This window comes from Brachybacterium huguangmaarense (assembly GCF_025725725.1).
Lineage (GTDB): Bacteria > Actinomycetota > Actinomycetes > Actinomycetales > Dermabacteraceae > Brachybacterium > Brachybacterium huguangmaarense.
In genome coordinates, this window is sequence record NZ_CP107020.1 from 338924 (window position 1) to 396324 (window position 57401).

49 protein-coding genes and 1 tRNA gene (2 of these 50 running past the window's edge) are annotated in these 57401 nt (G+C 72.5%); 27 read left to right on the top strand and 23 right to left on the bottom strand.

From position 1 onward, the window contains the following. The 3 genes in view from BRM3_RS01620 to BRM3_RS01630 are tightly spaced (at most 30 nt apart) and all read right to left on the bottom strand, a layout consistent with a single transcriptional unit that may run on beyond the window. Positions 1 to 173, bottom strand: partial view of an amino acid ABC transporter permease gene (locus tag BRM3_RS01620; RefSeq protein WP_263594371.1) — the 5' portion only. It extends 496 nt beyond the left edge of the window; 173 of the gene's 669 nt are visible here — the first part of the coding sequence; it begins with the start codon at positions 171 to 173; its stop codon lies beyond the left edge, outside the window. A gap of 6 nt (positions 174 to 179) precedes the next feature. Beyond that, on the bottom strand, positions 180 to 1037 hold the full coding sequence (locus BRM3_RS01625; protein WP_263594372.1) for a transporter substrate-binding domain-containing protein: 858 nt from the start codon (positions 1035 to 1037) through the stop codon (positions 180 to 182). A 30-nt stretch (positions 1038 to 1067) separates the two neighbouring features. Beyond that, positions 1068 to 2201, bottom strand: a complete 1134-nt coding sequence (locus tag BRM3_RS01630) for a trans-sulfuration enzyme family protein (RefSeq protein WP_263594373.1) — start codon at positions 2199 to 2201, stop codon at positions 1068 to 1070. A gap of 397 nt (positions 2202 to 2598) precedes the next feature. On the opposite strand from BRM3_RS01630, the gene BRM3_RS01635 reads away from it, so the two are divergent. Beyond that, a complete protein-coding gene (locus BRM3_RS01635) occupies positions 2599 to 3099 on the top strand; it encodes a hypothetical protein (RefSeq protein ID WP_263594374.1) in 501 nt (166 codons plus the stop codon). 80 nt (positions 3100 to 3179) lie between these two features. Here the strand turns inward: BRM3_RS01635 and BRM3_RS01640 are convergent, their stop codons facing one another. The 3 genes from BRM3_RS01640 to BRM3_RS01650 all read right to left on the bottom strand — a co-directional run bounded on the left by BRM3_RS01640 (position 3180) and on the right by BRM3_RS01650 (position 6380). Further along, entirely contained in the window at positions 3180 to 3932 is a 753-nt protein-coding gene (locus tag BRM3_RS01640; RefSeq protein WP_263594375.1) for a DinB family protein, read from the bottom strand. A 136-nt stretch (positions 3933 to 4068) separates the two neighbouring features. Further along, positions 4069 to 4680, bottom strand: a complete 612-nt coding sequence (locus BRM3_RS01645; RefSeq protein ID WP_263594376.1) for a M23 family metallopeptidase — start codon at positions 4678 to 4680, stop codon at positions 4069 to 4071. A gap of 209 nt (positions 4681 to 4889) precedes the next feature. Continuing rightward, positions 4890 to 6380 (bottom strand): MFS transporter, encoded by a 1491-nt coding sequence (locus BRM3_RS01650; RefSeq protein WP_263594377.1) that lies wholly within the window; start codon positions 6378 to 6380, stop codon positions 4890 to 4892. A 171-nt stretch (positions 6381 to 6551) separates the two neighbouring features. On the opposite strand from BRM3_RS01650, the gene BRM3_RS01655 reads away from it, so the two are divergent. Continuing rightward, on the top strand, positions 6552 to 7652 hold the full coding sequence (locus BRM3_RS01655) for an ROK family transcriptional regulator (protein ID WP_396127015.1): 1101 nt from the start codon (positions 6552 to 6554) through the stop codon (positions 7650 to 7652). Between the two features lie 37 nt (positions 7653 to 7689). Here the strand turns inward: BRM3_RS01655 and BRM3_RS01660 are convergent, their stop codons facing one another. From BRM3_RS01660 to BRM3_RS01670, 3 genes are all read right to left on the bottom strand, one after another. Beyond that, positions 7690 to 8403: a YggS family pyridoxal phosphate-dependent enzyme gene (locus BRM3_RS01660; protein ID WP_263594379.1), complete on the bottom strand. Its 714-nt coding sequence runs from the start codon at positions 8401 to 8403 to the stop codon at positions 7690 to 7692. Positions 8404 to 8477: 74 nt separating this feature from the next. Next, complete coding sequence (locus BRM3_RS01665; protein WP_263594380.1) at positions 8478 to 9098, bottom strand: MFS transporter; 621 nt, start codon at positions 9096 to 9098, stop codon at positions 8478 to 8480. Positions 9099 to 9152: 54 nt separating this feature from the next. Continuing rightward, positions 9153 to 9389, bottom strand: coding sequence for an MFS transporter (locus BRM3_RS01670; protein ID WP_263594381.1), 237 nt, complete (start codon positions 9387 to 9389; stop codon positions 9153 to 9155). 33 nt (positions 9390 to 9422) lie between these two features. On the opposite strand from BRM3_RS01670, the gene BRM3_RS01675 reads away from it, so the two are divergent. After that, on the top strand, positions 9423 to 10319 hold the full coding sequence (locus tag BRM3_RS01675; RefSeq protein ID WP_263595365.1) for an SDR family oxidoreductase: 897 nt from the start codon (positions 9423 to 9425) through the stop codon (positions 10317 to 10319). 81 nt (positions 10320 to 10400) lie between these two features. Here BRM3_RS01675 and BRM3_RS01680 read toward each other — a convergent pair. Further along, a tRNA-Leu gene (locus BRM3_RS01680) sits at positions 10401 to 10474 on the bottom strand. 76 nt (positions 10475 to 10550) lie between these two features. On the opposite strand from BRM3_RS01680, the gene BRM3_RS01685 reads away from it, so the two are divergent. Beyond that, the gene (locus BRM3_RS01685; protein ID WP_263594382.1) at positions 10551 to 12719 is read left to right on the top strand and encodes a helicase-associated domain-containing protein; all 2169 of its coding nucleotides are present in this window, start codon (positions 10551 to 10553) and stop codon (positions 12717 to 12719) included. Between the two features lie 185 nt (positions 12720 to 12904). After that, a complete protein-coding gene (locus BRM3_RS01690) occupies positions 12905 to 13360 on the top strand; it encodes a hypothetical protein (RefSeq protein WP_263594383.1) in 456 nt (151 codons plus the stop codon). Between the two features lie 112 nt (positions 13361 to 13472). Here BRM3_RS01690 and gndA read toward each other — a convergent pair whose 3' ends face one another. Beyond that, entirely contained in the window at positions 13473 to 15014 is a 1542-nt protein-coding gene (gndA, locus tag BRM3_RS01695) for an NADP-dependent phosphogluconate dehydrogenase (protein WP_263594384.1), read from the bottom strand. 259 nt (positions 15015 to 15273) lie between these two features. On the opposite strand from gndA, the gene BRM3_RS01700 reads away from it, so the two are divergent. From BRM3_RS01700 to BRM3_RS01725, 6 genes are all read left to right on the top strand, one after another. Next, complete coding sequence (locus BRM3_RS01700; protein WP_263594385.1) at positions 15274 to 16386, top strand: hypothetical protein; 1113 nt, start codon at positions 15274 to 15276, stop codon at positions 16384 to 16386. Between the two features lie 426 nt (positions 16387 to 16812). Then, complete coding sequence (locus BRM3_RS01705) at positions 16813 to 17847, top strand: hypothetical protein (RefSeq protein WP_263594386.1); 1035 nt, start codon at positions 16813 to 16815, stop codon at positions 17845 to 17847. Positions 17848 to 17969: 122 nt separating this feature from the next. Further along, positions 17970 to 19613: a DNA repair helicase XPB gene (locus tag BRM3_RS01710; RefSeq protein ID WP_263594387.1), complete on the top strand. Its 1644-nt coding sequence runs from the start codon at positions 17970 to 17972 to the stop codon at positions 19611 to 19613. Between the two features lie 85 nt (positions 19614 to 19698). After that, the gene (locus tag BRM3_RS01715; protein WP_263594388.1) at positions 19699 to 20187 is read left to right on the top strand and encodes a LapA family protein; all 489 of its coding nucleotides are present in this window, start codon (positions 19699 to 19701) and stop codon (positions 20185 to 20187) included. A 105-nt stretch (positions 20188 to 20292) separates the two neighbouring features. Further along, positions 20293 to 21012: a response regulator transcription factor gene (locus tag BRM3_RS01720; RefSeq protein WP_263594389.1), complete on the top strand. Its 720-nt coding sequence runs from the start codon at positions 20293 to 20295 to the stop codon at positions 21010 to 21012. A 13-nt stretch (positions 21013 to 21025) separates the two neighbouring features. Next, positions 21026 to 22645: a sensor histidine kinase gene (locus BRM3_RS01725; RefSeq protein WP_263594390.1), complete on the top strand. Its 1620-nt coding sequence runs from the start codon at positions 21026 to 21028 to the stop codon at positions 22643 to 22645. 117 nt (positions 22646 to 22762) lie between these two features. On the opposite strand, the gene BRM3_RS01730 is transcribed toward BRM3_RS01725, so the two are convergent. The 3 genes from BRM3_RS01730 to BRM3_RS01740 form a co-directional block, all read right to left on the bottom strand. Beyond that, positions 22763 to 23913, bottom strand: a protein-coding gene (locus tag BRM3_RS01730; protein ID WP_263595366.1) for an IS3-like element ISPfr10 family transposase whose coding sequence is annotated in 2 segments (ribosomal slippage) — positions 22763 to 23637 and positions 23637 to 23913 — 1152 coding nt in all. Because the reading frame shifts where the segments join, the coding sequence is not laid out codon by codon here. A 1190-nt stretch (positions 23914 to 25103) separates the two neighbouring features. After that, positions 25104 to 25661 carry a DUF4031 domain-containing protein gene (locus BRM3_RS01735; RefSeq protein WP_263594391.1) on the bottom strand — a complete coding sequence of 186 codons (558 nt, stop codon included), beginning with the start codon at positions 25659 to 25661 and terminating at the stop codon, positions 25104 to 25106. Beyond that, positions 25658 to 26773, bottom strand: a complete 1116-nt coding sequence (locus BRM3_RS01740; RefSeq protein ID WP_263594392.1) for an RNase H family protein — start codon at positions 26771 to 26773, stop codon at positions 25658 to 25660. Before BRM3_RS01740 ends, BRM3_RS01735 begins: the two co-directional genes overlap by 4 nt. A gap of 256 nt (positions 26774 to 27029) precedes the next feature. Here BRM3_RS01740 and BRM3_RS01745 point away from each other — a divergent pair, with 256 nt between their 5' ends. Further along, positions 27030 to 29057, top strand: a complete 2028-nt coding sequence (locus BRM3_RS01745; protein ID WP_263594393.1) for an OPT family oligopeptide transporter — start codon at positions 27030 to 27032, stop codon at positions 29055 to 29057. Positions 29058 to 29088: 31 nt separating this feature from the next. Here BRM3_RS01745 and BRM3_RS01750 read toward each other — a convergent pair whose 3' ends face one another. The 5 genes from BRM3_RS01750 to BRM3_RS01770 form a co-directional block, all read right to left on the bottom strand. Continuing rightward, entirely contained in the window at positions 29089 to 29820 is a 732-nt protein-coding gene (locus BRM3_RS01750) for a hypothetical protein (protein ID WP_263594394.1), read from the bottom strand. Next, a complete protein-coding gene (locus tag BRM3_RS01755) occupies positions 29817 to 30722 on the bottom strand; it encodes an ATP-binding cassette domain-containing protein (protein WP_263594395.1) in 906 nt (301 codons plus the stop codon). The genes BRM3_RS01750 and BRM3_RS01755 overlap by 4 nt, the downstream gene beginning before the upstream one ends. Continuing rightward, on the bottom strand, positions 30719 to 31096 hold the full coding sequence (locus BRM3_RS01760; RefSeq protein ID WP_263594396.1) for a GntR family transcriptional regulator: 378 nt from the start codon (positions 31094 to 31096) through the stop codon (positions 30719 to 30721). The genes BRM3_RS01755 and BRM3_RS01760 overlap by 4 nt, the downstream gene beginning before the upstream one ends. A 773-nt stretch (positions 31097 to 31869) precedes the next feature. Then, complete coding sequence (locus tag BRM3_RS01765; protein WP_263594397.1) at positions 31870 to 33894, bottom strand: glycoside hydrolase family 2 protein; 2025 nt, start codon at positions 33892 to 33894, stop codon at positions 31870 to 31872. Positions 33895 to 34230: 336 nt separating this feature from the next. Further along, on the bottom strand, positions 34231 to 35259 hold the full coding sequence (locus BRM3_RS01770; RefSeq protein WP_263594398.1) for a LacI family DNA-binding transcriptional regulator: 1029 nt from the start codon (positions 35257 to 35259) through the stop codon (positions 34231 to 34233). A 233-nt stretch (positions 35260 to 35492) separates the two neighbouring features. Here BRM3_RS01770 and BRM3_RS01775 point away from each other — a divergent pair, with 233 nt between their 5' ends. From BRM3_RS01775 to BRM3_RS01835, 13 genes are all read left to right on the top strand, one after another. Further along, entirely contained in the window at positions 35493 to 36860 is a 1368-nt protein-coding gene (locus BRM3_RS01775; RefSeq protein WP_263594399.1) for an extracellular solute-binding protein, read from the top strand. Between the two features lie 12 nt (positions 36861 to 36872). Continuing rightward, positions 36873 to 37754: a carbohydrate ABC transporter permease gene (locus tag BRM3_RS01780; protein WP_263594400.1), complete on the top strand. Its 882-nt coding sequence runs from the start codon at positions 36873 to 36875 to the stop codon at positions 37752 to 37754. Position 37755: 1 nt separating this feature from the next. Then, positions 37756 to 38712 (top strand): carbohydrate ABC transporter permease, encoded by a 957-nt coding sequence (locus BRM3_RS01785; RefSeq protein ID WP_263594401.1) that lies wholly within the window; start codon positions 37756 to 37758, stop codon positions 38710 to 38712. A 386-nt stretch (positions 38713 to 39098) separates the two neighbouring features. Next, positions 39099 to 40667 (top strand): DEAD/DEAH box helicase, encoded by a 1569-nt coding sequence (locus BRM3_RS01790; RefSeq protein ID WP_263594402.1) that lies wholly within the window; start codon positions 39099 to 39101, stop codon positions 40665 to 40667. A 179-nt stretch (positions 40668 to 40846) separates the two neighbouring features. Continuing rightward, complete coding sequence (locus BRM3_RS01795; RefSeq protein WP_263594403.1) at positions 40847 to 41248, top strand: rhodanese-like domain-containing protein; 402 nt, start codon at positions 40847 to 40849, stop codon at positions 41246 to 41248. Between the two features lie 388 nt (positions 41249 to 41636). Next, a complete protein-coding gene (locus BRM3_RS01800) occupies positions 41637 to 42167 on the top strand; it encodes an ArsR/SmtB family transcription factor (protein WP_318152428.1) in 531 nt (176 codons plus the stop codon). 3 nt (positions 42168 to 42170) lie between these two features. Further along, positions 42171 to 43220: a cation diffusion facilitator family transporter gene (locus tag BRM3_RS01805; RefSeq protein ID WP_263594404.1), complete on the top strand. Its 1050-nt coding sequence runs from the start codon at positions 42171 to 42173 to the stop codon at positions 43218 to 43220. A gap of 119 nt (positions 43221 to 43339) precedes the next feature. Then, positions 43340 to 44896 carry a molybdopterin-dependent oxidoreductase gene (locus BRM3_RS01810; protein ID WP_263594405.1) on the top strand — a complete coding sequence of 519 codons (1557 nt, stop codon included), beginning with the start codon at positions 43340 to 43342 and terminating at the stop codon, positions 44894 to 44896. 116 nt (positions 44897 to 45012) lie between these two features. Continuing rightward, positions 45013 to 46044: an LLM class flavin-dependent oxidoreductase gene (locus BRM3_RS01815; RefSeq protein ID WP_263594406.1), complete on the top strand. Its 1032-nt coding sequence runs from the start codon at positions 45013 to 45015 to the stop codon at positions 46042 to 46044. A gap of 60 nt (positions 46045 to 46104) precedes the next feature. After that, a complete protein-coding gene (locus BRM3_RS01820; RefSeq protein WP_263594407.1) occupies positions 46105 to 46944 on the top strand; it encodes an SAM hydrolase/SAM-dependent halogenase family protein in 840 nt (279 codons plus the stop codon). Positions 46945 to 46999: 55 nt separating this feature from the next. Then, complete coding sequence (locus tag BRM3_RS01825; protein ID WP_263594408.1) at positions 47000 to 47554, top strand: ECF-type riboflavin transporter substrate-binding protein; 555 nt, start codon at positions 47000 to 47002, stop codon at positions 47552 to 47554. Further along, complete coding sequence (locus BRM3_RS01830) at positions 47551 to 49380, top strand: ABC transporter ATP-binding protein (protein WP_263594409.1); 1830 nt, start codon at positions 47551 to 47553, stop codon at positions 49378 to 49380. Before BRM3_RS01825 ends, BRM3_RS01830 begins: the two co-directional genes overlap by 4 nt. Beyond that, positions 49377 to 50207 carry an energy-coupling factor transporter transmembrane component T family protein gene (locus BRM3_RS01835; RefSeq protein ID WP_263594410.1) on the top strand — a complete coding sequence of 277 codons (831 nt, stop codon included), beginning with the start codon at positions 49377 to 49379 and terminating at the stop codon, positions 50205 to 50207. The genes BRM3_RS01830 and BRM3_RS01835 overlap by 4 nt, the downstream gene beginning before the upstream one ends. 499 nt (positions 50208 to 50706) lie before the next feature. On the opposite strand, the gene groL is transcribed toward BRM3_RS01835, so the two are convergent. From groL to BRM3_RS01850, 3 genes are all read right to left on the bottom strand, one after another. Further along, positions 50707 to 52341, bottom strand: a complete 1635-nt coding sequence (gene groL / locus BRM3_RS01840; protein WP_263594411.1) for a chaperonin GroEL — start codon at positions 52339 to 52341, stop codon at positions 50707 to 50709. Positions 52342 to 52860: 519 nt separating this feature from the next. Beyond that, positions 52861 to 53445, bottom strand: a complete 585-nt coding sequence (locus BRM3_RS01845; protein ID WP_396127022.1) for a LytR C-terminal domain-containing protein — start codon at positions 53443 to 53445, stop codon at positions 52861 to 52863. A 70-nt stretch (positions 53446 to 53515) separates the two neighbouring features. Then, positions 53516 to 53782 carry a DUF3263 domain-containing protein gene (locus tag BRM3_RS01850; RefSeq protein ID WP_263594413.1) on the bottom strand — a complete coding sequence of 89 codons (267 nt, stop codon included), beginning with the start codon at positions 53780 to 53782 and terminating at the stop codon, positions 53516 to 53518. Positions 53783 to 53863: 81 nt separating this feature from the next. On the opposite strand from BRM3_RS01850, the gene BRM3_RS01855 reads away from it, so the two are divergent. Continuing rightward, positions 53864 to 54541 (top strand): uracil-DNA glycosylase, encoded by a 678-nt coding sequence (locus BRM3_RS01855; RefSeq protein ID WP_263594414.1) that lies wholly within the window; start codon positions 53864 to 53866, stop codon positions 54539 to 54541. Between the two features lie 350 nt (positions 54542 to 54891). On the opposite strand, the gene BRM3_RS01860 is transcribed toward BRM3_RS01855, so the two are convergent. Beyond that, a complete protein-coding gene (locus BRM3_RS01860; protein WP_263594415.1) occupies positions 54892 to 55911 on the bottom strand; it encodes a siderophore-interacting protein in 1020 nt (339 codons plus the stop codon). A 261-nt stretch (positions 55912 to 56172) separates the two neighbouring features. On the opposite strand from BRM3_RS01860, the gene treS reads away from it, so the two are divergent. Further along, positions 56173 to 57401, top strand: the 5' portion of a protein-coding gene (gene treS, locus BRM3_RS01865) for a maltose alpha-D-glucosyltransferase (RefSeq protein ID WP_263594416.1). Its footprint extends 571 nt past the window's final position; only the first 1229 of its 1800 coding nucleotides appear in the window; its start codon is at positions 56173 to 56175; its stop codon lies beyond the right edge, outside the window.

Genomic DNA, 57401 nt, shown 5'->3' on the forward strand with positions numbered 1-57401 from the left:
AGCCAGGCGATCCCGGCGAGCGGTCGCGGCCCGTACAGGCGCACGAGCGCGACCACCACCGCGAGCACGAGCGCGATCGCGAAGGAGAGCAGCGACAGCGGGACGGTGACCGAGATGGTCGCCTCCAGCAGGCGCGGCAGCGAGCCCACCCAGAGCTCGAGGGCGCGGACCATGCCCGATCAGCCCTGCGGGGTCAGGTCGGTGCCCACCCACTGTTGGTAGATCGCCGAGAGGGAGCCGTCAGACTTCATGCCGTCGAGGATCTCGTCGATCTTGGCCTGCAGGTCCTCCTGGCCCTTGGGCATGATCACGCCGACGACGGAGTCGGTGGGCAGCTCCTCGTCGAGCAGGCGGATGTTCGCGTCGGGCTGCTCCTGGAGGTAGGTCGTGAAGGAGACGAGGTCGTTGCCGATCGCGTCGGCGCGTTCCTGGACCACCAGCTCGACGCCCTCGGCGAAGCCCTGCACGGGCAGGATCTGGGCGCCGAGGTCGGTCATCGCCTGCGCCCAGTTGCTCGTCGCGGTCTGGGCGGCGGTGCGGCCCTTGACGTCGGCGAGGGTCTGGATGTCGGAGTCCTTGGCCACGGCGACCCGCCCCGACACCTTCGCGTACGGCTCGGAGAACAGGTACTTCTTCTCGCGCTCCTCGGTGATGCCGACGTTGTTGATGACGATGTCGTACTTGCCGACGTCGAGCCCCGCGATGAGGGAGTCCCACTCGGTCTCGATGAACTGGGGCGTCGCGCCGAGCCCCGAGGCGATGGCGTCGGCGATGTCCTTCTCGAAGCCGACGAGCGTGCCGGAGTCGTCGTGGTACGCGTACGGCTTGTAGGTGCCCTCGATCCCGATCCGGACCGTGCCGGAGGAGGTGATGGACGCCAGCAGGTCGTCCGTGGCGGCCGTCCCGCCGTCGCTCGCGACGCTGCCGTCCTCCGAGCGGTTCTGGCTCGGGCCGCATGCGGCGAGCAGGGCGGCGAGGGCGGCGGTGGAGCCGAGCGCGAGGGCGCCGCGGCGGGTGGGTCGGATCGACGAGGTCATGGGGACTCCTGGTGGGATGGGCGGAACGGCTCAGCGGGCGGCCGCGAGGGCCTGGTCGAGATCGGCGACGAGGTCGGCGACGGCCTCGATGCCCACGGACAGGCGCAGCAGCTCGTCGCCGATGCCGGCGGCGGCGCGGTCCTCGGGGGTCATCGCCTCGTGCGTCATCGTCGCGGGGCGGCAGATGAGCGACTCGACGCCGCCCAGGCTCACCGCGTAGGCAGGGAAGCGCAGGGCGCGCAGGAACGCGACGCGGTCCAGTCCCTCGGCGAGCTCGAAGGAGATCACAGCTCCCGGTCCGCTCGCCTGGCTCGCGTGCAGCACGGCCTCGGCCTCGCTGAAGGAGCCGGGGGTGAGCACGCGGGCCACGTCCTCGTGGGCGGCGAGGTGGGCGGCGATCTCGACGGCGCTGGCCTGCTGGCGCTCGAGGCGCAGCGGAAGGGTCTTGATGTCCTGGATCAGCCGGTAGGAGTCGAACGGGGAGAGCACGCCGCCGAGCGCCTTCTGGGCGAGCGCGAACGTCTCGGCGAGCTCGTCGTCGTCGGTCGTGACGGTGCCGGCCAGGAGGTCGGAGTGGCCGGCGAGGTACTTCGTGGCCGACTGGACGACCACGTCGGCGCCGAGCGCGAGCGGACGCTGGAGGACCGGGGTCATGAAGGTGTTGTCCACGACCACGAGGGCGCCGTGGGAGTGCGCGAGGTCGACGATGCGCCGCAGGTCGGTGATCCGCAGGGTCGGGTTGGCCGGGGTCTCGACGAACACCATGCGCGTGTGCTCGGTGAAGTCCGCGTCGGTCAGGTCCCCCAGGTCGGTCACGAAGCGCCCCGTGACGCCGCGGCCCGGGAAGACCTTGTCGACGAAGCGGTAGGTGCCGCCGTAGACGCTCGCGGACAGGATCACCTCGTCGCCGCCGGCGAGCAGCGAGAACGCCGCGCCGGTGGCCGCCATGCCCGAGGCGAACGCGAAGCCGTGCCGCGCGCCCTCGAGCGCCGCGATCACGGTCTCGAGCTGGGCGCGCGTGGGGTTGGAGCCGCGCTGGTAGGCGTAGGCGCCGTCCTCGGTCGCGGGGTCGAGCTCGAACGTCGAGGCGAGGTGGATCGGGGGAACCACGGCACCGTGCTCGTGATCGCGCAGAGCTTGCACGGCGATGGTGTCGATGTGCACGGGGAGTCCTCCTGAGGGGGTGCGGGCGGGATGCGCGGGGCGCTCGCACGAGCCTAAGGCTCAGCTTGGGCTCCTCATAAACACCGATGACGAAGTGTGACGGGGCCGGGGTGAGTCGGGGCGGCGCGGGCGCCCGCCAGCCACGCCGCCGCGCGCCGATGTCCGACGGCGGACCGCAGCGGTGACCGCACGGTCCGCAGCGGGGCTCCGGGGCGCGCGTCGCGCGGACGAGCGCGGGGTGCGGGTGCGGGTGCGGGTACGGCGGTGTCCGGCGGGAGTCCGGGCCGGTGGCGCCGATCACGACCGGGCCGGGGTGTGCACGGGTCTTCGCGAATGCCTCACGAGGCCTCCGCGGGCGCGCGGCGTGGCGCGCGCCCGCGTGCGTCAGGCTTGAGCCATGCCGTCGTCCGCCGTTCTCGAGCCCGTTCGTCCGCTCCACCACCTTCCCCGCCGCGATGCGACCGCGACCGGTGTGCTGCGCGCGCTGGGCACCGGGCCGATGCCCGTCGTCGCCGAGGCCTCCGTCGTCGCGAGCACACGCCTCGCGGCGGACGAGACCGCGCCGGCCTCGGCGGCGCCCGCTCCCGCCGAGAGCGTGCGCTCGCTGCGGCTGCGCGACCTGACCACGGGCGGTGCGGCCGCGGCGGGCTCGTGGACGCTCGCCGCGCATCTGGGCCTGCTCGGCACGGCGACCGGCACGTTCGTGGTCTCGGTCGTCTCCGCGATCCTCGTGGCGCTCGCGGCCGACTCCCTCACGGGTCTGCGCCGCATGCTGCTGAACACCGTGCGCCGGGCGCGCCAGGCCGGGGTGCACCGCACGCGCGGCCCGCGCTCGGCGGGCGGAGGAGGCGCGTCGCGCGACGCCCGCGAGGGCGCCGTCCCGCTCCTCCCCCGCTGACCGTCTCGGCCCGGTCTCCCCGCGGCCCTGGCCCGCACGGCGGCAGCTCCTGGCGGTCCCCGGAGGCTCAGGTCCTGGCGTCAGCGGTGGTCGAGCGCGACGAGGTCGCGCTCGGTGTAGCGGCGGTGCTCGATCTCCTCGCGGAGCACGACCCGGAGACAGCGACCCACCGTGTACTCCTGGTCGGGATACTCCGGGCTGGGCCGGCGCCCGCAGATCCGCCGGAACCCGTCGTCGTCGAGCTCCGCGATGACGCGTCCGACGACCGCCGCCCGCGCCTCGCGCGCCCGGAGCACCTCGTCCAGCGTGGGTCTGGCATCGAGCGTCAGGCCGAGCTCCGCCGCCTTCTCGGGCGGGTACCCCGAGTCGGGGTAGCCGAGCGGGTGATACGGCCGATCCTCCTCCAGCACGGCGCTGCCCACCCACGCGTCGCTGCAGAACAGCAGGTGGCGCTGGGTCTCGACGAAGGGCCACTCGTCGCCGACCCGCTGCTGCAGGAGCGCCTCGAGCAGCTGCCGGGCACGGCGCAGCGTGCCGGCCCACAGCTCGGCGACGTGGGGCCAGAGCCGCCGGCAGGCGTCGGGGGTCTCGGCCTCCCGCACGAGGACCCGCTCGAGATGCCGGCGGTCCAGCTCGCCCTCGACGTACGCGGTCACGTCCACGTCGTTGACCACGACGTGCCGCAGATCGCCGGAGACGGAGACGTCGTGCACGAGCGAGTCGACGATCTGCAGCCCCGTGACGTCGCAGTCACGGATCACCACGCCGTCGAGCCGGCATTGGACGAAGTGCGCCCCGCGGAAGGCCACGGAGCGGCGGAGCTCCTCGGGCATGGTGCCTCCTGGTCCGGTCGACGGCCGCCGCGAGGCACGGCTCGGCCCGCGGTCCCGGTGCAGTCCGCCGCCAGCAGTCCGGCGTCGGGCGGCGCCCGTCCGGTACCCGGACGCTAGCACCGACGCCGCGCGCGGCTCAGGCGCGGACGATCTCGCCGTCGCGCGGCAGCGTCCCTCCGAACGTCACGCGCACGGCGCGGGCGCGCTCGACCTCCCGGTCGTCGATCGCCTGGACGTGGACGTGGGGCTCGGTGCTGTTGCCCGAGTTGCCGCAGTCGCCGAGCAGGTCGCCGGTGGTCACCTGCTGGCCCGCGTGCACGCGGATGCTTCCCCGGCGCAGGTGACAGAGGGCGACGACGATGCCGCCGTGCTCGATCAGGACATGGTTCCCGGCGAGCGCGACCCATCCCGCGGCGGCCCGACGGTGCTGGGTCAGCGCGTAGCCGACCGACGGCAGCCCTCGATAGGCCGGATGATCCGGCTCGCCGCCGTGCGCCGCGACGACGACGCCGCCGAGAGGCGCCAGGTTCGGGCGCCCGAAGCCGGGGAACCTGTCGGCGGGCTCGGGCCGCACGAGCGAGCCGAGGGTGATCGGCGCCGTGCGTCCGTCCTCGGACGTCGGCACGAAGTCGATGGCGTAGCTCGAGGCGAGCATGCGCGTGCCGTGGCTCGGCACCCGGCTGGCCGGGCTGTACCGCGCGATCCAGCACCCGGTGAACGGGTACGCGATGTCGAGGGAGGCGGTCATCGTGCAGTCTCCTCGTCGCTCGGCGACGTCTCGCCGCGGGGCCCGCTCGGCCCCGCACGAGGCTCGACCTCGGTCCAGGCCACGATACGCATCGCGCGCACCGGGGCCTCGCCGCACACCCGCACAGGACGACGACACCTGCCGGCCGTGAGGCCGACAGGTGTCGTCGTGGAGGGCTCACCGTCCCGGCCGCGCCGGGGCCGGTCGTCTCAGCAGACGGCCGGGAGGGCGCCCGTCGTGACGGGGATGGCCCCGGTGATCGCGGGGATCGCCCCCGTGGTCGCGTGGAGGCGCTCGCCGCGTCGGGCGTCGGCCTCACGGCCGCGCACCGCGCCGACGCCCGCGCCGCCCAGGCCGCGCAGCGAGTCGAGGGAGACGACCCTGCTCATGGCGTGGGCACGGCGCTTCACGAGCGCACGCTGGGCGCCGAGGGTCGTGAGCACCATGGCGAAGCCGCACGCGGCGAGGAAGATCGCGACCACGGCCGGGGCGCGGAAGCCCAGGCCCGCGGAGATCACGGCGCCGCCGAGGGCCGCGCCCAGGGAGTTGGCGACGTTGAACGCCGCGTGGTTCAGCGAGGCGCCGAGCACCTGGGACCGGCCGGCGGCGCGGATCAGCCAGGTCTGCACGGCCGGCGTCACCATCGAGTTGGCGAGGTTGACGAAGAAGACCGTGACCAGCAGCCCCGGGGCCGACGAGGCGAACAGGAACAGCGCGACGAGCGCGAGGATGTACGCCGGGAAGCCGATCAGCAGGGTGCGGGTGCCCGAGCGGTCGGAGGCCCAGCCGCCCAGCAGGTTGCCGAGCGTCATGCCGAGGCCCGCGCACGCGAGCACGACGGGCACGAACGCGGCGGTGGTGCCCGCAACGTGCTGGGAGATGTCGGCGATGTAGCTGTAGATCGCGAAGCTGCCGGAGAAGCCGACCGCCGCGATGCCGGCCACGGCCCACACCTGCTTGGAGCGGAAGGCGCTCAGCTCCTCGAGGATGCTGCGCTCGGCGGGCCGCTCCTGCGGCGGGACGCTGAGGCTCAGCAGGGCGATCGTCGCGATGAAGACGGCGGCGATGATGAGGTAGCTCATGCGCCACCCGAGTCCCTGGCCGAAGGCGGTCAGGAGGGGGACGCCGATGAGGTTGGCGACCGTGAGGCCCGACAGGGCGAGTGCGACGCCCTTGCCCTGGCTGCCCTCTCCCATGAGGGAGGCGGCGATGAGGGAGGCGACGCCGAAGTAGGCGCCGTGCGGGATGCCGGCGATGAAGCGGGCGAGCACGGTCAGCTCGAAGGTGGGCATGAGCGCCGACAGGACGGTGCCCGCGAGCAGAGCGGCGGCCAGCAGCACGATGAGCTTCGTGCGGCTCATGCGCACGGCGAGCAGCGCGACCGTGGGGGCGCCCACGACGACACCGGCCGCATACGCGCTGATGGCCAGGCCCGCCTGGGCGATGCCGGCCTCGGGGGAGGCGGACATGAGGCCCGGCAGGAGCGAGTGGGCGATGCCGGGCAGCAGCCCCATCGAGACGAACTCGCTCGACCCGATGCCGAAGCCGCCGAGGGCCAGGGCGAACAGGGCCAGCCGGCGGCGTGCCGGGCTGATCGGGGCCGGGTGTGCGGAGCCGAGCTCCGGGCGCTCTGCCCGGCGCGGGAGCCGGGGGCGCAGACGCTGGGTCAGAGAACGGGGGTCGAGTCGTGCTGATGTCACGCGACCACGATAAGCCAACGCTGTTGCTATATGTCAACGCCCCCTCCCCCGCCATCGCCCGTGCGGTGCGACACAGAGCGCGCCGGGGCACCGGACACGCCGTCGGGCGCGGACCCCGCCCGGCCCCCGGGAAAGCCGCGCGGACCCCGCCCGTGGCCCGCGTGGGCCACAATGTCTCGGGTGAGCAGCGGAGCCCATCTCGATCTCGTGCGCGGCGTCAACGACGCCGGCGTGCTCGCCCTCCTGCGCGGAGGCAACCCGATGGCCCGCCACGACATCGCCGAGGCCCTCGACGTCACCCCGCAGGCCGTCACCAAAATCCTCGCGCGCCTCGGCGAGCGCGGCCTCGTCGAGGAGGCCGGCACGGTGAGCGCGGGCCCCGGCAAGCCGGCCGTGCTGCACCGCCTCGTCCCGCGGTCGCGGCGTGCGATCGGGGTGCACGTCACGCGCACCCGCGTGCGGGCCGTCATCGTCGACCTGACCGGGACGATCCTCGCGGCGTGCGAGCGCGATCTCGAGGCGGGCACCTCGCCCGACCGCCTCGTCGACATCGTCGCCGAGCTCGCGACGCAGCTGCGCAGCACGGGCGAGGGAGCCCTCGTCGGCATCGGCGTCGGCATGCCCGGCTCCGTCGACCACGACGCCGGCGTGTTCCGCGGATCGGAGGCCTCGGACCCGTGGAGCGGCCTGGCCCTGCGCGCCCGGCTCGTCGAGCGCCTGGGCCTGCCCGCCCTCGTGGAGAACGACTCGACCGCGGCGATCGTCGCGGAGTCCTGGAGCTCTCCGCACGCCGTGCCCGACGCCGCGCTCGTGCTCGTCGAGGACGGCATCGGCGCCGGCCTGCGCCTGGGCGACGTGCTGCACCGCGGGGCACACTCGGATGCCGGGGAGGTGGGCCACACCGTGGTCGTGCTCGACGGCGAACCGTGCACGTGCGGACGCCGCGGCTGCGCGCAGGCCGAGCACGCGGCCGCCCTCGCCCGCGGCGACGTGGCGCGCGCGGCGCGCATCCTGGCTTCGGTCGTGGTCGACCTCGTGGTGCTGCTCGACGTCGACCGCATCATCCTCGCCGGCCGCAGCATCCACCGCCACCATGCCGCCTACCTCGATGCGGTGCGGGGCGCGATGGCGACGGAGCTGCCGCGCCATGACTGGCTGCACGTCGAGGTGCTCGTCTCGACGCACGGCGACGACGCGATCGCGCTGGGGGCCGCGGCCGAGGTGCTCGAGGACGAGTTCGGGGTGCCCGCGGCCCTCGCCGGACCGGCCTGAGCCCCTCGTCGACGCAGGGCCCGGGGCGCAGCCGACCTCAGGCCGCTCGCGGACCGAAGACCGCCGAGCCGAGCCGCACGATGGTCGAGCCCTCCTCGACGGCGATCTCGAGATCACCGCTCATGCCCATCGACAGCTCCGTGACGCCGGGCATCGCGATCTCGTCCCGGAGCACGCGCAGGGCGCCGAGCGAGGCCCGCACGGACGCCTCGTCGTCGGTGTGCGCCCCGATCGTCATGAGCCCGACGGGCCGCAGCCGACCGGTCGCGGCGACGCGCTCGAGGGCGGCCTGCACGGTGGCCGCGTCGGGCGCGTAGCCGCCCTTGGACTGCTCGCCGGAGGTGTTGACCTGGAGGAGCACGTCGCGCTCGACGTCGGCGAGCTCGGCACGGCGTGCGAGCGCGTCGATCACGGCGTCGCGGTCGACGCTGTGGATCACGCTCGCGAAGGCCACGACGTCCTTGGCCTTGTTGGTCTGGAGGCGCCCGATGAAGTGACGGGGCACGCCGAGGGCGACGAGGGCGGGGTCGTCGTGCTTGGCGATCTCCTGGGCGCGGTTCTCCCCCACCACCACGTCGCGCCCGCGCGCACGGAAGCCGCGGACCGCGTCCGCGATCTCCGCGGCGGTGCGGGTCTTGGTGGCGAGCAGGATCTGCACCTCGGCCCCGTCGCGGCCGGCGCGCCGGGCGGCGCCGTCCAGCCGGGCGAGGACGTCATCGATCCGGGCGGAGAGGTCGACACGCGCGTTCATGCCGCCATCCTCGCAGGTGACGGCCCTGTCGCGCGGCGTCGAGCGGCAGGGCCGTCACGATCCGGCGGACGCTCTCAGCGGCCGGCGTCCATGTCCTCGAGCTCCTTGCCCTTGGTCTCCTGCACGAACTTCGCGACGAACACCAGGGAGAGGACCGCGAACACGGCGTACATGCCGTAGGCCACGCCCAGGCCGACCGAGTCCTTGAGGCTTGGGAAGCTGACGCTGATGAGCCAGTTGGCGACCCACTGGCCGGCAGCGGCGAGCGACAGGGCCGCGGCACGGATGCGGTTGGGGAACATCTCGCCCAGCAGCACCCAGACGACCGGGCCCCAGGACAGGCCGAAAGCGATCACGAACACGTTGGCGGCGATCAGGGCGATGGGGCCCGCGGCACCCTCGAGCACGGGCGCGCCGTGCACCACCGGGGCGGTGCCGAAGACGACCGCCATGGTGCCGAGCCCCACGACCATGCCGATCGAGCCGATCAGCAGCAGCGGCTTGCGCCCCACCCGGTCGACCGTGGCGATCGCAATGAAGGTGGTCACGATGTTCACGACCGAGGTGATCACCGTGATGACGAAGGAGTCGTTCTCGCTGAAGCCGACGGCCTCCCACAGCACGTTGGAGTAGTAGAAGATCACGTTGATGCCGACGAACTGCTGGAACACCGACAGCAGCAGGCCGACGCACACGATCGGCACGATGCGCCCGCCGGGGCCGCGCAGGTCGGACCACGACGGCGGCTTCTAAGACTTGAGCGACTCCTGGATGCGCACGATCGTGATCTCGGTCGAGCGCTCGCCGAAGAGCGTGGTCAGCACGCTGCGCGCCTCGGAGAGCTTGTGGCTCGCGACCAGGTAGCGGGGGGACTCGGGGATCGTGAAGGCCATGATCCCGTAGAGGATCGCGGGGATCGCCATCATCAGGAACATCCAGCGCCAGGCGGGGATGCCGAACCAGAAGTCGGCGGTCGAGCGAGCCACGCGGCCGCCCCGGCTCGCGACGGGGGCCGCGTGATGCGCGTCGTCGTCACCGGAGGAACCGGCTTCGTCGGCTCAGCGGTCGTCCGCGACCTCCTCGCGGCAGGGCATCAGGTGCTGGCGCTCGCGCGATCCGATGCCTCGGCCGCGCGACTGAGCGCCGCGGGCGCCGAGCCCGTCGCCGGTGCGCTTGAGGACGTCCGGAGCCTGCGGCATGCCGTCGCCGGCGCCGATGCGGTCGTCCACACGGCGTTCGACAACTCCAGCGCCCTCCGCTTCCTGCGCAGCAGCAGGATCGAACGGCGCGCGCTGCAGGCCATCTTCGAGACGTTCTCCGGGAGCGACCGGCCGATCGTCGCCGCCGGCGGCTTCGCGCCGGTGATCGCGCACGGACCGACGCTCACCGAACTCGACGCGGCGTCGACCACCGCGGGCCCGATGGGGCGCAACGTCGAACGGACCATCATGCGTCTCGCCGACGGCGGACTGAACGCGTCGATCGTGCGGATGCCGCTCGTGCACGGCGACGGCGACCACTTCACGATCCCGCGACTCATCGACGTGGCGCGCCGCACCGGTCGATCCGCCTACGTCGGCGACGGACGCAACCCTCTGCCCGCGGTGCACAGCACCGATGCGGCCACAGTGTTCCGGCGCGCGGTCGAGCGGGGCGTCCCCCGGTCCCGCTACCACGCGGTCGCCGAGGACGGCGTGCCGTTCGCCCTCATCGCAGAGGTCATCGGCCGACGGCTCGGGGTGCCGGTCGTCGGCATGTCGCCGCGGGCCGCGCGCAGGCACTTCCGTCTCTACGCCGCCTACGTCACGCACGACGGCCCTGCCTCCAGCGCGATCACCCGCGAGCAGCTGGGCTGGCGGCCGACCGGGCCGGCCCTGCTGGAGGATCTCGACCGCCCCGCCTATTTCCACCCCTGAGCCTCCGCCCTTGAGTGGCCCGTCGCCGGGCCGCGCGGCCCGGCGCCCTCGCTCACGGGCTCCGTCGTGCCCGATGCGCGGTGCCCCCACCGGGACTCGAACCCGGACTGTGCCGATTTTAAGTCGGCCGCCTCTGCCGATTGGGCTATGGGGGCGTCCCCGTCTTCGGTCCGGCGGCAGTGCCTGTCCGGGGCCGGGTCGGGAGCGGGGCAAGCCTATGCTGGAGCGACCATGTCCAAGCCCATCCGGTCCCTCGCGGACGAGCTGCGCCGGTTCGACGACAACCGCCTGACCCAGTTGCTCGCCGCCCGGCCGGACCTGACCGCGCCCGTCCCCCGCGGCATCGGCGCGCTCGCCGCCCGTGCGGCCGCCCCTTCCTCCGTGCATCATGCGCTGTCGAGCCTGCGCCGTCCCGAGCTGACCCTGCTCGAGGCGCTCGTGGTGCTGCCCGACCCGACCACGCCCGAGGACGTCGCGGCCGCCGTCGGCTCCGACGCCCGCGCGACCTCCCCGTTCCTCGAGCGCCTGCGCACCCTCGGCCTCCTGTGGGGCGACCACGAGATCCGCACCGTGCGGGCCGCGCGCGAGGTGCTGCGCACGCCCGCGGGCCTCGCCCCCGAGGACGACGACGATCCGTCCCACGAGCACGCACGCCGTCTCGTGGACGGGGCGGCGGAGCCGTTGCGACCTCTGCTCGAGCGTCTGGCCTGGGGGCCGGCCCGCGTCGACGCCGACCACGGCTCGCCCATGGCCCGCGCTCTGCTCGAGGCGGGGCTCATCCGCCGCCACGGCGATGCCCTCGTCATCCCCCGTCCGGTGCAGCTCGTGCTGCGCGGGGGCCGGGTGCGCGCCTCGCTACCCGTCTCCCGGCCCGCGCTGTGCGGCGCGCCCGTGCACGAGAGGATCCCCGGCTCGCGCGACGCCCAGGCCGTCGAGGCCGCCTTCGAGGCGGTCCGCGTCCTGGGGACCGTGCGGCGCTGGGACGACGACCCGCCGTCGGTGCTGCGCCGCGGCGGGATCCCCCAGCGCGACCTGCGCCGTCTCGCCCAGCAGGCCGACGCCCCCCTGGTCTCCTACGCGACCGTGATCCAGACCGCGTGGTGCGCCGGCCTGCTGGGCCATGACGGGGAGTCGTGGCAGCCCACGGCCGACTGGGACGCCTACCGGTCGCGGGGTCTCGAGGAGCGCTGGGCCGAGCTCGCGCGCACCTGGGCGCTCAGCCATCACGTCGCCGCGATCGTGGGGACCACGGACACCGTCGGGACCTCCCGTGCGCTCCTGTCGTCCTCGACCACGCGCGACGGGGCCCGCACCCGGCGCCTGAGCATGCTGGCCGAGCTGCGGCGCTCCGCCGACGTGCACGCGACGCAGCAGTCCCTCGTGGACTCCCTCGCGTGGGCGTTCCCGCTCACCTCGCCCGTCCTGCTCGAGGAGGAGGCGCACGCGCTGCTCGCGGAGGGCCAGGCGCTCGGCATCGTGCTCGACGGGGCTCTCACGACGCTCGGCGTCGGCCTCGTGGAGGCGCTCGACGAGGGCGTCGCTGAGGCGGACGCGCACCTGGCGCGCCGCCTCCGCGAGCACGCCCCGCCCCCCGTGGACGAGGTGCTGCTCGACTCCGACCTGACGGCGACCATCCCGGGCCGGCCCTCCGAGCGCCTGATCGCCCTGCTGTCGTGGGCCGACGTGGTCTCGCGCGGGGCCGCGCTCACCCTGCGCTTCACGGCGGCCACCGTGCGCCGCGCGATGGCCGCGGGACTCGATGCCGACGACCTGCTCGCCCTGCTCGCCGAGACGTCCCGCTCCCCCGTGCCGCAGGCCCTGACCTACCTGCTGCGCGACGAGGCGCGGCGCCACGGGCAGGTCCACATCGGCCGCGCCGCGAGCTTCCTGACCGCCGACGAGGCCGTGCTGACCCTGTTCCAGTCCTCGCCCGAGGCCGAGCCCCTGTTCCTGCAGCGCCTGGCCCCGACCGTCGCGGTGTCGACCGCGGATCCCGGGTTCGTGCTGCAGGTGGTGCGGCGCTCGGGGCTCTCGGCGATCGCCGTGGGGCCCGACGGACGCACCGCCCGGGACGAGCGCGACCACACCCTGCACGGTGGCCCCGTCGACGCCGAGCTCGAGGTGGTCGAGGGCCCCGAGCTGCGCCTGCCGCCCGCCGAGGCGGCGGCCCGGATCCGCGAGGCCGAGCAGAACGCGGGCGAGGACCCCTCGATCACGGACCGTCTGCTCGAGGCGATCGCGCACGCGGCGCCGATCCGGCTGGGCATCGTCGACGGCCGCGGCGGCATCGTCACGCGCGAAGCGGTCCCGCTGTCCCTCGACGGGGGGCGCCTGCGTGCCCGCGACGCGCGCGGCGCCGAGGAGTTCACGGTGCTCGTGCACCGCGTGACCCTCGGCTGAGTCGCGCAGCGCGGTCATCGCCGGATGACCGGTGGCAGGCCACCTCGTCCCATCCGGCAGTTCGAGGTGTGGTGCGGGCCACCCCTGGGGTACTCTCCTGCGGACCGTCGGCGAGCCCCCCGCTCCCGCGGCCGAGACGACCGAACGCCGGACGCCGCTCCGGCCGACCTTCCAAGGGGAGACCCATGACCAGCCCGAACAACCCCCCGACCGACGGCAGCAACGAGCCCTACGGCTCCGGCCCCGGCAGCCCGAGCGACCCGTACGCCGCGCCGAGCGGCGGCCCCTTCGGCTCGCCCGCCCCGGCCAGCGCGAGCAGCCCCTATGCGGCTCCCGCCGGCGCCACGCCCTCCTACCAGGCCCCGGGCGCTCCGCAGGACGGCGTCGCCCCGGGCTTCGCGCCCGTGTCGAAGACCAAGTGGATCGTGCAGATCATCGTGGCGGCGGTGTGCTTCTTCAACATCGTCACGATCATCCTGGGCATCCTCGGCCTGACCAAGGCCGACACCGACCTCCCCACCGCGAACAAGTACTACAAGTGGGGCTGGATCGTCTACGCGATCTGGCTCGTCCTCGCGATCCTCGCCTACGTCCTGCTGTTCGCGAGCGTCTTCGCGGCCTCGTCGACCTCGTCGTACTGATCAGCGCCGTCGTACTGATCAGCGCTGAGCCCCTGTCGGCCGTACGGCGCGGCAGGGAGAAGCAGGAAGGCCCGGACCGATCGGTCCGGGCCTTCCGCGTTCTCGCGACGGATCAGCGGGTCGACTTCTCCTGCGTCTGCTCACCGGCGGACGGGTCGACGGCGCCGTGGGTCACGCCGCCCTGGCCGCCGTCGGTGCGGGTCTCCGAGCGGTCCTTGGTCCACTCGACGTGGTAGCTGCCCTCGTCGTCCACGCGCTTGTAGGTGTGGGCGCCGAAGTAGTCGCGCTGGGCCTGCACGAGCGCGGCCGGAAGGCGCTCCGAGCGGATCGCGTCGTAGTAGGAGAGGCTCGAGGCGAACACCGGCACCGGGAAGCCGTTGGCGGCGGCGAAGGCCACCACGCGCCGCCACGCGGGCACGCAGTCGTTGATCGCCTCGGCGAAGTACGGGTCCGCGAGCAGCAGCTTGAGGCCCGGATCGCGGTCGTAGGCCTCGGTGATGCGGTCCAGGAACTTGGCGCGGATGATGCAGCCCGCGCGCCAGATCTTGGCCATGTCGCCGAGGTTGATGTCCCAGTCGTAGGTCTCGGCGCCCTTGGAGATCTCCTCGAAGCCCTGGGCGTAGGCGACGAGCTTGGACGCGTACAGCGCCTTCTGCAGGTCGTCGATGAACTGCTGCGGGTCGTCGATCTTCTCGTCGGCGGTGCGGGCCTCGAGCACCTTCTGGGCGGCGGCGCGCTGGTCCACGTCGCCCGAGACGGACCGGGCGAAGGTCGCCTCGGCGATGCCCGTGACCGGGACGCCGAGGTCGAGCGCGGTCTGCACGGTCCAGGCGCCGGTGCCCTTCTGGGCGGCCTCGTCCTTGATGATGTCGACGAACGGCCTGCCGGTGCGCACGTCGTCGTGGTGCAGCACGGTCGCCGTGATCTCGATGAGGAAGGACTGCAGGTCCCCCTCGTTCCAGGTCTCGAAGACGTCGCCGATCGCGTGGGCGTCGAGGCCCAGGGCGCGCGCCATCATGTCGTAGGCCTCGGAGATGACCTGCATGTCGGCGTACTCGATGCCGTTGTGGACCATCTTGACGAAGTGGCCCGCGCCGTCGGCGCCCACGTGGGTGGTGCAGGGCTCGCCGTCCTCCTCGGCCTTGGCGGCGATGTCGCGCAGCATCGGCGACAGGCGCTCCCAGGCGTCCTTCGAGCCGCCGGGCATGAGGGACGGGCCGTTGAGCGCGCCCTCCTCGCCGCCCGAGACGCCCATGCCCACGAAGTTGAGGTTGCGGTCCTTCATCGCGGCCTCGCGGCGACGCGTGTCGGTGAACAGCGAGTTGCCGCCGTCGACGATGATGTCGCCCGGCTCCATGTACTGCGCGAGCTCCTCGATCACGGCGTCGGTGGGCTTGCCCGCCTTGACCATGATGATCGCGACGCGCGGCTTCTTGAGCGACTTCACGAAGTCCTCGGTCGACTCCGACGGGAAGAACTCCCCCTCGCTGCCGTGCTCGTCGATCACGGCCTCCGTCTTGGAGGCGGACCGGTTGTGGATCGCGACCTTGTAGCCGTGGTGGGCGAGGTTGCGGGCGAGGTTCGACCCCATCACCGCCATACCGGTGACGCCGATGTCGGCGGAGTCCTGGGGGGACGGTTCGAAGGTGGCCATGCGCGTGCTCCTTGATCTCGGGTGCGACGGGTGCCGACGCGGCGGACGGGTGCTCCGCTCACGCGGCGTTCCTCGCCATTGTAGGGACGCGGCGCCGTGAGGCACGGGGCGACCACCCGCCGATGGCGGACGTGCCGGTATCCGACGAAGGTCGGGGCGAGGACGGGGCGCGCGTCGCATGCGGCGCACACGGCCTGTCCGTAGGTTGGGGACGTAACGGGCATCACCGTCCGTCCGCCCGACGACAAGGAGAGCCGCCATGAGCAGCATCCCCCCGAACCCGCCCACGGGCCCCGGGCCCGACGACACCTCGCAGCCGCACGAGCAGGGCGCCTGGGGCGCCCCCGGCGACCCGCGCCCGGCCGATCCGTGGAGCGCTCCGGCTCCGGCCGGATCGTCCGTGCCCCAGGAGTCGCCGTACGCGCAGGGCTCCCCTGCCCCGGGCGGCTCGCCCTACCAGCAGGGACCCTCCGTCCCGCCCGGCTCCCCCGCCGGACCGGCCTCCTCTGCCGAGGGCGGTCAGGGCTACGGCGCGCGGGGCCCGGGCCCCGATGCCTCGGCACCGGGTGCCGGTCCGGGCTACGGCGCACCCGGGCAGGGCAGCGGCTACGGCGCCCCCGCCTACACGACCCCGCCGACCCCCGCGCCCGGTTCTGACGTCGGCGCCGATCTCGGGGCCTCGGTGAAGTGGGCCTGGAACGCCTTCACCCGCACCATCGGCCCGTTCGTGGTGCCCGCCGTCGTCTACAGCGTCGTCACCACGGTCGTGGTCGTGGTCGGGGTGTTCGGGATCATCGCGGCCCTCGGCGTCTTCTCCCTCGACACCTACGACGCGTACGGCTCGCCGCGCATCACGGGCGGCCAGGTGGGGTGGGCGATCGGGATCGGCGCCGCGATCACCGTCATCGCCGCCGTGTGCTCGCTGCTGTGGCTCACCGGGGCCACGCGGGCCGGTGCCGAGGTGATCGACGGACGCCGTCCGAGCATCGGGCAGGGCTTCACGGGCACGGGGCGCACCATCGGGACCGCCCTCGTGGTGGTCGTGCTCACCAGCATCGGCTCGATCCTCTTCATCATCCCCGGCGTCGTCCTCTCGGTGGTCCTGATGTACGCGGTGCCCGCCTCCGCGCGCGGCGCCTCGCTCGGCGAAGCGTTCTCGCAGAGCTGGAACACCGTCAAGACGCATCCGGGGACGTCGATCCTGGCGGCCCTCATCGTCTACGCCGCCTCGGCGCTCATCAGCACCGTCAGCTCGATCGTCATCGTGACCGGGGTGCTCGTGATCCTGCTGGTCCCCCTGCAGCAGCTGCTGTACCTGGCGCTGTTCGAGCGGCTGAACGGGCGCGAGCTCTCGGAGCCCGCGCGAGCCTGAGAGCGACGCCGGTCCGCGCACGCTCGCACCTGCACGTGCGCTGACCGGTCCGCCGGAGCCACACTGCACAGACCTGTACGAGAGAGCCGCAGCCCTGCGATGTCGCGGGGCTGCGGCTCTCTCGTGCAGCCATGTGCAGAGCCCCTCGCGCAGACGGCGCCGCCGACCCCGGCTCGAGCCGTCCGCGTCCGCCGTGCTGACAGCGTCCGCGTCCGTGCCGGACGCCTTCCCCGCTCACGGCCCGGCCGGCGCGACCGCACCGTCGGCGCCGCCCGCACCGCCTCACGAGCGCCTCGGGCCCCGCCCGGCGCGTCACATCGGGGCCTGTCGACGCGCGCCGCGGCACCTCTCCTGGGTAGCGTGTGCACGGCCGCCTCGTGCGCGCCCCGTCTCTCCCGCCGTGTCCAGACCCAGGAGCCCGCCCCCATGACCGACCAGAATCCCTACGGCCCGCCCGGTTCGCCGTCGGATCCCTCGCCCTGGGGCTCGCCCGCCGGGAACGACCCGTACGCCGCCGGGCAGGCCGGTGACCCGTACGCGAGCGGTCAGCAGAGCGCCGCCGGCCAGCAGCCCGGCTGGGGCCCGGCCGGGCAGGGCGCCGACCCGTACGGCTCCGGCACGCAGAACGCCGGCCAACAGCCGTGGGGTCAGCCCGACCCGGCTCCGCAGGCCGGCTGGGGCACGGCGCCCGGCCAGAGCGCTCCCACCTGGAGCGCCGACGGGGCGCCCGCCTGGTCTGCGCAGGGCGCGCCGATGCCGGGCGCACCGCGCCCGGGCACGGACCTCGGCGCCGACCTCGGGGCCTCGTTCCGCTGGATGTGGTCCGCGTTCGTCGCGAACATCGGGGCGTTCCTGATCCCGGCCGTCGTCTACGGCCTCATCACGCTCGGTCTCGCGCTCGGCCCGATCCTGCTCGAGGCGATCGTCATGGCGGCCATGTACTCCGACGACTACTACTACTCGCCGACGGCGCCCCTGTGGACGGGTGCCGTGCGCCTGCTCGGCTCGATCCTGTCCGCCGTCGCGAGCCTCCTGTGGTCGACCGGCGCCTACCGCGCGGCGGGCATCGCCCGCGCAGGCCGACGCCCGAGCCTCGCCGAGTCATTCATCGGGAGCGGCCCGCTCATCCTGGCCAGCCTGCTCGTGAGCGTCATCGTCGCCGTCGGCGGCATCTTCTGCCTGATCCCGGGTCTCGTCCTCGCCGTGCTCAGCATCTACACCCTGCCCGCCGTCGCCGAGGGGCGGGGTGTCACCGAGGCGCTGTCCGAGAGCTTCCGCATGGTCCGCGACCACGTGGGCGTCTCGATCCTCGCGATGCTGATCTTCCTCGCGGCCGGCGTCGTGGGCGGCACCCTCGTGGTCGGCGTGTTCGTGCTGGTGCCGCTCGGCGCCCTTTTCGTGACCGCCCTGCACCATCGTCTGAGCGGCCGCGAGCTCACGCAGCCCGCTCGCATCGGCTGACCCGCCGCACCGCGTCCTGCACCATCGGGCCCGGCCTCGCCCTCGGGCGGCGCCGGGCCCGCGCTGTTCGCCCTGCGCGTGACCCCTACGGCGCCACGGGGCCCGCGCCGTAGCCTGGTGCGGTGACCGACGGCCCCCTCATCGTCCAGAGCGACAAGTCCCTCCTCCTCGAGGTGGGGCATCCGAACGCGCCCGCGGCCCGTGCCGCGATCGCCCCCTTCGCGGAGCTCGAGCGCGCGCCCGAGCACATCCACACCTACCGCATCACGAGCCTCGGTCTCTGGAACGCGCGCGCCGCCGGCTACGACGCCGAGTCCGTGATCGCGGCACTCGTGGAGAACTCGCGCTACCCCGTGCCGCACGCGCTGCTCATCGACGTCGCCGACACGATGGACCGCTACGGGCGCCTGCAGCTGCAGTCCGATCCCGCGCACGGCCTCGTCCTGCACGCCCTCGACCGCGCCGTGCTCGAGGAGATCGTGCGCGCCAAGCGCGTCGCCGGCATGCTCGGCGAGCGCATCGACGAGGTGACCGTGGCCGTGCACCCGTCCGAGCGCGGCAACCTCAAGCAGGCGCTCGTGAAGCTCGGCTGGCCCGCCGAGGACCTCGCCGGCTATGTCGACGGCGAGCACCATCGCATCGAGCTGGTCGAGGACACGTGGTCGCTGCGCCCCTACCAGCGCCAGGCCGTCGAGGGCTTCCACCTCGGCGGCAGCGGGGTGGTCGTGCTCCCGTGCGGCGCCGGCAAGACCCTCGTCGGCGCGGGCGCGATGGCGCAGACCTCGCGGACCACGCTGATCCTCGTGACCAACACGGTCTCGGCGCGACAGTGGAAGGACGAGCTGATCCGCCGCACCTCGCTCACGGAGGACGAGATCGGCGAGTACTCCGGCACCAAGAAGGAGATCCGGCCGGTCACGATCGCGACCTACCAGGTGCTCACGACCAAGCGCAAGGGCGTGCACCCGCATCTCGAGCTCATGAGCGCGCGTGACTGGGGCCTCATCGTGTACGACGAGGTGCACCTGCTGCCCGCGCCCGTGTTCCGCATGACCGCGGACCTGCAGGCGCGGCGCCGGCTGGGCCTGACCGCGACCCTCGTGCGTGAGGACGGCCGCGAGGGCGAGGTGTTCTCCCTCATCGGCCCCAAGCGGTACGACGCCCCGTGGAAGGACATCGAGGCCCAGGGGTACATCGCCCCGGCGGTGTGCACGGAGGTGCGGGTCTCCCTGCCCGAGTCGGACCGCATGGTGCACGCGACCGCGGAGGCCGAGGACCGCCACCGCCTCGCTGCGACCCACCCGGCCAAGACCGCCGTCGTCGAGCAGCTCGCCGCGACCCATGCGGGCGAGCCGATGCTCGTGATCGGCCAGTACCTCGACCAGCTCGAGGAGATCTCCGAGCGCCTGGGCTGCGACCTCATCACGGGCCAGACCAGCGTGAAGAAGCGCCAGGAGCTGTTCGGGGCGTTCCGGCGCGGCGAGATCGACCGTCTGGTCGTCTCCAAGGTCGCGAACTTCTCGATCGACCTGCCGGAGGCCTCGGTCGCGGTGCAGGTCTCGGGTGCCTTCGGCTCCCGCCAGGAGGAGGCCCAGAGGCTCGGGCGGCTGCTGCGGCCCAAGGCCGACGGCCGTGAGGCGCACTTCTACACCGTCGTCACGCGCGACACCCAGGACCAGGACTTCGCGGCGCACCGGCAGCGGTTCCTCGCCGAGCAGGGGTACGGGTACTCGATCGTCGACGCCGAGGACCTCGCAGGGGTGTGAGGCGCAGGCGCCATCACGGCATGCCCTCGCTACAGTGGGTGCATCCCGGCGGCACGCGCCTCCCTTCCCACCCTAGGAGCCTCCCGTGACCACTCCCCCCGACGACCGTCGCGACCCCGTCTCCGCTCCCGGCACCGACCCGACCGCCACCGGCCCCGTCGCCTCGGGCCCCGTCGGCGGCGCCCAGCCCGAGCCCGTCGCGGAGCCCGCCGATCGACACGGCCGTCGCGGACGCGGCGAGCCGGACCGCGATGCCCAGCTCGCCGAGCAGCTCCAGGAGGAGCCGGCCAAGAACGGCTCCCGCACCGCCGGGATCTGGATCGCCCTGATCCTCGGCGCGATCGTGCTGATCGCCCTGCTGATCTTCGTCATCCAGAACAACACGCGCGCGACCTTCGAGTACTTCACCGCCTCGTTCGATCTGCCGCTCGGCGTCGCGATGCTGCTCGCGGCGATCGCGGGAGCGCTCGTGATGGCGCTCGTGGGCTCGGTCCGCATCATCCAGCTGTCCTTCCAGCTGCGTCGGATGCGCAAGAGCCAGAACGCGGTGCGGCACCTCGTCAACGGACGGTGACGGGGGCGCGGGGCCCGGTGCACGGGGCCGAACGGGCCCAGCCTTGACCCCGGTTTCCCAGGCCGCGTCCAGGCAATTCCCACGCCGTGCGCCCAGACTGCTGTCATGAACGCTGACCAGGACCGGGACTTCGAGGCCCGCCTGCTCGTCGTGGACGACGAGCCCAACATCCGTGACCTGCTGGCCACGTCCCTGCGCTTCGCGGGCTTCGAGGTCTTCACGGCCTCGACGGGCAACGAGGCGATCCGCGAGGCCACCGAGCATCAGCCCGACCTCGTCGTGCTCGACGTGATGCTGCCCGACATGGACGGCTTCACCGTGACGCGTCGCCTGCGCGACCGCGGCGAGCACTACCCGATCCTGTTCCTGACCGCGCGCGACGAGACTAAGGACAAGGTCGCGGGTCTGACCGTCGGCGGCGACGACTACGTGACCAAGCCCTTCAGCCTCGAGGAGGTCGTGGCTCGCATCCGCGCCGTCCTGCGCCGCACCCACGGCCGCACCGAGGAGCCGAGCGACTCCTCGCTCGTCGTCGGGGACCTGCGCCTCGACGAGGACTCCCACGAGGTCACCCGGGCCGACTCCCCGATCGACCTCTCCCCCACCGAGTTCAAGCTCCTGCGCTATCTCATGCTGAATGCCGGGCGCGTCGTCTCCAAGACCCAGATCCTGGATCACGTGTGGGACTACGACTGGTCCGGCGAGGTCGGCATCGTCGAGTCCTACATCTCGTACCTGCGCCGCAAGATCGACGTCGTCGGGGAGCCGATGATCCACACCAAGCGCGGCATCGGCTACGTGCTGCGAGCAGCCGACTCGCACTGATCCCGGCGCCCTCGTGCCCCGCCGCAGCCTGCGCCCCGACCGACCCGTGTCCCTGTGGACACGGGTCGTCGGCGTCATCTCGTTCGTGCTCGTCGCCGGCACCGTCGTCACTGGCGCGCTCTCGCTGTACCTCCTGCATCGCACGCTCCTGAGGTCGATCGACGACGATCTCCACGATGCGACCGCCCAGATCGTGAGCGCCCAGCCCACGGCCCTCTCGCCCGAGGACGCCCCCGGCGACCACTCGATCGCCCCCGTGAACTTCGTGGTCGAGTACCGCGGCGCCGACGGCACGACGCTCGGCCGGGTCGAGCAGAACGACGGCCAGGACATGTCGCGCCTGACGTTCCCCTCCTGGAACCGTCAGCAGGTCATCGCGCAGGGCGGCCAGGCGTTCACGGAGCTCGACGCGAACCAGAACCGCTGGCGGGTCGTGGCGGTCCCGGACGACGACTCCGCCGGCACCGTGTTCATCGCGCTGCCGCTGCAGAACGTCGACCAGACGATGTACAAGATGGCGCTGCTCATCGTCGTGGTGGGCACGGCGGTGGTGCTCGCCGGCACGACCATCGGCGGCTGGACGGCCTATCGCGCTCTCGAGCCGCTCCGCGACGTCGAGGCGACGGCACGCGAGATCGTCGGCGGCGACCTGTCCCGGCGCGTCCCCGTGAGCGGCACGTCCCAGGAGGTGCACGATCTCGCTGTCTCCCTCAACGAGATGCTCGTGCGCATCGAGGACTCCTTCGAGGCGCAGTCGAGCTCGGAGGCGAAGGCCACGGCGTCGGAGGCGCGCATGCGGCGCTTCGTGGGCGACGCCTCCCACGAGCTGCGCACTCCGCTCGCGGCGATCCGCGGCTTCGGCGAGCTGTACCGGATGGGTGCGCTGCGGACCGACGAGGACGTGGCCCAGGCGATGCGGCGCATCGAGGACGAGGCGCGCCGGATGGGCTCGCTCGTGGAGAACCTGCTGCGGCTCGCGCGCCTGGACGACAACCCCGAGCCGGACCTGCGGCCGGTCGACATCTCCGACGCCATCTTCGACGCCGCGCAGGACCTGCGTGCCCTCGACCCGGACCGCCGGGTGATGGTGACGTCGCTGTCGGGGACGCCGCTGACCGTGCAGCCGCACGTGCCGATCGGGGTGCTCGCCGACGAGCCGTCGCTGCGCCAGGTCATCCTGAACCTGGTGGGCAACGCCAACCGCCACACCCCCAAGGGCTCCCCCGTCGAGATCGCGGCGGGCCTCTCCCGCGAGGGCACCGTGCTCCTCGAGGTGCGCGACCATGGCGAGGGCATCCCGCGCGAGCAGCGCGAGAAGGTGTTCGAGCGCTTCTACCGCACCGACGAGTCGCGCCAGCGCTCGGCCACCCAGGGCGGCGGCGCGGGGCTCGGCCTCTCGATCGCGGCGACGATCGTGGAGCAGCACAAGGGGCGCATCTCGATCCACCAGACACCCGGCGGCGGCGCGACGTTCCGCGTGGAGCTCGTGGCCGCCGAGATCGCTCCCGAGGACGTGGTGATGCCGGACCAGGCTCGCGCGCTCGGCGGGGGCGTCTCGCCGGACCGGCCGCGCGGGGCAGCCAGCCCGGAACGGCCCCGCGGCACGGGAAGCGCACGAGATCCGGAGCGCTGAGTCTGCGGCACGTGTCGGGCGGGCGGGCACTTCGAGATCTGGGCACTCGGGCACTGAGGCACTGAGCCACTGAGGCACTGAGGCACTGAGGCACTGAGGCACTGTGGGCCGCCCCCTTCATTCGGTCCGGTCGCTCTGTGAGTCGTCGGTTTCGATTTGATGGGTGCACTGCCGAGCGTACTCGGCCGGGGGTAGGTAGCCGAGCGATGAGTGCCGACGCTGATGGTTGTACTCGGTCTTCCAGTCGCCGATCACGACCTGGGCGTGCAGCAGTGAGTAGAAGCTGTTGATGTTGAGGCACTCGTCGCGGAGGCGGCTGTTGAACGATTCGACGTATCCGTTGTGCCAGGGCGAGCCGGGCGGAATGTAGAACAGGCCGGTGCGGGTACCCGCCCAGTCGGCCATCGCGTCGCTGATGAACTCGGGCCCGTTGTCGCTGCGGAGCACACCCGGTGCACCGCGGACGGCGACGAGCTCTTCGAGGTGGGCGGTGAGCCGGTCGGCGGTGATCGACCGCTCCACGAGCCCGCCGATGCATTCGCGGGTGTGCTCGTCGACGATGGAGCAGATCTTGATCGGGCAGCCCCGCTCGTCGGCGTCGAACTGGAAGTCCACCGCCCATACGAGGTTCGGTGCGACTGCCGCTGGGGCGTCGACGGTCGAGGATCCGACACGCTTGCGGCGTCGCCGCTGCGGGACGCGGAGGCCTTCGGCTCGCCAGAGGCGTTGGATCTTCTTGTGGTTGACCGCCCAGCCCTCACCCCGGGCGTCGTGATACGCCCGCCGGTACCCGTAGCGGGGATGCTTCTTCGCCCACGCGCGCAGCCAGTCTCGCAACGCGCGATCAGGGTCGGCGACCGTGTCGCCCTTGAGCGGGCGACGGTACGCGGACCTGCTCAGCCCGGCCAGACGGCACGCCTTCCGCTCGCTCACCTGCAGTGTCCTGATCAGGTGCGAGACGGCGGCGCGGCGCCTGCCCGGGCCTAGAAGTCTCCCTCGGCCAGCTCCTTGAGCGCAGCCTTCTCCATCTCCGCTTCGGCCAGCAACCGCTTGAGCGTGGCGTTCTGCTTCTCCAGCTCCCTGAGGCGCTTCGCGTCGTCGGCCTTCAGTCCGCCGTACTGGTTACGCCACCGGTAATACGTCTGCTCGGATATCCCAAGCTCCCGACACACCGCGGCGATGTCGCTGCCGTCGGCGAGCATCCTGTCGGCCTGCCCGAGCTTGCGGACGACCTGCTCCGGGGTGTGACGCTTCCTGCTGTTCGACATGATCTGACCAGTCTCCCTGCCCGCAACCACGGGCGACAGGACGACTCCCAGAACCACCGGACCTAAAAAACGGGGTCAGCCCAACTGAGGCACTGAGGCACTGAGGCACTGAGGCACTGAGGCAGGGTCACATTCGCGTCGTCCTCGTGCGCTGGGAGCACCATGTCGCGGCCGGCACCCCGCATCGAGGGGCACGTCCACGTCGACATGCGCAGGTCAAAGGGCGCTCACGATTGCACGCACGGCCGTAGGGGCACATGCGCGTCTGACCCCCGCCTCCAGAGGCACGTTCACGTCGCACCGCACATCGAGAGCCACGTTGACGTCGCAACTCCGCATCCACGTGCACGGTGACGTCGCAACTCCGCATCCACGTGCACGGTGACGTCGGAACTCCGCATCCACATGCACGTTCACGTCGGAATGCACATCGAGAGTCACGTTCACGTCGCAACTCCACATCCACGTGCACGTTCACGTCGGAACTCCGCGTCCAGATGCACGTTCACGTCAGAACTCCGCGTCCAGATGCACGTTCACGTCGGAACGCACATCGAGAGTTACGTTCACGTCGCAACTCCGCATCCACGTGCACGTTGACGTCGGAACTCCGCGTCCAGATGCACGTTCACGTCGGTATTCACCGTGAGAGCGACGAAAACGTGCCCCTCGATGCCGGAGCGCACCCGATGCGGCGGGTGTGAGAGAGACGGCGCAGACGCAGCAGCTGGGCACGACATGAGTCGTGCGACCTCATCCGGATGGGCCCACCGCTCGGGTGCACAGGGACGTGCAGTACGTGCACTCCCCATCCACGTCTGCATGTGTGCCGCCACGCGTTGCTCATGGCGACCCGAACGCAGAAATCGATCGGGCTCCCCCATCCACGTCTGCATTTGTGTCGCCATGCGCTGGTCATGACGACCCGACCGCAGAAATCGATCGGGCTCCCCCGTCCACGTCTGCATTTGTGTCGCCATGTGCTGGTCGTGACGGCCGCAACGCAGAACTCGATCAGCTCACACGCATCCACATCTGCATGTGTGCCGCCACGCGCTGGTCATGGCGACACAAACGCAGAACTCGATCGCGAAGGACATCCCGCCTGCCAGGGCGCCTCAGCACGGCGACCACATGCTCCACCGGCCCCCGCCTGCCCCGTCAGCCCCCACCAGCCCCCGCCCACCCTGTCACTCCCCGGACCCGTCGGCGACGTCGAGGACCTGGCCGATCCAGGCGCCGCGCCCGGCCGCGTGCGAGAGCCGATCGGCGTGCTCCACGAACGCGGCGGCGGCGCGACGCCCGGCCGCGTCGTGGGCCTCGACTCGCGGGGGTCGCGCGGGGTCGTCGCGACTGACCCGGAACGCGCCCGCGCGCTCGGGCAGCGGATCGACGTGCCCGAGGGGCCCGGTGATAAGGTCGAGCGGCGTGCGGCCGAGCCCCAGCTCCCGCGCGGCGTCCTCGGCGCGCGCCCGTCGTGCGTCGGGGCGCCGTGCCGCGGGGATGCGCAGCCCGCTCGCCAGGAGGATCCGCGTGAGCTCCCCATTGCCGACGAAGACCGTGCCGGCGGCGGCGAGCGCCCTCCGCGCCCCCGCCTCCCAGTCGTAGTGGTCGAGGTCGAAGGAGCGGCCGGGCAGACCTGCCCGACGAGCCAGGGCGTGCAGCTCCTCGAGCGAGGTGTCGGAGATCAGATGCCCCCAGGTCATGCCGTAGCGCGCCCAGCGGGGCGTGTCGGCGTAGACGGTCATGCGACCTCGGCGGGCGTGCCCTGGTGGTGGCGCAGGAGCCACTGCCCGCCGTCGCGCACCCACACCGACGTGCGGTGCACCGTGCCGCGGCCGCTGCCGCGGGTCGTGAAGCGCAGCAGGACGACATCGGGCGCGAGCTCATCGGCGACGAAGTCGCTCGCCTCGACGTCATGACCCACGGGCGCGAGATGCGCGAGGATCTCGTCGCGGTCGTACGTGCGCCCCGATGCGCCGATCTCGGTGAACGCGGGATGCAGGAGCAGCGCCGCCGACGGCGGATCGGAGCGGACCGCGTCGGTCAGGAGCGCCTGCTCGCGTGCGACGACCTGCTCGAACGGCGCCTCGGCGGGATCGGCCGGTGCGGAGGCGGCCTGCTCGACCGGATCCAGCTCGTCGAAGAGGGAGAACAGGTCGGCCCCCGGGGCAGGGGCGCCCCTGTCGGTCCCCGAGGCAGGGGCGCCCCGATCGGCCGCCGACGCACGCGCGCCGCGGCCGCGCACCCGCTCTGCACCCGACGTGCCCGAGGCGCCCGGGGTGCGCGCCGTCGTCGGCGCACCCGCGCGCTCCTCGGCGTCCGTCGTCGGCCCACCCGTGCGCTCCTCGGCGTCCACCGAGCTCGGTGCCGGCCGGCTCTCGACGGCGCCTCCGCCGCGGTAGCCGGGGCCCACCTGCGGATCCTGGTGCCGGGAGAAGGCGGTCGCCGCCGCGTTGGCGCGCTTGTCCGCGGCCTCGTTCATCGCATGGCCGGCATGCCCCTTGACCCACTCGAACTCGACGCTGCGCCCGACCAGGGCGGCGTCGATCGCCTGCAGCAGGTCCACGTTGAGCACGGGCTTGCCGTCCTTCTTGCGCCAGCCCTTGCGTTTCCAGCCCGGCATCCACTTCGTCACCGAGTTGATCACGTACTGCGAGTCGCACAGGACGTGCAGGTGCTCGTCGGCGTCGACGGCGGTGGCCTCGAGCAGGTCGAGCACGGCCTTGAGCTCGCCCATGTTGTTGGTCCCGTGGGGCCAGCCGCCCGCGCGCCAGGTCGAGTCGTCGATGTACCAGGCCCAGCCGGCGGGACCGGGGTTGCCAAGGGCCGAGCCGTCGGCGGCCGCGATGATCGTCATGCCCGCAATCGTTCCACAGGGTCCTGACACGGCCTCCCGAGCGGCGGCCCGGCGCGACCCCGTTCGCGCCGCGCGAACGGGGCGGTCGCCCGCATGCAGGGCCCTCGGTCCTGGCCCGGCGCACGAGGACGCGTAGCATCGAGCACGATCTCATCCCGGCCCTCGGCGCCCCGGCGCCGACCTCCCACCCCGCTGGCGAGCGAGACCCGGCCAGCTCCGGGCCCGTTCGCGCGGCCGGCCCCGAACAGGAGCACCCATGTCGGCCTCATCGACACCCTCCCCGACGGCGAGCGCGCCCGCCCGACGATCCGCCGTCAAAGAGCTGACGATCCGCGGCATCGTGATCGGCGGCATCATCACGCTGGTCTTCACCGCCGCGAACGTCTACCTGGGCCTCAAGGTCGGACTCACGTTCGCGACCTCGATCCCCGCCGCGGTCATCTCGATGGCGATCCTGCGGTTCTTCAAGGACCACAGCATCGTCGAGAACAACATTGTCCAGACCATCGCCTCGGCGGCCGGGACGCTCTCCGCGATCATCTTCGTGCTGCCCGGCCTCGTGATCGTCGGCTGGTGGAGCGGGTTCCCGTACTGGACCACGGCCGCGCTGTGCGCGCTCGGCGGCATCCTCGGCGTCATGTACTCGATCCCGCTACGACGCACGCTCGTCACCGGCTCCGACCTGCCCTACCCCGAGGGGGTCGCGGCCGCCGAGGTGCTCAAGGTCGGCGACTCGCACGGCGCGGCCGAGGAGAACCGACGCGGCCTGCATGTCATCCTCGCGGGCGGCCTCGCCTCGGCCGGCATGTCGCTGCTGTCGGCGCTGCGGCTCACGTCCTCGGAGATCTCCACCGCGTTCCGCGTCGGCGAGGGCGGCACGATGTTCGGGGCGAGCCTCTCCCTCGCGCTGATCGGCGTCGGCCACCTGGTCGGCATCACGGTCGGCATCGCGATGATCGTCGGCATGCTCGTCTCCTACGGCGTGCTGCTGCCGATCTTCTCCTCGGGACAGCTGCCCGCGAGCGGCGACATCGCCGACACGGTCGGCGGGATCTTCTCGTCCGACGTGCGCTTCATCGGCGCCGGGGCGATCGCGATCGCCGCCGTGTGGACGCTGGTCAAGCTCATCGTCCCGATCGTGCGCGGCATCATGGAGTCGCTCGCGGCGTCCCGCACCCGGCGCGCCGGCGGCCAGGTCGACGTCACCGAGCGCGACATCCCGGTCGGCGTGGTCGCGCTCGTCACCGTGCTCTCGATGGTTCCCATCGGCTTCCTGCTGTGGGACTTCATCCAGGGCACCCCGATCGCCCACAACACCTTCGCGCTCATCGCGATCTCGGTCGTGTTCATCCTCGTGCTGGGCCTCGTCATCGCCGCGGTGTGCGGGTACATGGCCGGCCTCATCGGCGCCTCGAACTCCCCGATCTCCGGGGTGGGCATCGTCGTGGCCATCACCGCGGCGCTGCTCATCCGCGCAGTGCACGGCGGCGACGCCCACGAGACCGCGGCGCTCGTCGCGTTCACGCTGTTCGTCTCCGCCGTCGTCTTCGGCATCGCGACGATCTCGAACGACAACCTCCAGGACCTCAAGACCGGCCAGCTGGTGGGGGCGACCCCGTGGAAGCAGCAGGTGAGCCTCGTGATCGGCGTCGTGTTCGGCTCGATCGTGATCCCGCCCGTGCTGCAGCTGATGTACACGGCCTTCGGCTTCTCGGGGGACCCGAACGCCGGGCCGAACGCGCTCGCGGCTCCCCAGGCGTCCCTGTTCTCGTCCCTCGTCAAGGGCGTCATGGGCGGCGACCTGCAGTGGAACCTGATCGGGATCGGCGCCCTCGTGGGCATCGGCGCGATCATCGTCGACGAGGTCCTGACCCGCACCACGAAGTCCCGCAAGCACCGCCTGGCGCTGCCGCCGCTCGCCGTGGGCATGGGCATGTACCTGCCGATGTCGCTCACGCTCATCATCCCGGTGGGCGCTCTGCTGGGCATGGTCTACGACCGCTGGGCGAACCGCACCAAGAACCCGGAGCGGTCCAAGCGGCTCGGCGTGCTCATGGCGACCGGCCTGATCGTCGGCGAGAGCCTCTTCGGCGTGCTCAACGCAGGCATCATCGCGGGCACGGGCAAGGAGACGCCGCTCGCCGTCGTGGGCGACGGCTTCGCGACCGCCGCGCAGGTGCTCGGCGCCCTCGTGTTCATCGCGATCGTCGCAGCGCTCTACCGCTGGGTGCGCGCCCAGGCCCGGACCACCGAGGTGACGGTCGAGCAGTCGCGAGGACGCTGAGCCGAGGCGGGGTCCGCGCGGGGCCGGGCGCTCAGGCGGTCCGGGTCCACGCGCGGACCCGCCACGCGAGCACCACGAGCCCGACGAGCAGCACGGCGGCTCCGCTGCCGAGCTGGAGCGTGACCTCGGACGAGGTGGGCAGGGTCGGCTCGTTGGCCGAGATCGGCGCGAGCCGACGCATCTGGAAGAAGATCCCCAGGGCCGTCGACACGACCACGTAGACCACCACCGCCGAGAAGGCCGCGGGAGCCCACGGCCGGCGCAGGCTGTCGCGCCCCGTGATCACCCAGGCCCACAGGACCGCCGGGATCCACGTCGAGGCGTCGACGAGCAGGAGGACTCCGCCGAGCGGCCGGGTCTCGCTGACTGCGAGCTCGATCGACAGGTGGGCGCCGATCGAGATCGACCCCAGGGCGACGAGCACGAGCGCGAGCTGCACGATCCCGATCAGGGCGACGCGCCCCCGCACCGCGTCGGCGCGCGAGATCCCGCTCGAGGCGCGGAGCACGTCCACCCGGAGCGGCACGCCGCGCGCGAGCGTGTAGGGCGCGAGCACCGCCAGCAGGATCGGGACGAACCCGAGGCGCATGCTCGTCACGGAGAGCGCGAGCACGACCACGGAGATGACGAGCGCTCCCACCAGGTAGGTGCTCTGCACGGAGGCCTCGAGGCGCAGTGCGCGCATGACGGCGCCACGGCGCGGGGCACGGGTCCGATCCGTCGTCGGCGCGGCGGGGTCGACGGTCGCGGGGCTGTCGTTCATCGGGTGGCCTCCCTCAGGGTCCAGGTGACGATCTCGGCGAGGACCGGGGATCGCAGATCCGCGGTCGGAGGCAGGGCCGCGGCGTCGTCGGCCGCGACCAGCCCTTCCCAGGTCTCTCCGGTCCGGCGAGCGCCGCGGAGGACCGACGGCGGCGCCGAGCCATCGGCGTCGAGGGCGACGATCAGGTAGGTGCTGAGGAGCTCCTCGACGTCCCCGTCGAGGACCACGTGCCCCTCGTGCAGGACGACGAGATGGTCCACGAGCCGGTCCATGCCGATCAGGTCGTGCGTGGACAGGAGGACCGAACGGTCCTCCCCCGTGGCCACGAAGCTCCGCAGGTCGTCCACGAGCTGCTCGCGGGCGAGCGGGTCGAGCCGGGCGAAGGGCTCGTCGAGGATGAGCAGGCGCGGCGACCTCGCCTGGGCGAGGGCGAGCGAGACGTGGGTGGCCTCGCCGGCCGAGAGCCGTGCCATCGGGGTGCCGGGGTCGACGTGGGCGCGGCGCAGGTTGCGTCCGAAGGCGCGCACGTCGAGCTCGGGCTCGATGCGCCGCAGCGCCTTGGTGATGTCGTCGCACGTCCAGGAGCGGGGCGCGGCCGGCACGTCGGGCACGTAGCCGACCTCGCGGGGCAGGGCGTCCTCGGGACCGCCCATCGGCGCACCCAGCACCTGCAGGTGCCCGTGGACCGGGCGATGGGCGCCCACGACGGTGTCGAGCAGGGTGGTCTTGCCCGCCCCATTCGTCCCGACGATCGCGGTCACCAGACCGGTCGGCACGGTGAGCGACACGTCGTGGAGTATCCGTGCCGGGGGTCGGAACCAGGAACGGGGTCGCGGCAGATCGACCGCGAGGGCGTGCACCGCGATCGCGGGTGCGACGGCGGCGGGAGCGGGCGTGCTCATGAGTCCTCCTCGATGGCGCGGGAGAGCAGTTCGTGCAGGGCGTCGGGGCCGATCCCGCCCCGCCGGGCCGTGCGGGCGGCCTCGGCGAGCTGGCCGGCGAGACGGTCGAGCGCACGGGCCCGCACCGAGGCGGGATCCTGTTCGCGAACGAACACGCCCTTGCCCTGCACCGAGGCCACGAGCCCGTCGGCGACGAGCTCGTTGTAGGCGCGCGTCGTGGTGATGACGCTGACGCGCAGATCGCGGGCAAGGGCCCGGATCGACGGGAGGGCGTCGCCGGCGGCGAGGTCCCCCCGGGCGATCGCCTCGGCGATCCCGGAGCGGATCTGCTCGTAGATCGGATCGGCGGACGCCGGATCGATGGGAATGTGCATCGCCGCCTCCTCGTGGATGACCGACCGTCGCGCGGTCCCGGTGGATCCGCTGGTCGTCGACAACTGCATCTACTGTCTATAGCCACTATAGACAGTAGATGCGGGACGTCAAGAGCGAGGAGGGCCGGGATGTGGGGTCCGGGGGCAGATGGGGGTGGGCGCAGGAGGTCTTGGGAGGCGCCGACCTGGGGGCTGGCGGGCGCGAGCCTGATGCGTGGCCGGGGGTCTGACTGAGTCGGATGCCCACCTGAGCTGCCGGGGCCCTGGCTGAGGCCGATGCTCGTCTGGGCCGGGCGCGCGGCTGGGCCGGATGCCTGGCTGGGCCTGGCCGGGCCGGGTGTACATCTGAGCTACCGGGGGCTCGACCGGGGCCGATGCTCGTCTGGGCCGGGTACCTGACCGGGCGGTGAGGGCCGTCTGGGCCGGAGGTCCGACTGGATCGGGGGTCTACCTGGGCCGGAGGCTACCTGGATCGGAGGTCCGTCTAGATCGGGGGGCCGTCTGGGGAGGTCTACCTGGGGCGGGTGTCCTGAGCGGGACGCTGGTGACCATCCCCAGCACCCGGCACCCGGCACCCGGCAGCCGGCAGCCGGCACCCGGCACCCACCCGACCATGCATCGAGCCTCCCCGGCATGAGTCCGCCTCCGGACCGTGACCTCCCGGCCACGGTCCGGAGGCGGACTCATCCGAACGCGACGACGTCCCCGGGCCCCGCCACACGCGATGGCATAGGGGTACCGCCGATGCTCGGCACCTGGGGGCGCCGCGGGCCTCAGCCCTCTCGCTGCTCGTACGCGGCGGCTCGCTCCTGCACCGCGCGGAGGCGGGCGAGGTCGAGCTTGCGGCCGCGCTCGAAGTCGACGATGCCGTTCTTCTCCTGGAACACGTCGGTCAGCTGGGTGTAGCAGTAGCCGAACATCTCGGGGTCCTCGAGCAGCACGCGGGTGAGGCCCTCGAAACGCTCGTACACGGCCTCCTCGTCGGCCACGCGCTCCCCGTATCCCCACGAGACGGCCTGGTCGGTTCCGGTGCCGTCCGCGGCGGCGCGCTCGGCCTCCTCGCGGGCGGCGCGCGCCTCGGCCTCGTTCCACCAGATCCCGCCGTACTCCGAGACGAAGTAGGGCTGGCCGGCATAGGCGACGGACCAGGTGCCGTCGGCATGCGGCATGGCGTTGGGCTCGAGGTACACGCGGTTGGCGAACGGGCGGCCCTCGGCGAGGCCCGCCTGCTCGTCGCGGAACCTCGCGGGATCCTGCTCGTAGGAGTGGGAGTCGTAGACGTCGGCGCCGCGCACCCGATGGGAGTATCCGGAGGCGTCCACCACGGGACGCGAGGGATCGGCGAGCTTGGTCGCGTCGTACATCGCGTGCGTGACGTCGTCGAGCACCGTGATGCGGTCGTGCAGCACCTGATGGGTCTCGTTCAACGGGCACCAGCCGACGATGCTCGGATGGTTGAGATCGCGCCGCACGGCCTCGACCCACTGGGCCACGAAGCTCGCGGTGGGCTGCTGGTTGTGCCCGATCGGGCCCATGCCCGACACTCCCCAGTCGCCGAACTCGCCCCACGTCAGGTAGCCGTGCAGATCGGCCCAGTAGAGCATGCGCTCCTCGAACACCTTCTGGTGCAGCCGGGCGCCGTTGAAGCCCGCCTCGAGGGCGATGCGGATGTCGTCGACCATCGCGGCGTCGCTCGGGGCCGTCATGAGCGACTGCGGCCAGTAGCCCTGGTCGAGCACGAGCCGCTGGAAGACGCGCTGCCCGTTGAGGCGCAGCTCGCGGCCCTCGAGGGCGGTCGAGCGCATACCGGCGTAGGACCGGACCTCGTCGAGCACGGCGCCGTCGGCGTCGAGAAGGCGGACGACGAGTGCGTAGAGCTGAGGGTCGCCGGGGGCCCAGAGGCGCAGCTGCTCGGGCGCGATCGCGAGCTCGAGGTGCGGCGAGAGGTCGAGGTCGGCGCGCACGGAGGCCGTCGCCGCCGCGTCCTCGCCCGCCAGGGGGGCGAGCGCCTCGGGGTCGTCGGCGACGTCGGCGCGCACGTGGCGGGCCTCGACCTCCAGGCGGGTCCCGGGACGGTTGGCGCTCAGCGACGCGTCGATCGCGAAGGAGCCGTTCGCGAGGCGGGGCAGGATCCGCAGGGAGCGGATGGAGGTGGCGGGCACGCCCTCGAGCCACACGGTCTGCCAGATTCCGGTGGTGCGCGTGTAGTGGCAGTGGGTGTTGGCGAACCACGTGGCCTGCTTGCCGCGGGCCTGGGCCGCGTCGCGGGGGTCACGGGCGCGCACCACGAGGGTGACGCTCTGCCCCGGCGCCGCGATGCCGGTGAGGTCGGCCGTGAACGGCGTGAAGCCGCCGCGGTGGCGCGCCACCTCGATGCCGTCGGCCCACACGGTCGCATCCTGGTCGACCGCTCCGAAGTGGACGAGCGGGCACAGGCCCTCCCAGTCGGCGGGGATCTCGATCGTGCGGCGGTACCAGACGGCCTCGAGGAAGTCGGTGTCGCCGATGCCCGAGAGCTCGGACTCGGGGGCGAAGGGCACCGTGATGGTGCCCGCGAGCTCGCGCTCGCACAGACCGCGCTCGATGCCCGTGTCGGACCGGTCGATCTCGAACTCCCACGTGCCGTTGAGGTTCAGCCAGGTCTCACGCCACAGCTGGGGCCGGGGGTGCTCGGGTCGGGGCACGTCCGTCGCCGAGGACAGGGGCGGCTCGAGCACGGCCGCGAGCGCATCGGCCCGCGCGGCGAGGCGGGTGAGCGGGGCCGGGAGATCGGCGGGCGAAGCGGGAGAGGGGGACACGAGGGCTCCTCGTCATCGGGGATCATCGGGTTCGCGGGCGAGGACGCCCACGCGACGTCGCCATTCCATCGCACTCGCGAAGGAATTTCAACGTGGGAATATCGGCGGTGCGATCTCGGGGCAGGGATCGGCGGGTCGCGCACCGGCGATGGGGCACACCGAGTGCGGGGGTGTGACAAGAGCGGAGGCATGACAAGAGCGGAGGTACGACGGTAGCTGGGAGCGCGACAAGAGCGGAGGTGGGACGAGAGCGCGGCACGATGGGGCGGCGCCCCGGGCGGAACGCCGCACGCAGAGCACGACGGGGGCGCCGACGCCGCTCGACGCCTTCGCCCGTCACCGGCGGGCCGACCCGGCCGAGACCGAGGACCCGCGCACCTGCAGCCTGTGCGGCACGACGATCTCGTGCGCGGCCACGCCGACCCGATCGCCCGCCGTCGGCATGACGCCCATGGCGGCGTCGAGCGCCGCGGACACGAGCGCCTCGAGATCGGGCGCGATCGAGCTGAGCGAGGGGACCGCGTAGGCGCTCTCGGGCAGGTCATCCCATCCGACGACCGCGACCTCGTCGGGGACGGCCCTGCCGTGCTCGCGCAGCGCGGCGAGCGCGCCGATGCCGAGCAGGTCGTTGGCGGCGACGATCGCGTCGAAGGCCAGGCCGCCGTCGATCGCCTCGGCGACGACAGCACGACCCGTCGCCCGGTCCCACACGTCGGCCCGGCGGATCAGGCTCGGATCCAGCTCGATGCCGGCATAGCGGCAGGCGGCCCTGAAGCCCGCGAGCCGCTCGGCGCCGGTCGAGCGCTGGCCCTCCTCCGCCCCGAGGAACAGGGGCCGCGAGCGTCCGCCGTCGACGAGGTGGCGCACCACGTCGACCGCGCTGCCGGCATTGTCGATCGCGACGTGGAACACGTTCTCACCAGCGGGGACGGCTTCCCCCAGGAGCACCAGCGGGGTCGCGGCCGACAGGCCCACGAGGTCCGAGGGCTCGAGGGCCATGGGCGAGAGGATGACGGCGTCGACGGGCCGGGCCGTACGCCCCACGAGGTGGTCTCGCTCGACCTCGCGATCGCCGAGGGAGAGCTCGACGCTCACGGTGTAGCCGCGCTCGCCCGCGGCCTTCTGGATGCGCTCGGCGAGGATCGCGAAGTAGGGGTTGGCGAGCTCGGGCAGGACGAGGGCGATGGTGCGGGTCGAGCCGCCACGCAGGTCCCGGCCCACATGGTTGGGCACGTAGCCCAGCTCGTCGATCGCGCCACGCACGCGCTCGGCGGTCTCGGGGCGCACGACCGGCCGCTCGTTGACCACGTTGGAGACGGTCTTCCAGGAGACCCCGGCGCGCGCGGCGACGTCCTTGATGCTCACGCGCCGCTGCGCCATCCGCCCCGCCCTCCGTCGTGCCGTCCCGACCAGGGTAGACGCTTGCCCCGCGCGGCCGCTCGGGTGTCCCGCCGTGGATCCGCGCCCCGCCCGTCGTTCCGGAACGCTTGACCGTCGCGCGGCGACGTGGTGGAATCTCACGTGAGAACCCGCTGTGGTCCACATCTCCTCCGAATCCCTTCGATCCCGGTCATCGTCGACCCGGAAGGACGCGCGTGATGACGCGACGCAGAACTTTCCCTCCCTCCGCCCCGCCCGGCGGCCTCCCCGTGCTCGGCCCCTCCGCGAGCCGCCTCGTCTCCCGTCGCACCCTGCTCGGGCTCGCCGCGACCGGCGCCGCTGCGACCGCCCTCGCGGGATGCGGCTCCTCGAGCGGTCGGGGCGCCTCCACCGTGAGCGTGTGGGACCTGTTCTCCGGGGCGGACGGCGCGAACATGCGCGGCATGATCGCCGACGTCGAGAAGGCTGTCCCCGGGCTGCACGTGGACGCCACCACCCTGGCCTGGGGCAATCCGTACTACACCAAGCTCGCGATGGCGTCGTCGTCCCAGGCCCCGCCGGACACGGCGATCATGCACGTCTCCCGGATGCCGGGCTACGCGCCAGGGGGCCTCCTGCAGCCCTACGACCTGGATCTGCTCGCCGACGTCGGCATCACCTCCGACGACTTCACCGAGGCCCTGTGGACGAGCTGCACGTACGACGACCACCTGTTCGCGCTCCCCCTCGACACGCATCCGTTCATCGCGTTCTTCAACCGGGACATCGCCGAGAAGGCCCGTGTGCTCGCCCCGGACGGGACGATCGCGATCAACTCGCCGGAGGCCATGAAGGAGGTCGGCACGAAGCTCGCCGAGGTCACCGGGAACCAGGGCATCGCCTTCGGCTTCCTGCTCGACACCGCCCAGGCCTGGCGCCTGTTCTGGGGTCTGTTCCACCAGACGGGCGGGCAGTACGAGATCGAGGTGGGCAAGAAGGCGGCGCTCGACATCGACGGCGCCGCCGCGGTCATCGACGCGGTGCACTCCTGGATGGACGGCACCTGCATGGCGCCGGATGCCGACTACGGAGGTGCCCTCTCGTCGTTCAACGCCGGGCGCACCGGCATGATCCTGTCCGGCGAGTGGGAGCTCGGCGGGTTCAAGGACGCCGTCCCCGCTCTCGACGCCATGCCGATGCCGACGATGTTCGGAACCCCCGCCAACTACGCCGACTCCCACACCTATGTGCTGCCGACCCAGCGCTCGACGAGCGACGAGCACCGTCGGGCCATCTACGAGTTCCTCGCCGCGATGCTGCACGAGGGCGGCCAGTGGGGCACGGCCGGGCACATCCCCGCCTATCTGCCCTCCCAGGAGACCGAGACCTACAAGGACCTCCAGCCGCAGAACCACTACGCCGACGCCGCCGAGACCGTGGTCTTCGACCCGCCGGTGTGGTTCGCGGGCGCGGGCACCGACTTCCAGAACCGCATGTGCCAGCAGCTCATCGAGGGCTTCCGCGGCAACGTCGAGCCCCAGCGCTGCGCCCAGAACCTGGTCGACGTGCTCGACGACTTCCTGACCAGCCCCGACCCCACCGCCTGAGGAGGTACCCCGATGCGCACGCGCACACCCGCCGCCTCCCGCGGCGCCGTCTGGTTCACCGTCCCCTATCTCGCCGTCTTCGCCCTGTTCCTGATCTGGCCCATCGTCTACGGGATCTGGATGTCGATCACCGATCAGTCGCTCGCCGCCACGCGCGTGCGCGTCCTCGGCCTGGCCAACTATCTCGAGGCGCTCACCGACCCCGACGTGTGGTCGAGCCTGGGCACCACGGTCGTGTTCACCGTCATGTCCTCGGTCCCGCTCGTGATCCTGTCGTTCCTCCTGGCCTACCTCGTCTCGACGGGGCTGCCGGGGCAGTGGCTGTGGCGCCTGGCGTTCTTCGCGCCCTACCTGCTGCCGGTCTCGGTGGTCACCGGCATCTGGGGCATGGTCTACGCCAACGACTTCGGCCTGCTCAACGGCCTGCTGCTCCACCTGGGGCTCGACCAGATCCCGTGGCTGTCGGACAAGCACGTCGCCATGTGGTCGATCGCGCTCGTCACCGTGTGGTGGACGGTCGGCTTCAACTTCCTGCTCTACCTCTCGGCCCTGCAGGCGATCCCCGACCACGTCTACGAGGCCGCGCAGATCGACGGCGCCGGCCCCCTCCGGCGCCTGTGGTCGGTCACGCTGCCCCTCATGCGGCCTACGACCGTCCTGATCGTGCTGCTGCAGCTGCTCGCGTCGATGAAGGTGTTCGACCAGGTCTTCCTGCTGACGACCGGCGGTCCCGACGGGGCCACCCGGGTGATCCTGCAGTACATCTATGACGTCGGCTTCAGCGGGTACCGCGTGGGCTACGCGGCGTCCGTGTCCTACCTGTTCTTCGCCCTGATCGTGGTGCTGTCGCTGGCCCAGGTGGCCATCACGCGGCGCCTGTCGAAGGAGTCCTGAGATGTCCCAGACAGCCGTCACCGCGCCGGCCGACCCCGCCGCCGTGCACCCCTCCGCCCTCCCCTCGACCCGGCGGGCGCGCCGGGCCTCGGGCGCGGCCGACAACGCGCGGATGCGCTCGCTGACGCTGGGCCGCGGTCCCGTCATCCGCACCGTCGCGATGATCGCGCTGATCGTCGCCGCCGTGCTGTGGGCGGCGCCCCTCGTGTTCTCGGTCGCCGTGTCGCTCAAGACGGAGGGCGACGCCTCGGCCGCTCCCCTGCGGTTCTGGCCCGAGCACGGCTGGACGCTCGCGAACTACGCGGACGTGCTGCGCGCCGGCGACATCCCGCGCTGGATCACGAACTCGGTGATCGTCTCGGTGATCGTCACCGCGCTCACCCTGCTGGTGTCGGCGCCCGCGGCCTACGCCTTCTCGCGTCACCGCTTCCGCGCGCGGGGCCTGCTGTTCGGGCTCACCATCGCCGCCATCATGGTGCCGCCGCAGATCCTCATCGTGCCGCTGTTCGAGCAGATGAAGGTGCTGCACCTGTCCGACACCCTCGCGGGCGTCGCGCTCCCCCAGGTGGTCGCCCCGCTCATGGTCATCGTGCTGAAGAACTTCTTCGACCAGATTCCCGCCGAGCTCGAGGAGGCCGCACGCATCGACGGCGCCTCGAACCTGCGGATCCTCACCTCCGTGATCCTGCCACTGTCGCGGTCCATCCTCGTGGCGGTCGGGATCTTCGTGTTCATCGGCGCCTGGAACAACTTCCTGTGGCCGTTCATCGTGACCAACTCGCCGGACCTGATGACGATCCCCGTGGGCCTGGGCACCGTCAAGAACGCCTACGGCGTCCAGTACGCCCAGACGATGGCGGGCGCCGTGATCGGCGCGCTGCCGCTGCTCATCGTGTTCGTCCTGTTCCAGCGCCACATCGTGCGCGGCTTCGCCACGACCGGGCTCGGCGGCCAGTGAGCGGATCGGCGCGACGACCGCCGTCGCGCCGATCGCGAGCCGTCGCAGCGCCCACGACACGAGCCGGCGCGGGAGCCCGAGAGGCGCCCGCGCCGCCTCACGCCGAGATCGGTCACATCGCGCGCCGCCCCGCTTCCCACCGCGACCTGCGACGACGTACCGTGGCACGCGACGGTCGCCGTCGAATCTCACCGCGACGACCTGCCGCGTGATCCTCCGCCGCGACGCGCCTCTGCGCGAGCGGCACGCCCCCGGGCCCTCGCACCAGCTGCGCACGGGCCCTCCCGGATCCCGTCGGCCGCGCCCCCTCTCGCGCCGCTCCGCCATGGTCGGCCGCGCGATGACCGCGACCCGGTGAGCCCGCCTGCATGAAGGACAGCTTTCCCATGACCACCTCCGGTTTCGCACGTCTCGGCGTGCCCCAGAATCTCATCGACGCCCTCGCTCCGCAGGGCATCACCTCCCCCACCCCGATCCAGGAGGCGACGCTCCCGGACTCGCTCGCCGGCCGCGACGTGCTCGGCCGCGGGCGCACGGGCTCCGGCAAGACCTACGCGTTCCTGCTGCCCGTCGTCGCGCGCCTGGTCGCCGAGAACCGCCGCCCGGCCGCGCGCCGGCCGCGCGCCCTGATCCTCGCGCCGACCCGTGAGCTCGCCGCGCAGATCGGCCACTCCCTCGAGCCGCTCGCCCAGGCCTCCCGCCTGCGCACCGCCGTCGTGTTCGGCGGCGTGGGACAGAAGCCGCAGGTCGACGCGCTCGAGCGCGGTGTCGACGTGCTCATCGCCTGCCCCGGTCGTCTGCTCGACCTCATGGGCCAGGGCTTCGCCGACCTCTCCGGCGTGAGCGTCACGGTGCTCGACGAGGCCGACCACATGGCCGACATGGGCTTCCTGCCGATGGTCCGCCGGATCCTCGACAAGACCCCCCAGCGCGGCCAGCGCATGCTGTTCTCCGCGACGCTCGACGAGGGCGTGGGCAAGATCGTCAAGCAGTACCTGCACTCCCCCGTCACCCACGAGGCGGATCCCGCAACCTCGCCCGTCGGCACGATGACGCATCACGTGCTCGAGGTCTCGCCCGACGACCGCTTCGACGTGCTCAAGGACCTGGCGTCCGCGCCGGGCCGCACGATCATGTTCACGCGCACCAAGCACGGCGCCAAGAAGCTCGCCAAGAAGCTCGTCTCGAGCGGCGTCGACGCGGTCGAGCTGCACGGCAACCTCTCCCAGGGCGCCCGCACGCGCAACCTCGACGCCTTCGAGCACGGCTCGGCGACGACGATGGTCTCGACCGACATCGCGGCGCGCGGCATCCACGTCGACCACGTCGCCCTCGTCGTGCACGCCGACCCGCCCGTCGAGCACAAGGCCTACCTGCACCGCTCGGGCCGTACCGCGCGCGCCGGCGAGTCCGGCACCGTGGTCACCGTGCAGACGCCCGATCAGCGCGGCGATGTCGCGGGCCTCATGCGCGCCGCCAAGATCCGTCCGCACTCCCACGCGCACGTCACGACCACCTCGCCCGTGCTCCAGGAGCTCGCTCCCGGCGAGCGCGTGGTGGGCCCGGTGCCGGATCGCACCCTCGCCCAGCAGACCTCCGGCGGACGCGGCGGCCAGGGCCGCCGCAGCTCCGGCGGCCGCGGCCAGGGCGGTCACGGGCAGGGCGCCCGGGGCCAGGGCGGCGAGACCCGCGGCGGGCAGTCCTCGCGAGGACGCGGCGGTCAGTCGGGGCGCTCGGGCGACGGCTCGCAGCAGGGCTCCGGCCGTCCGGCACGCGGAGGCCGCGGCGCCGAGCGCACGGGCTCCGGCCGGTCTGGCGGCGGCCGTTCCGGCGGGTCGGGCCGCTCGCGCGGCGGCTCGGGCTCGACCACCAGCTACTCGACCTCGTCCTCGGGCTCGACCGGGAACGCGGTGGGCGCGGGCCTCGCGGCCTTCTCGTCCCGTCGCGGCCGCTGATCGCGCGCCGACCGCCCCTTCTGCCGGAAGCCCCGGTCGCCTCGCGGCGGCCGGGGCTTCCGGCACGAGAGGCGGGGCTCGGTCCGCGGGCGGCCTCGGCCACCCGCACAGGCGCGAGAGGACACGAGAAGACACGAGAAGACACGAGAAGACACGAGAAGACACGAGAGGATGTGCGCATGACCCGCAGCATCGCCGACGTCCTCGCCGCCGCCCGTCACGGGGTCGAGCGCGTGCACCCGGACCGGCTCGCCGAGCACCAGGCACGCGGCGCCTGGGTGGTCGACCTGCGCACGCCGTGGACACGGGACACCGAGGGCCATCTGCCCGGCGCGATCGTCGTCGAGCCCACCGTGTTCCTGTGGCGCCTGGACCCTCAGAGCCCCAGCCGGATGGCGGACGGGCCGGGATACGACGACGAGGTGGTCGTCCTGTGCAACGAGGGCTATTTGTCCTCGCTCGCCGCGCGGGACCTGCGCGAGCTCGGCTTCACCCGTGCCACGGACCTCGACGGCGGCTTCCGTGCGTGGGCGGCATCCGGGCATGCCGTGCAGGCCGAGCCCTCGCGCTACGTGACCTGAGCCGCCGCGGGGTCGCGCCTCGACCTCCGCATCCCTGTCATGGACGGGACGATGGTGATGTGCTGTGGCGATATCGCCAGAGCACCTCACCAGCGTCCCCTCCGCGACCACCGTGCCGGGATCACCCCGTGCGAGAGGTGCTGGGCGCCGTCCCGCCGGGCCCCCGCACGCCCCCAGCCCCCGGTCCGACCGTGCTCGGCGCCGCGCCGCCGGCCCCGCGCCGACCTCCCCGCCGCGGTCCTGTCCCCGTCGCGAGCCGACCCGCCGCCCCACCAGGCTTCCGGCACCCGGCCCTCCTCGCGGACATCCCCGTCCCGACCGCGAGATCCGCCACGTCCGACACTTCGTCGATTGCGCAAGTGAGAAATGGTGTGGAACCGTCGTCCCCATGACCACCGTGCCTCGTGACCCCGAGCGGCCCCCAGTGACGTCCGCCGCGCGGGCCGCGGCCGTTCCTGCTGCGGGCGATCCGGAGCCCACCGAGCCCCAGCTGTCGTCGGCGGCGGATACCTTCGCCCTGCTCGCGAGCCCTGCCCGGCTCCACCTGGTCTGGCTGATGGTGCGCGGGCGCCATGACGTCGGCACCCTCGCCGAGCGCGTGGGCCTGAGCCTGCCCACCACGAGCCAGCACCTGAGCCGGCTGCGCCTGGCCGGCATCGTCTCGGCGACCCGCGAGGGTCGGCACAGCTACTACGCCGTCGAGGACCCCCACGTGGTGGGCCTCGTCGAGCAGATCTTCGAGCACATCGCCCCGGACGGCACCCTCGCCCCCGATCCCACACCGGACAGTAGCCGCGCACCGGACGGCTGGCCCACCCCGGATGATCGGGCCACCCCGGACGGTCGCCCCGGCGCACCCGGCAGCCCGGCGGCCGACGCCGCGTCCCGACCCTTCCCCTCCTCCCACCCCGAGGCCTGAGCCATGACCCAGAACCCCGAACCCGACGTCACCGGCGAGCCCGCCGACAATCCCAAGGCGCCGGCCGTGCGCCGCGCGACCGCGACCTCGGTCGACCTCACCAAGTTCGCGTGGCTCTCGATCGCCGCGGCGATCGCGACGATCGCCCTCAAGACGGGGGCATGGGCGATGACCGGGTCCGTCGGCCTCCTGTCCGACGCCGCCGAGTCCACGGTCAACCTCGTCGCCGCCGTCGTCGCGCTCATCGCCCTGCGGGTCGCCGCCAAGCCCGCGACGGACCAGTTCCTGTACGGCCGCGCCAAGGCCGAGTACTTCTCCGCCGCGGTCGAGGGCGCGATGATCTTCGTCGCGGCGGCCGTCATCCTGGTCACGGCCGTCGAGCGCTTCGTGCATCCGCAGCCGCTCGAGAACGTCGGTATCGGTCTGCTGATCTCGGTCGTCGCCTCGATCGTCAACGGGGTGGTCGCCGCCGTGCTGCTGCGCGCCGGGCGGCGCCACCGCTCCATCACCCTGCGCGCCGACGGCCGGCACCTGCTGACCGACGTGTGGACGTCCGTCGGCGTGCTCGTCGGCGTCGGGCTCGTGTGGGCCACGGGCTGGGAGCGTCTGGACGCGGTCGTCGCGTTCGCCGTCGGGATCAACATCATCGTGACCGGCATCCGCCTCATCAGCGAGTCCGTCGGCGGTCTGCTCGACAAGGTCCTGCCCGAGGAGGACAACGCCGTCATCACCCAGATCCTGCGCCGCCGGACCGACGGCACCGTGACCTTCCACGGGCTCCAGACCCGGGAGGCCGGCCAGCAGAAGTTCATGAACGTGCATGTGCTCGTGCCCGACGAGTGGACCGTCAAGCAGGGGCACGACTACATCGACGAGCTCGAGGCCGAGCTGATCGAAGCCCTGCCCGGCCTGACCGTCGCGACGCATCTCGAGCCGATCTCCGACCCCCTCTCGTACGCGGACATCCCCTCGGCGCAGATCCCGATCCACGACGTCGCCGAGCACGACTCCTCGCGGCCGCCGCGCCGCGGCACGACGCCGCCGACCCCCTGAGGCGCGCTGCCGCCACACCCGTCGCCCGCGTCGATCCGGCGATCTCGGATGTCGGCTCCGTGGCTACGCTGGGCCATGGGGCGTGATCGCGGGTCGATCCGCCCCGAGGGAGGTCGTCCATGGAGCATCGCGCCGACACCGTCTCGCGCGGACGCGCCGCCGGGTCCGGGCTGATCGCCGCCTGGTGCCTCGTCGCCGTCGCCGAGCCCCTCGCCCTCGCCTTCTCCGCCGCCTCGGCCCCGTTCGTGGCGGTCGGGGAGGCGTTCATCGACCTGATCCCGCCGGGTCTCAAGGACGCGGTGGTCGACCTGTTCGGGACCTACGACAAGCCGGTGCTGTTCGGCGCGATGGCCCTCGTCTACAGCGCGGCGGCGCTCGGGATCGGTCTGCTCGGCCGCCGGTCCCTCGCGCTCGCGGCCTCCCTGCTCGCCGTCCTCGGCCTCGTCGCGGCCCTCGCCGTGCTCTCCCGGTCCCACACCACCGTGCTCGACCTGGTGCCCACGGCCGTCGGCACGGCGATCGGGGTGGGCGCCCTGATCCTGCTGCTGCGTCTGGCCGTGGACGTGCCGCCGGGCGAGGCGGAGGACGACGGCCTCGCGATCGACGCCCGGCGTCGTCGCTTCCTCGTGGCGGCGTTGACGACCGGCGCGCTCGCCGTGGCCGTCGGCGTGCTCGGCCGCGCGGCGGCCGGGGCGCGAGCGGCCGCGGAGGTGGCGCGCACGCTCTTCGCGGTGCCCGCTCCCGCGGTGCCCGCCCCGCCGATCCCCGCGGCCGCACAGGTGGATCTCGCCGGGATGCCGCCGTTCCTCACCCCGGCCGCCGACTTCTACCGCATCGACACCGCCCTCGCGGTCCCGCGCATCGATGCGCGCACATGGTCGCTGCGGGTCACCGGCCTCGTCGAGCACGAGCTGCAGATCGGGATCGACGAGCTGCTCGCGGAGCCCATGACCGAGGCGCACGTGACCCTGACCTGCGTGTCCAACCCCGTCGGCGGGGATCTCGCGGGCAATGCGACCTGGACCGGCGTGCCCGTCCGCACGCTGCTCGAGCGCGCCGGGGTGCGCGCGGGGGCCGACATGGTGCTCTCGCGGTCCGTCGACGGGTTCACGGCGTCGACCCCGCTCGAGGCGCTGACCGACGAGCGGGCGGCGCTGCTCGCGGTGGGGATGAACGGCCGGCCGCTGCCGCTCGAGCACGGCTACCCGGTGCGCATGGTGGTGACGGGACTGTACGGCTACGTGTCGGCGACCAAGTGGCTCGAGGAGCTCAGGGTCACCCGGTTCGCGGACGAGACGGCGTACTGGACCGACCGCGGCTGGTCCGAGCGCGGGCCCATCAAGATCGCCTCCCGGATCGACGTGCCGCGGCCGTCGGCGCGTGTGGGGGCGGGGACCGTGGAGCTCGGCGGGACCGCCTGGGCGCAGCAGCGCGGCATCGCCCGGGTCGAGGTGCGCGTCGACGACGGCCCCTGGCAGGACGCGCAGCTCGGCGCGAGCGCCGGGGACGACTGCTGGCGGCAGTGGTCGTTCACGTGGGAGGGTGCGAGCTCCGGGGAGCACCGGGCGACCGTGCGCGCGACCGGCGGCGACGGCGAGGAGCAGACGCCCGACCGCGCCGATCCGGTGCCCGACGGGGCGAGCGGCTGGCACTCGATCACGTTCCGCGTCGCGTGAGCCCGCGCGCACCCGGCGCGGCCGGCGACCGAGGAGTGGGCGCGACGGCTACGCCCTGAGCGGACCCGCAGGCCCGTCCCGGCCGCGGGACCGGCCCCGGTCATAGGGTCGTGAGCATGAGCTCGCGCCCCGATACCCCGCACGTCCCCCTGTCGATCCTCGATCTGGTCCCCATGTCCGAGGGCATGTCGATGCGCGAGGCGATCGCCGCGTCGATGGAGGGGGCCAAGGCCGCGGACCGTCTCGGGTACGAGCGCTACTGGTTCGCCGAGCACCACAACACCCACAACCTCGCCTCGTCCTCGACCGCGCTCCTGATCGACCGGGCCGCGTCGATGACCGAGCGGATCCGCGTCGGATCGGGCGGCGTCATGCTCCCCAACCACGCGCCGCTGCGGGTCGCCGAGGACTTCGGCACCTTGATCCAGTTCCACGGGGACCGGATCGACCTGGGGCTCGGCCGCGCGCCGGGCACCGATCCGGTGACCGCGCAGTTCCTGGCGCGCACCTCCGCCGAGCCGAGCGCGTTCATCGACGCGGTCGAGCAGATCACCCTGTGGTCGGCCGACGCCCCGCCCGAGGGGCTGCGCGTGGCCGCCGATGTCGCGGCCGGGACCCGCATCCCGATGTGGGTGCTGGGCTCGACGGTCAACGGCGCGCAGCTCGCCGCGCAGCTCGGCATGCCGTTCTCGGTCGCCTCCCACTTCGCGCCGTTCCAGCACCTGCAGGCCCTCGACCAGTACCGCCGCGCCTTCAACGCCGAGGCGGACACCGCCCAGGTCGCCGCACCGCACACGATGGTGGGCGTGAACCTTGTGATCGCCGACACCGACGAGGAGGCCGAGCGCCAGTACTCGACGCTCCTGCAGATGTTCGGGGGCGTCCTGACCGGGCGGCGCCAGGCGATCCAGCCGCCGTGCACGCGCGAGGAGCTCGAGCGCACGCTGCCCGAGGCGCTCCTGCGCCAGGCGGAGTCGGCGCTCCAGGTCCGGGCCGTCGGCTCCCCTGCGACCGTGGTCGAGGAGCTCGAGCGGATCGTGCGCAGCACCAAGGCCGACGAGCTCATCCTGACGGCCTACTCCTTCGACCCGGCCGTCCGCATCCGTGGGCTCGAGCTGCTGGCCGCCGCCTGGGGCACGCTGCGCTGATCGGGTCTGTCCGACGAGACGGGACGGGGGCGCTCGTGCGCGCCGCGGGATAATGGCGGTGTGAACCCCCTCGTGCTCCAGTCCGACTTCGGTCTCGACGACGGCGCCGTGAGCGCCATGTACGGGGTGGCGGTGGGCGTCGAGCCACGGCTGCGCATCCACGACGTCACCCACAACATCCCGCCGTACGACATCTGGGAGGCCTCCTACCGCCTCGCCCAGGTGGTCTCGTACTGGCCCACGGGCACCGTGTTCGTCTCGGTCGTGGACCCCGGGGTCGGCTCGGACCGGCTGTCCGTGGTCGCGCGCACCGCGACCGGGCATCTCGTGGTGACGCCCGACAACGGCACCCTGACGCACCTGCACGCGATCTTCGGCATCACCGAGCTGCGCGAGATCGACGAGACCACGAACCGCCGCGAGGGCTCCGAGCACTCCTACACCTTCCACGGCCGGGACATCTACGCCTTCACGGGGGCGCGGCTCGCCTCCGGCGCGATCGACTACGAGCAGGTGGGGCCCGTACTCCCCCTGGATCGTCTGGTCTCCCTGCACGTCGACGAGCCGCGCCTCGTCGACGGGACCGTCCGCGGCACGATCGACGCGCTCGACGTGCGCTACGGGTCCCTGTGGACGTCGATCCCGCGGGAGCTGTTCCTCGAGCTCGGCGTGTCCCACGGCGATCGCATGCAGCTGCGCGTGACCCGCAACGACCGGGTCGTGCACTCCAACCAGATGCGCTTCGTGCCCAGCTTCGCGGCCGTCGAGCTCGGCGAGTCCCTGCTGTACGTCAACTCGCTCGACCGCATGGCCGTGGCGATCAACCGCGGCAGCTATGCGCGGGCCTTCGACCTGGGCACGGGCAACGGCTGGAAGGTCGCCCTCGGCCTCGTCGTCTGAGCCCCGCCCCGCCGGCCCGTTCGTGCCCGTCCCCGTTCTCGAGTCTGGAGTCCTCATGGCCCGTCACACCTCACCCGTCGTCCAGGTCGTCGCCATCGGCATCGGCGCTGCGCTCTTCTTCGTGCTGGGGCGCTTCGCCTCGATCCCCACCCCGATCCCCAACACGACCATCAACATCCAGTACGCGATCCTCGCCGTCTTCGCCGTCCTGTACGGACCGCTCGCGGGGCTGCTGATCGGGATCATCGGCCACGTCCTCATCGACGCGACGGGCTTCGGCATCTGGGTCTCGTGGGAGGCCGCCTCGGCCGTGTTCGGGCTCGTCGTGGGGCTCGTCATGCTGCGCAACCGGATCCACGAGGGCGAGTTCCCCGTCTCGACGGCGGTGCGCTTCAACGTCGCCGTCGTCGTGGGCCACGCGATCGCATGGCTGCTCATCGCCCCGCTCGGCGACATCCTGATCTACGGCGAGCCCGCCGACAAGGTCTTCACCCAGGGGGTCTTCGCCTTCGTCTCCAACGCCCTGACGGCCGGGATCCTGGGGACGATCATCCTGGCCATCTACGCCCGCACGCGCACCCGCACCGGCTCGCTCACGGTCGAGCCGTGACGTCCCCTGCGCCGGGAGCCGCCGCGGGCGCGTCCGCCGACGGACGCGAGGTCCTCATCGAGCTGTCCGGCTACTCCTTCCAGTACCGGGCGCAGGCGGTGCCCACGCTGCACGACATCGACCTCGTGGTCCGGCGCGGGGAGAAGATCGCGATCGTCGGCGCCTCGGGCTCGGGGAAGTCGACGCTGCTCGCGGCGATCAACGGGCTCGTGCCCCACCATCACCGCGGCACGTCGACGGGCACGGTGCGCGTCGCGGGCCTCGACCCCGCGAGCGTGCCGCTCGTGGAGACCGCGCGCCGGGTGGGGACCGTGCTGCAGGACACGAGCGGCCAGTTCGTGGGTCTCACGGTCGCCGAGGACATCGCCTTCAGCCTCGAGAACCAGCAGCTGCCGCATGCCGAGATGCCCGCGCGCGTCACGGCGGCGGCCGCCGCCGCCGGCATCGCGGACCATCTGGACAGGGCCCCGCAGGATCTCTCGGGTGGCCAGAAGCAGCGCGTCGCGATCGCCGGCGTGCTGGTCGACGAGGTCGACGTGCTCGTCTTCGACGAGCCGCTCGCGATGCTCGACCCCGCCTCGGGCCGCGCGGCGATCGAGTTGATCGACACGCTGCACCGCGACCGCGGCGTGACGGTCGTGATCGTCGAGCATCGGCTCGAGGACGTCCTGCACCGCGACGTCGACCGAATCGTGCTCATGGACGCGGGCCGCATCGTCGCCGACTGCGGGCCCGACGAGCTCGTCGCCTCGGGGCTGCTCGAACAGCACGGCATCCGGCCGCCGCTGCACGTCGCCGCGCTGCGCTACGCAGGAGCGCCCGTCACGGCCGACCAGGCCCCCGCGCGCGCCGAGCGGATCGACCTCGCGGAGGAGCAGGTCGCCGCCGTCCGCGCCTGGGTCGCCCGAGCGCCCCGGCGGCCGGGCGCCGAGGAGCTGCCCGCGGCCCCGGCCCTCGACCTCCAGGACGTCGGCTGCGTGATCGAGCGTCCGGGCGACGAGCCCGACGTACGAGCCCTGGAGGGCGTGAGCGCCCGCATCCGCCGCGGCGAGATGGTCGGGATCATCGGGTCCAACGGCGCCGGGAAGTCGACCCTCGCGCGGGTGATCTGCGGGTTCGAGCGCAACTCCGAGGGCACCGTGCTGATCGACGGGGCCGACGCCGGGACCTGGCCGCTCGCCGAGCGCGGGGAGCACGTCGGCTTCGTCCTGCAAGAGCCCGGCCAGATGATCTCCCGCCCCCTGATCGCCGAGGAGATCGCCCTCGGGCTGCGCGCCCGCGGTCTCGACGCCGAGGAGATCGCCCGCCGCACCGAGCGCGTGCTCGAGATCTGCGGGCTGCGGCCGTTCCGCTCGTGGCCCGTCTCCGCGCTCAGCCACGGCCAGAAGAAGCGCCTGACGATCGCGTCGGTGCTCGCCCTCGAGCCCGACGTGCTGATCCTCGACGAGCCGACCGCGGGACAGGACTTCGCGCACTACACCGAGTTCATGGACTTCCTGCGCTCGGTCAACGCGCACGGCACGACCGTCCTGCTCATCACCCATGACATGCATCTGGCGCTCGAGTACACCGATCGGGTGCTCGTGGTGTCCGGCGGGCGCCTGCTCGCCGATGCGCATCCGGCCGACGTCCTGACCGACGACGGGATCACCTCCCGTGCCGACCTCGTGACCACGGGCCTGTACACGCTCGCCCAGCGCTGCGGCCTGGCCGACGCCTCGGCTCTCGTGCGGCGCTTCGTGGACGTGGACCGTGCGGCGCGCGCCATCGCGTCGCCGGGCGAGGCCGCGGGCGTCGCCTCGACGGCGGGGAGGAGCGAGGGATGAGCGCGCCCGTGCTCGGGTACATCGATCGGCCCGGCTGGCTGCACACGCTCACGGGCACCGCGAAGCTCGTGCTCGTCGTCGGCGTGGTGGTGGGCGCGATGATCGGCTTCGACCCGCGCTATCTCGTGGCGCTCGCCGTGCTGTCGGTCGTGCTGTGGGTGGCCTCGCGCGTGCGGCTGCGCGACCTCGCGGTCGTGCTGTCCATCGTCGGCGCCTTCATGGTGCTCAACAACGTGCTGATCTTCCTGTTCGCCCCGGGCTACGGGAGCGACCTGTTCGGCACCCGGCACGTGCTCGTCCACGGGCCGTGGCGGTGGGATCTCACGAGCGAGCAGCTCTACTACCAGCTGCTCGTGACGCTCAAGTACGTCGCCGTCCTGCCGAGCGTCCTGCTGTTCATCGCGACCACCCGACCCCCGGAGTTCGCCTCCTCGCTCAACCGGGTGGGCGTGCCGTACCGGTTCGCCTACGCCGTCTCCCTCGCGCTGCGGTACATCCCGGACGTCCAGCGGGACTTCCGCACCATCTCCCACGCCCAGCAGGCGCGCGGCCTGGACACCTCCTCGCGCGCGGCGCTGGCCACACGCGTCAGGAATCTGGTGTCCGTGCTGATGCCGCTCCTGCTCGGGGCGCTCGACCGCATCGAGACGGTCTCGGCCGCGATGGAGCTGCGGGGTTTCGGCCGGGGACGCCGCCGCACGTGGTACGACCAGCGCCCTCTGCGGGCGCGCGATGCGGCCGTGATGGCGCTCGCGGTCGTCCTGGTCGTCGTGCCGATCCTGCTGCTCGCGGTCGACGGCGGACGCTACTGGAACATCTTCGTCTGAGCCGCGGGCCCGCGGGGGCGGGGATCGCGGAGAGGCGCGGAGGGGTGCAGCGGGGCCCGGAGGGGCGCGGCTCGCCTGCGGAGCCCTGGTCTCACCCTCTCCGATCGGGCAGGACTGGGCAGGACGTGGGCGCACCCCGCCCCCACCTCACCGAGCGCCACCACACGAGTCATAACCAGCCCGATAGGTGCCGCCACATGACACTCGCCGGGCAAGACCATCGCGCAGCCTGACAGGACCAGGTTCCTCCATCCCCACCTCACCGAGCGCCACGCCACGAGTCATACCCGGCCCGATAGGTGCCGCCACGTGGCACTCGCCGGGTCGGGTCACCACGGGGAGCCGCCCACGCGCCAGCCGGCAGAGCCCGCACCACGCACCACGCACCAGCACCACGCACCAGCGCCCCCGGCCGACAGACGGACGGGCCCCGCGCGCCAGAGGTGGCGCGCGGGGCCCGTCTCGCTCGGAGGAGCGACGGATCAGCCATGGGGGCTGATCACATCATGCCGCCCATGCCTCCCATGCCGTCGTCCATGCCGCCGGCGGGAGCCTTGGCCGGCTCCGGCTTGTCGGCGACGACGGCCTCGGTGGTGAGGAACAGCCCCGCGATGGACGCCGCGTTCCGCAGCGCCGAGCGCGTGACCTTGACCGGGTCGATGATGCCGGCCTTGAGCAGGTCCTCGTACGTGCCGGTCGCGGCGTTCAGGCCCTCGCCCACGGGCAGGGACTTGACCTTCTCCGCGACGACGCCGCCCTCGAGGCCGGCGTTGACGGCGATCTGCTTGAGCGGGGCCTCGATCGCGACCTTGACGATCTTCGCGCCGGTCGCCTCGTCACCCGCGAGCTCGAGCGAGCTGAAGGTGTCCTTGCCGGCCTGGAGCAGAGCCACGCCGCCACCGGCGACGATGCCCTCCTCGACGGCCGCTTTGGCGTTGCGCACGGCGTCCTCGATGCGGTGCTTGCGCTCCTTGAGCTCGACCTCCGTGGCGGCACCGGCCTTGATGACGGCGACGCCGCCGGCCAGCTTCGCGAGGCGCTCCTGGAGCTTCTCGCGGTCGTAGTCGGAGTCGGAGTTCTCGATCTCGGTGCGGATCTGCTTGACGCGGGCCGCGATGCGCTCGGCGTCGCCGGCGCCCTCGACGATGGTGGTCTCGTCCTTGGTCACGACGACCTTGCGCGCCTGGCCGAGCAGCTCGAGCCCGGCGGTGTCGAGCTTGAGGCCGACCTCCTCGGAGATGACCTGGCCGCCGGTCAGGATGGCCATGTCCTCGAGCATCGCCTTGCGGCGGTCGCCGAAGCCGGGGGCCTTGATGGCGACCGACTTGAAGGAGCCCTTGAGCTTGTTGACCACGAGCACCGCGAGGGCCTCGCCCTCGACGTCCTCGGAGATGATCGCGAGCGGCTTGCCGGCCTGGATGACCTTCTCGAGGAGGGGCAGCAGGTCCTTGACGCTCGAGATCTTCGAGTTCATGAGCAGGATGTACGGATCGTCGAGCACCGTCTCCTGGCGCTCCGCGTCGGTCACGAAGTAGGGCGAGATGTAGCCCTTGTCGAACCGCATGCCCTCGGTCAGCTCCAGCTCGAGGCCCATGGTGTTGGAGTCCTCGACGGTGATGACGCCTTCCTTGCCGACCTTGTCGAGGGCCTCGGCGATGAGCTCGCCGATGGCCGGGTCGCCCGCGGAGATGGCGGCGGTGTGCGCGATCTGGTCCTTGGTCTCGATGTCGACGGCCTGCTCGAGCAGGGTCTCGGACACCGCGGCCACGGCCTTGTCGATGCCGCGCTTGAGCGCGATCGGGTTGGCGCCGGCGGCGACGTTGCGCAGGCCCTCCTTGACCAGGGCCTGGGCGAGCACGGTGGCGGTGGTGGTGCCGTCGCCCGCGACGTCGTCGGTCTTCTTGGCGACCTCCTTGACGAGCTCGGCGCCGATGTTCTCGTAGGGGTCCTCGAGCTCGATCTCCTTGGCGATGGACACGCCGTCGTTGGTGATCGTCGGGGCGCCCCAGGACTTCTCCAGGACGACGTTGCGGCCCTTGGGGCCGAGGGTGACCTTGACGGCGTCGGCGAGCTTGTTCATCCCGCGCTCGAGGCCGCGCCGGGCCTCCTCGTCGTATTCGATGAGCTTGGCCATGTGGAATCTCTCCCGTGTCTGTGGTGTCCACCCGACCCTGTGCCCGCGACGGACGAGACCCGCCGGACCGTTCACGTCACGGCCCGACGGACCCCTCACGGGGCCGGAATGCACGCGTCGGCGAAGCGGGGACCCGCCCACCGATCGTCTCGATGTCATCGGGCCCGAGCGCACAGTGCCGGAGAGGCCGACCCTGCGTTGTCACTCGCACCCGATGAGTGCCAGATCATCATAAGCACTCACCGCCGGAGAGTGCTAACGGTCGGCGCACCGAGCGTGCTCGCCGTGGGCGAACACGCGCCGATCGGTCGGTGCGCCGCTTCCCCGCCCTGGAGTTAGGCAGGTGCAGCCACTCGGACGCCGAGAGCCCCGGACCCGTTCCCATGAGCTCGCTCGCGCCCGGTGCCCGCCCGCGGACCGTGAGCCGACGGCGAGGGTCCGCAACCGGGCTCGCCGCAGCCGGGCTCATCCTCCCGACGAGGCCGAGCGAGGATCGCGGCCCGCGGGCGGGCGGCCTGGTCAGTCCTGCGGGCTCTCGACCGCGACGAAGGTGATGCGCGCGTCGTACTCGTCGGACTGCTGCGCCCCGTCGAGACCGACCTCCTGGGCGAGCTGGTTCGCGCTCGCGGCGTCCGCCTCGTCGCGATAGAACACGACGGCCTGCTCCTGACGGCTGTCGGCGGTGCTGATGTCGACCTTGGTCCAGCCCTTGGAGGTGAGCTCGTCGCGCCACTCCCCGGCCATGCCGTTCTGGCCGCCGGCGTTGACCACGAGCACCGGGGTGTCGCGGCTGACCTCCTGGGCGGGCGTCGACGCGCCGCCGCCGTCGGATGCGCCGGGCGACTGCTGCTCGACGGGCGCCGAGGCCGTCGAGGTCGCGGCCGGGGCGTCGCCGCCGTTGTCGCGCCCCATCCCGCCGATCACGAACAGCAGGACGAGCAGGGTCAGCACGGCGGCCGCGATGATGATGACGTACAGCAGGTTCTGACGCCAGAACGACTCCTCGGCGCGGTGGGCGCCGTGGAACGACGTCGTCTCCGCCTCGCGGTCGAACTGGTCCGGGGCGTACGGGTAGTCAGGGTGAGGATCAGCCACGAGCCCCATTAAACCCGGCCGGAGCCGTCGATGCCCGGAGCACACGCGCGAAAGGCCGCAGGTGAGGGCGGTAGGAGGCTCAGGCCACGCGCCCCGACCCGGCGGGACCCTCGGACTGCGCGCTCGTGCGGCGCCCTCGCAGGCGGTGGACGAGGGCGGGCGCCTCCTCGAGGGCAGCGGGCTCGTCGAGCAGCGCGTTCAGACGCACGAAGTACGCGGTCGGGCTCATCCCGAACTCCTCGCGGATCATGCGCTCCTTGGCGCCGACGTAGCGGAAGGTGCGGCCCTCGAGCGCGAGGATGCGCCGGTCCTGGTCGGACAGGGGCGTGCGCGCGGACGAGGTCATGGCATCGACGCTAGGGAGGGGCGCCGCCCGGGGGTCGGAGGCGCGCCGTGCTCCCGGCGTGTCGCGTGGAACACTGAGGTCATGCCCGCACCGCTTGCCGACATCATCGCGCCCGACTGGGCCGCCGCCCTCGCCCCCGTGGAGGGGAGGATCCACGAGATGGGCGACTTCCTGCGCCGGGAGACGGAGGACGGGCGCGGCTACCTCCCTGCGGGCGCGAACGTGCTGCGGGCCTTCACCCGGCCGCTCGCCGACGTCCGGGTGCTCGTCGTCGGGCAGGACCCCTATCCCACCCCCGGTCACCCGATCGGGCTCTCCTTCGCGGTCGAGTCGCACGTGCGCCCGCTCCCCCGGTCGCTCGCGAACATCTACACGGAGCTGCAGGACGATCTTGGCATCGCACCCGCTCCCCACGGCGACCTCACCGCGTGGCAGGACCAGGGCGTGCTGCTGCTCAACAGGGTGCTCACGGTGCGGCCGGGCGCGCCGGCCTCGCATCGTGGCAAGGGCTGGGAGCTCGTCACCGAGACCGCGATCCGCGCGCTCGTCGAGCGCGGCGGCCCGCTCGTGGCGATCCTGTGGGGCCGGGACGCCCAGTCGCTCCAGCCGATGCTCGGCGACACGCCGTGCATCACGAGCCCGCACCCCTCGCCCCTGTCGGCCTCGCGCGGCTTCTTCGGCTCGCGCCCGTTCTCCCGCGCCAACGAGCTGCTCGAGAGGCAGGGCGGCACCGCGATCGACTGGCGCATCGAGCGCTGAGGACGGCGCGCGGGCGAGCGTGCGCCGCGCCCGACGAGCACGCGCAGGGCCACGCGCCTCGCCGCGGCGACGCGTGGCCGCGCTATGACCGCCGTGCGCGGGAGCTCAAGCCCCACCGCGGCCCCGCGGCGGACTGTGCCCACGCGATGTCGGCCCGTGGATGGGCACTCGGGCCTCACCGCGAGCGCACACCGACGATGAGCACCGACGCTGCGCCCCCTGGCGGACCGTGACCGCGACACCGCGGTCCGCACGCGGGCACGGGCACACACGCGGACCGCGGACCACGGGCACGGGCGTGGGCACGGGCGTGGGCGCGGGCACGGGCCACGGGCGCGGCTGCCGGCCGCTCAGCCCTCGGCCTTGCCGATCCTCCAGTAGCCCATGAACGCGACCTGGCGGCGGTCCACCCCCACCTCCCGCACGAGGTAGCGGCGCAGCGCCTTGACCACGCCGGCCTCCCCCGCGATCCACGCGTAGAAGCGGCGGGCGTCGTCGGCCTCGCCCTCGGCGGCGGGCCCGCTCGCGTGGGCGGCCGCAGTGAGGCGGTGCGGGACCTCCCACAGGATGGTCGTGTCGATGTCGATCTCCTCGAGCTCCGCGTCCTGGGCCGTTCCGGACGTCGCGGCGCCGTGACCCCAGTCCTCTCCCGCGGCCTCGCGGGTGCGCACGACCTCGTGCACGGCGTCCTCGAGGCGCGATCCGACCGTCGCGTCGCCGCGCACGAGCCAGCGCACGTCGAGCCCGGCCGGAGCCGTCACGGGCTGGACGTCCTCGGCCCGCGGCACCTCGAGCAGCGCGCAGCCCGTCGCCTCGGGCGGCAGGGAGCCGAGGATCGAGACGATCGCGGGGACCGCGGTCTCGTCACCGGCCAGCAGCAGGTCCCGTGAGGAACCGGGCTCGAACTCGATGCCGCCGGTGTCGCCCGTGAACTCGCGGTGCGGGCCGAGGATGTGCAGACGGTCGCCGACCGCCGCATGCTGCGCCCAGGCGGCGGCCGGGCCGCTGTGTCCGTCCGCGTCGGTGTGCAGCACGAGGTCCACGTCGAGCTCGCGCTCCGCGTCGCGCCACGCTCGCACGGTGTACGTGCGCATCGCCCCGCGCTCGGCCTCGGGGACCTGCAGCCACTCCTTGTACCAGGACATGCCCGGCTCGGTCGCGCGGTCCACGAGCCCGGGGAGGTCGAAGCGCTCGTCCTCGCCGACGCCCGCAGGCGGGATCACGAGCTTCAGGCGCATGTCGAGGGCAGGACCTGCGATGCCGAAATCGGCCATGCCGGGGCCGCCGAAGGTGATGCGCCGGAAGGTGGGGCCGAGGTCCTGGATGCGCAGGACCTCCCCGTCCAGACAGGTGACAGAGCTGCGTGCCACGGAACTCCTCGTGATGGTGGGGACCCGGCGGGACGGCCAGGTAAGGCCGACCTTACCAGCGCGGGTCGCGGGGGCAGCGCCCTCGGCGGGGTGAGCCGCGCCCCATCGGGCGCCGTGCCGCGGCACGCTCGCGAGTCGCCGCCCGGCCGTGACGACGCCGCTCCGGACCGACTCGTCTCGCCGCATGCGCGAGCGGTCCGGAGCGGGCAGGGCTGATCTAGGCTGGGACGCGTCCGCCGACCTCTGAGAAGGAGCCCGCCCGTGCCCCTCACCAACGCCCAGTTCAACCTGCAGGGACCCGGCGTCGACTACGACCCGCACTGGTATCGCAAGGCCGTCTTCTACGAGGTGCTCGTCCGCGGCTTCGCCGACGGCAACGGGGACGGCTCGGGCGACTTCACGGGCCTCATCGAGCGACTCGACTACCTGCAGTGGCTCGGCATCGACTGCCTCTGGCTCCCGCCGTTCTTCGCCTCCCCGCTGCGCGACGGCGGCTACGACATCTCCGACTACGAGAGCGTGCTCCCGGAGTTCGGGTCGATCACCGACTTCGAGCGCCTGGTCTCCGAGGCCCACCGCCGCGGCATCCGCGTGATCATCGACCTGCCGATGAACCACACGTCCGACAAGCACCCGTGGTTCCTCGAGTCGCGCTCCGACCCCGAGGGGCCCTACGGCGACTTCTACGTGTGGTCGGACACCGACGAGAAGTACTCCGAGGCGCGCATCATCTTCGTCGACACCGAGGAGTCGAACTGGACGTTCGACCCGGTGCGCCGCCAGTTCTTCTGGCACCGCTTCTTCTCCCACCAGCCCGACCTGAACTTCGAGAACCCCAAGGTCCGCGAGGCGATGTTCGACGTCGTCAAGTTCTGGCTCGACAAGGGCATCGACGGCTTCCGCGCCGACGCGATCCCCTACCTCTACGAGGAGGAGGGGACCAACGGCGAGAACCTGCCGCAGACCCACGAGTTCCTCGCCGAGCTGCGTGCCTTCGTCGACACCAACTGGCCGGGGCGCGTCATCATCGCCGAGGCCAACCAGTGGCCCCAGGACGTCGTCGAGTACTTCGGGAGCCCCGACGCCCCCGAGTGCCACATGTGCTTCCACTTCCCCGTCATGCCGCGCCTGTACTACGCCCTGCGCGAGGGCAGCGCCGCCAAGATCATCGACATCCTCGCCGACACCCCCGCGATCCCCGCGGGCGCGCAGTGGGGCACGTTCCTGCGCAACCACGACGAGCTGACGCTCGAGATGGTCACCGGCGAGGAGCGCAGCGCGATGCTCGGCTGGTACGCGCCGGACTCCCGCATGCGGGCGAACATCGGCATCCGGCGCCGCCTCGCCCCGCTCCTGGACAACTCGCGCGCGGAGATCGAGCTGATCCACGCGATGCTGCTGTCCCTGCCCGGCTCCCCGTTCCTGTACTACGGCGACGAGATCGGCATGGGCGACAACATCTGGCTCGAGGACCGCGACGCGGTGCGCAC

Coding starts and splice junctions, on each gene's coding strand:
- BRM3_RS01790 (WP_263594402.1), top strand. CDS start 39,099: ATGACCACCTCCGGTTTCGCACGTCTCGGCGTGCCCCAGAATCTCATC.
- BRM3_RS01690 (WP_263594383.1), top strand. CDS start 12,905: ATGACCAGCCCGAACAACCCCCCGACCGACGGCAGCAACGAGCCCTAC.
- gndA (WP_263594384.1), bottom strand. CDS start 15,014: ATGGCCACCTTCGAACCGTCCCCCCAGGACTCCGCCGACATCGGCGTC.
- BRM3_RS01825 (WP_263594408.1), top strand. CDS start 47,000: ATGGCCCGTCACACCTCACCCGTCGTCCAGGTCGTCGCCATCGGCATC.
- BRM3_RS01740 (WP_263594392.1), bottom strand. CDS start 26,773: ATGACGATCATCGCGGCCGCCGACGGCTCGGCCCTTGGCAACCCCGGT.
- BRM3_RS01685 (WP_263594382.1), top strand. CDS start 10,551: ATGTCCAAGCCCATCCGGTCCCTCGCGGACGAGCTGCGCCGGTTCGAC.
- BRM3_RS01635 (WP_263594374.1), top strand. CDS start 2,599: ATGCCGTCGTCCGCCGTTCTCGAGCCCGTTCGTCCGCTCCACCACCTT.
- BRM3_RS01720 (WP_263594389.1), top strand. CDS start 20,293: ATGAACGCTGACCAGGACCGGGACTTCGAGGCCCGCCTGCTCGTCGTG.
- BRM3_RS01850 (WP_263594413.1), bottom strand. CDS start 53,782: ATGACCTCGTCCGCGCGCACGCCCCTGTCCGACCAGGACCGGCGCATC.
- BRM3_RS01625 (WP_263594372.1), bottom strand. CDS start 1,037: ATGACCTCGTCGATCCGACCCACCCGCCGCGGCGCCCTCGCGCTCGGC.
- BRM3_RS01745 (WP_263594393.1), top strand. CDS start 27,030: ATGTCGGCCTCATCGACACCCTCCCCGACGGCGAGCGCGCCCGCCCGA.
- BRM3_RS01810 (WP_263594405.1), top strand. CDS start 43,340: ATGGAGCATCGCGCCGACACCGTCTCGCGCGGACGCGCCGCCGGGTCC.
- BRM3_RS01780 (WP_263594400.1), top strand. CDS start 36,873: ATGCGCACGCGCACACCCGCCGCCTCCCGCGGCGCCGTCTGGTTCACC.
- BRM3_RS01705 (WP_263594386.1), top strand. CDS start 16,813: ATGACCGACCAGAATCCCTACGGCCCGCCCGGTTCGCCGTCGGATCCC.
- BRM3_RS01755 (WP_263594395.1), bottom strand. CDS start 30,722: ATGAGCACGCCCGCTCCCGCCGCCGTCGCACCCGCGATCGCGGTGCAC.
- BRM3_RS01835 (WP_263594410.1), top strand. CDS start 49,377: ATGAGCGCGCCCGTGCTCGGGTACATCGATCGGCCCGGCTGGCTGCAC.
- BRM3_RS01775 (WP_263594399.1), top strand. CDS start 35,493: ATGACGCGACGCAGAACTTTCCCTCCCTCCGCCCCGCCCGGCGGCCTC.
- BRM3_RS01795 (WP_263594403.1), top strand. CDS start 40,847: ATGACCCGCAGCATCGCCGACGTCCTCGCCGCCGCCCGTCACGGGGTC.
- BRM3_RS01645 (WP_263594376.1), bottom strand. CDS start 4,680: ATGACCGCCTCCCTCGACATCGCGTACCCGTTCACCGGGTGCTGGATC.
- BRM3_RS01675 (WP_263595365.1), top strand. CDS start 9,423: ATGCGCGTCGTCGTCACCGGAGGAACCGGCTTCGTCGGCTCAGCGGTC.
- BRM3_RS01800 (WP_318152428.1), top strand. CDS start 41,637: ATGACCACCGTGCCTCGTGACCCCGAGCGGCCCCCAGTGACGTCCGCC.
- BRM3_RS01640 (WP_263594375.1), bottom strand. CDS start 3,932: ATGCCCGAGGAGCTCCGCCGCTCCGTGGCCTTCCGCGGGGCGCACTTC.
- groL (WP_263594411.1), bottom strand. CDS start 52,341: ATGGCCAAGCTCATCGAATACGACGAGGAGGCCCGGCGCGGCCTCGAG.
- BRM3_RS01805 (WP_263594404.1), top strand. CDS start 42,171: ATGACCCAGAACCCCGAACCCGACGTCACCGGCGAGCCCGCCGACAAT.
- BRM3_RS01660 (WP_263594379.1), bottom strand. CDS start 8,403: ATGAACGCGCGTGTCGACCTCTCCGCCCGGATCGATGACGTCCTCGCC.
- BRM3_RS01735 (WP_263594391.1), bottom strand. CDS start 25,661: ATGACCGTCTACGCCGACACGCCCCGCTGGGCGCGCTACGGCATGACC.
- BRM3_RS01655 (WP_396127015.1), top strand. CDS start 6,552: ATGTCTCGGGTGAGCAGCGGAGCCCATCTCGATCTCGTGCGCGGCGTC.
- BRM3_RS01700 (WP_263594385.1), top strand. CDS start 15,274: ATGAGCAGCATCCCCCCGAACCCGCCCACGGGCCCCGGGCCCGACGAC.
- BRM3_RS01855 (WP_263594414.1), top strand. CDS start 53,864: ATGCCCGCACCGCTTGCCGACATCATCGCGCCCGACTGGGCCGCCGCC.
- BRM3_RS01845 (WP_396127022.1), bottom strand. CDS start 53,445: ATGGGGCTCGTGGCTGATCCTCACCCTGACTACCCGTACGCCCCGGAC.
- BRM3_RS01760 (WP_263594396.1), bottom strand. CDS start 31,096: ATGCACATTCCCATCGATCCGGCGTCCGCCGATCCGATCTACGAGCAG.
- BRM3_RS01785 (WP_263594401.1), top strand. CDS start 37,756: ATGTCCCAGACAGCCGTCACCGCGCCGGCCGACCCCGCCGCCGTGCAC.
- BRM3_RS01815 (WP_263594406.1), top strand. CDS start 45,013: ATGAGCTCGCGCCCCGATACCCCGCACGTCCCCCTGTCGATCCTCGAT.
- BRM3_RS01750 (WP_263594394.1), bottom strand. CDS start 29,820: ATGAACGACAGCCCCGCGACCGTCGACCCCGCCGCGCCGACGACGGAT.